Here is a 57,671-nt window from a genome sequence, read left to right on the forward strand (position 1 = left end):
TAGATCGGCACGATGCCGCGCTCCAATCGGACAATCTTCTGGGCGTCCTTGTCGACGCAGACGACCTCGTGTCCCCATGCCGCGAAGCACGTGCCACTGACCAATCCGACATATCCCGTACCGATGACAGCGATCTTCATAATCGTCGCGCCTTTCCCGCTAGTTCGTTCCACTGGCGGTATTCGTGCGCCAGCGTGGATTGAAAATTGTCCTGTGGACGTCACGTCCGCCTACACCGGCACCGGCAACCGAGAATCGGTCGTCAAATACCGTGAAGCTTTTCGTGCCCCAGCTCAGTGCCTCGATGCCGTCGCGTCCGCGCTCGACAGTGGTAAAGCCGGTCAGCGCGACCAGCGCCGTAAAACTGCATGCCATTGCCGGTCGATAGAGGCGGCTCGTCATCCGCACGTGATTTTCGCGTGTGTGCTGGATCACGATCATCGCCATCAGGAACAGGTAGAAACACGCATTGATGATGGCGAAGATGAAGAAGCCTCGCGTCTGATCGGCACCGCTGACCAAGAGGACAGGCAGAATGGACAGACCGGAGATCAGCGCATAGGGAGCGATCACCCGCAGTGGCACCGGATCGACCTCGGATGAGCCTTTCGGCGTGACACGAAAATCGACAAAGGAACCGGTCAGCCAGTCACGGAAGGCTGCAAAGGTTCCAGCCAGAACCCAGGGCCACCGCGCCAGCAGGAACAGCATCGCTTCCCAGCTGAAAATCCTGCCGTCGACAGGGCGGAACGTCTTGCTCGACCGCCACCAGAATGCCAGCGCCAAAATCACGAGCGATTGCGGCATGAAGTGCATCAGGAAAGCGGGATAGGTGACGCTGACGAAATTATCGCCATAAGCCAGAATGGCTATCGGCAGAACGAATGTCAGCGCCAGAAAGAAAGCATAGAGAGGATACCAAAGCTGCGAGAACAGAAACTGGATCTTCAGGCGCAGTGGCAACCGACCGATCAGCTTCGGCGTATATTGCAACAGGATCATCACGAGGCTGCGCGACCACTGGAATTCCTGCGTCACAAGATCGGCAAAGGTGCGTGGACCGTCGCCATGGGCGATGGCATCCAGCGCATGAACACCCCGCCAGCCATGCGCGTTCATGAACAGGGTCGTGGAATGATCCTCGGCCAGTTCCGGCCCAAGACCGCCGATCTCCTTCAGCGCTGCCGTGCGTACCGCATAATGAGAGCCGATGCAGACCGGGGCAAAGCCTCCGTTGTAACCGGCCTGCAGCGAGCCATGCATGCTGGCTTCCACATAGAGACGCCCGCGGGCCGACCAGCTTTCATGCGCATTGCGATCACAAATGCTTGGCGCGGAAACATACCCGACAGCGGGATCAGCGAAGGGCCGCAGCATATTGAAGAGATAACCCGGCTCAGGCACATGGTCGGCATCGAGCTGCGAGACGAAATCATAGCGCTCATAGCCATAGTGATCGTAGAAGAAGGCGAGATTGCCTTCCTTGCACCGGGTACGGCGCGGCCAGGTCTGCCGATGATAGTCGGCACGGCCCTTGCGTGTGGAAACGAACACGCCATGCTCACGGCACCAGGCAAGTGTCGAGGGTGAAGGATCCTCATCGGCAAGCCATGTATCGTGCGGCACATCCTGCGCCAGCATGGCGCGCAATGTTTCAGCCACCACCTCGAAAGGCTCAGACGGAGCCTTGGTGACGACCATGGCGACGCGGCTTCCGGCGGGGATGCGAAGCGGGCCTGTCGGGCGCGCTGCATGGAAGAAAATAGTGATGAAATAAAGCGGCAGGATCGTGATCCAGGCCAAGAGTGCCGTCACCAGAATGGAGCCGAGCAGATGATTGTGCTTCGCGCTGATGAACCACCATTGCCAGAAATAGGTGATAGCGAGCGCCCACAGGATGATGCCCACCACATATTCCACCCGCTTGCGGCCAGTGAAGATGGGCGCCAGCAATGGTTCCCTTTCGCCGTTGTCGCCGTCAATGGCCGGATGAAATTCGCACCGTGTCATGTCCGCATCTCCAGACCAAAGAAGGGCGCAGCCGTGCGGATGATCGTGTCGAGATCGGAATGGAGCGTGCGGAACCCAAGCTTCGCTGCCGCTTCAGCCGGGTCGGCATAAAGCACCGGCGGATCGCCAGCCCGGCGCGCGCGCATTTCGACAGGCACCTTGCGTCCGGTAAGCCGGTCTATCGCATCCACGATTTCCTTGATGGATGTTCCGCGCCCGGTTCCCAGATTAAGGACCAGATTGCCGCCGCCATTCAGCAGATGCTCGACCGCAAGCACATGCGCCCGCGCCAGATCAACCACGTGAATATAGTCGCGAATGCAGGTGCCATCCGGCGTTTCATAATCGTCGCCATAGACTTCCAGACAATCCGCCATGCCCGCCGCAGCCAGCATGGCGCGCGGTATCAAATGAGTTTCGGGATCGTGCTTTTCGCCCAGTTCGCCATCCAGATCAGCACCGCAGGCATTGAAGTAGCGCAGTGCCGCATAGGGCATGCCATAGGCTGCCGAATAGTCGGCCAGCATATGTTCCGCGATCAGCTTTGTGCGTCCGTAAGGGTTGATCGGATTCTGCATTTCGCCTTCGCGGATCGGCAGCACATCCGGAATGCCATAGGTGGCGCAGCTCGACGAGAAAATAACCGCGCGTCCACCTGTCAGGCGGCTGGCCTCCAGAACGGACTGGATGCCGCCGACATTGTTGCGATAATATTTTGCGGGGTCCGTGACGGATTCACCCACATAGGCCGAAGCCGCAAAGTGGATGATGGCAGCCGGATCGAAGGTTCTGATAGCAGCGATAAGCTGTTCCTGCGAAAGCGTGTCGCCCTCGACAAACTCGCCCCAGCGCACGGAAGACCGGTGGCCCGTCGACAGGTTGTCATAGACGACCGGCGAGAATCCGCTCTTGTGCAGAAGCTTGGCGGTATGGCTGCCAATGAAGCCGGCACCACCGGTGACGAGTATATTTTGCCGGGTCATCTCGCCACCTCGAAGAGCTCGCCCGATGGTCTGACCAGCTGGCGTTCAAAATAGGCGATCGTCTGCTTCAGCCCTTCGACAAGTGCAATCTGTGGTTCCCAGCCAAGTTCACGCTTGGCGAGCATGATGTCCGGGCGCCGCTGGCGCGGATCATCAGTTGGCAGCGGGCGATAGACGATGCGCGAGGACGAATTTGTCAGCGCAATGATCTGCTCGGCCAGCTCACGCACAGTAAACTCGCCCGGATTGCCGAGATTGACGGGCTTCTGAACCTGGCTGCTCATCAAGCGGCTGAAGCCTTCGATCAGGTCATCGACATAGCAGAAAGAACGGGTCTGCGAGCCGTCGCCATAGATGGTGATATCTTCACGCTTGAGGGCCTGAACGATGAAGTTCGATACGACACGACCATCGTCGGGCCGCATGCGCGGGCCATAGGTGTTGAAGATGCGCACGATACGGATATCGACGCCATACTGCTTGTGAAAATCGTAGAACAGCGTTTCGGCCGAGCGCTTGCCTTCGTCGTAGCAGGACCGGGGGCCGAAAGAGTTCACATTGCCCCAATAGGCTTCCGGCTGCGGATGCGTTTGCGGATCGCCATACACTTCCGAGGTTGAAGCCTGAAAAATCCGAGCCTGATAATGCGCGGCAAGTTCGAGCAGATTGAGCGAGCCAATGACGCTCGTCTTCATCGTGTGCACCGGATCGGCCTGATAGTGCGGCGGCGAAGCGGGGCATGCGAGATTGTAAATCTCATCCACCGGCAGATCGATCGGATTGACGATATCGTGGCGCACGAAGCTGAACGTGTCGTAACGCAGGAGATTGCGCAGGTTCTCAAGCCGCCCCGTCGAAAAATTATCGACGCAGATGACGAAGTTTCCTTCGTTCAAAAGACGTTCGCAAAGATGAGAACCGAGAAATCCGGCACCGCCTGCTACAAGAATGCGCCGTGTTGACATGCGCTCTGCAGATATACCCGATGATCTGAAGTTTATACTCACGAGAACCTCCAACGCTACTTCTTCACTTGCGTGATCCGGAAAAAAGCAAAGAATTTCCCTCAACGCACCCGAATAGAAGCGCGCCGGTCGGTGTTTTTCGATTGCTTTACTAGATGATTGAAGATAGCCGGGCTGAAGTCTTGAGTCGTTAGCGTAGAATCCGGAATCTTATCCTTGCGTCCATTTTTGAAATGGAGCGATTTCTGTTATCCGGTGCTTTCGTGCTGCTGTGAATGCGCTATTTCGCGCCATATTTCAGAGCATGTCACCCATAAGGGAAACCGCTTTGGGGAGGCATGTTCTAGAGCATAATCCGACCGGAGTGAAACGAGGATCGATAAGATTATGCTTGAAATATAATAGGTTAGAGCGCAGGCCTGATTGAATCAAATCTGCGCTCTAACGCAGAATATCGGACAGACGCTTCTGTTCTTTTTCGACGCGCTCGAGATTGAGGCCCGCCAGAAGATCAAGAATATGGGTCTTCATCAGGGCCGCAGCGTCGTCGCTCCTGTGCTCTTCGATGGCATCGACCAGCGCGTGATGCGCGTCGCTCTGGCAGGTCGTCTCGCGCCGTTCCCAATAGAGCGAAATGATGAGCGAGGAACGCGGCAGCAGATCGCCGACAAAACCCGCCAGGATCGAGTGTCCCGAAATTTCGGCCAGATGCGTATGGAAAAGCGCCGACAGCATGATCGCCTCGCTGTCGCGTCCGGCATGAAGGGCTTCATGCTCGTCATGGAGATGCTGGCGCAGCTGCTTGACCTGCTGGGGCTTGATGACCTTCGCCGCAAGCGAAGCCACCTCCGGCTCGATCAGCAAGCGCGCCTCGAACACTTCGCGCGCTTCCTCGCGCGAGGGTTCGGCAACGAAGGCACCGCGATTGGGTTCCAGACGCACCAGCCTGTCATGCGCCAGCGCCTGCAGGGCGGAGCGAACAAAGGCACGGCTGACGGAATAGATCGTCGCCAGCTCGTCCTCCGGCAACTTGGTGCCCGGAAGCAGACGATGGCTGACGACCGCCTCGCGCAAGCCGTTATAGACCGGAAGCCAACGCACATTCCCGCCGTTTTGGTCTGTCATGTTCGTCGCAGCCAGGTTCATCATCATCCAGTAGAAGCTGTTCAAATGGCAGATGCAATCGGTCGATACTGCATCCGCAAATCCTCTATCAATTTCCTTACATATCGAACACAGGTCCGGCGAGTGTCAACAATGTCGCGAGTTTTGATGCACAAACCCGACTGAAATCATCTGAACGTCAATTCTGGGGCGAAAAAGGTTCAAAAATACCTTGAAAATCCTTCATTCGCGGCAGCTGATAGCCACCCAGTTTCGATGTTTTCAAGCCGAGACCGACAAGGCTTTCACACAGTTTCACCGCACAGGTCACGCCGTCGATGACCGGCAGCCCATGCTCTCTGGACAGAGAAGCAGCAAGGTCGGCCATGCCCGCACAACCAAGCACAATCGCTTCGGCATGGTCTTCCCGAATGGCCTTCGCGATCTCGTTCGAGACCTTGTTGCGCGCGTCTGATCCCGGAATTTCGAGGTCAAGCACGGCCACGTCGCTGGCCCGAACACGGGCGCAACGTGACATGAGACCATAGCGGGACAGGTTATGCTCGATTGCAGGCACCGAACGCGACAATGTGGTGACAACGCTGAACTTTCCGGCAATCAGGCTTGCCATGTGAAAAGCCGCCTCGCCGATGCCGATCACCGGCATGGTTCCGGCACAGCGCGCTGCATCAAGGCCGGTATCGTCAAAACAGGCAATGACGCAGGCATCGGCGGTCGGGCGCTTCTGCATTTCCCCGATCATGCCGGGAATGGCAAAAACCTCATCGAAATATCCTTCGATGCTCGGCGGACCGTCGGCGGGATTGCTCGCGATGATTGTCGTGCCGGCACCTGCCACGCTGCGTGCAGCCTCGCCGATCTTGTGCGTCATCGATGCAGTTGTATTGGGGTTGATGACAAGTATTTCCATTTTCCTCGAACCATCGAAATATTTGTTTTCGTTCTGGATGGTCCAGAGCGTCTTTCGGACGCTCTGCCTAGTCTGCGATACCGGCGGTCAGATTTCCCCGCCCAGATAGAGTTTCGTGACGCGATCATCCGTCGCCAGTTCTTCCGAATTGCCGGACAGGACGATCTTTCCGGTCGTCAGAGCATAGGCGCGCTGCGAGATGCGGAGCGCCATGCGTGAATTCTGCTCGACCAGAAGAACGCTCACCTTTTCGTCGCGGTTGATGGCGACGATGGAGCGGGCGATATCCTGCACCAGTTTGGGTGCGACCCCGAGAGATGGCTCGTCCAGCAGCAAAAGCTTCGGTTTGGCCATGAGCGCGCGCCCAATGACCAGCATCTGCTGCTCGCCGCCGCTCATTGTGCCTGCGGCCTGCGAATAGCGTTCCTTCAGGCGCGGGAACCGCCCCAGAACCATCTCCAGCGTGTTGGCGATATCCGCCTTGCTGGAACGGGTGAACGCCCCCATCATCAGATTGTCGCGCACGCTCATATAGGGAAAGACGCGGCGGCCTTCCGGTACCATGGCAATCCCCATCTTGACGATCTCGTCCGACCGGGTGCCGTCGATCCGGCGGCCCTCATAATGGATTTCGCCCTTGCGGATCTTTTTCAGCCCCGTGATCGCCCGCAGGATCGAGGATTTGCCCGCACCATTGGCGCCGATCAGCGCGACTGTCTCTCCCTCCTGAACGCTCAGCGAAACGCCTTTCAGCGCATAGACGTGATCGTAATAGAGTTCGGCATCGGAAACTTTGAGAAGCTCTGCCATGGTCAATATCCAATCGTTTCGTCTTCTGCGCCGAGATAGGCTTCGATCACCTTCTCGTTTTCCTGGATCTGTTTCGGCGTTCCTTCCGCGATCTTCTGGCCGAAATTGATGACGACGATCCGGTCGGAAATATTCATCACCGCCGGCATGTCATGTTCCACCAGCAGCACCGTGACACCCCGGTCACGGACCGCCCGCACCATTTCCACCGCCTTGACGGTTTCGTCATGGTTCATCCCGGCAAAGGGTTCATCCAGAAGCAGGATTTTCGGCTCCGTGGCGAGACCGATGGCGATGCCAAGCGCCCGCAAGTGACCATGCGGCAGGTTCTGCGCAACCTCGTCCCGCTGCTTCCACAGGCCGAGAAACTGCAGGATTTCGTCGGCAGAGCGTCCGAACTCCTCCTGATCCCGGCGAGCAAGGCTTGACCCCACATAACAGCCGAGGAAACTCGCCTTGGCGCGCAGATGGTGGCCGACAATCACATTGTCACGCACTGTCATGCCCTTGAAGATCGTCGTTTCCTGGAAGGTGCGCACCACGCCCTTTCGCGCCACGATATGCGGTGCCAGACCGGAAATGCGCTCACCCTTGAAGCGGACTTCCCCGGAGGTGGGCGTGAGAAATGAGGCGATCAGCTTGAACAGCGTGGATTTACCCGCGCCATTCGGCCCGATGACCGACAGGATTTCCTTTTCACGCACCGAAAAGGAGACATCGTTGACCGCCACCAGACCGCCGAAACGTTTGGTAACGCTTTTGACTTCCAGAAGATCGCTCATGATCCTGCTCCCTTCTTTCCGGTCAGTCTGAGGCTGAGAAGCCCGTTAGGCAGGAACAGCATCAGGATGATGAGAACGCTGGAGAAGATCAGAAGCTGGAACTTGCCGGTCTGGAACAGGAAGTCCCAGCCGAAATAGAGGACGAAGGTTCCAATGATCGGACCGAAGACATAGCCAAGCCCGCCCAGGAAGCAGTTGAGCATGAAATTGACCGAGTCCGTGACGGTGAAGCTCGACGGATAGATCGACTGCGAGATCGCCACGAACATCGCACCGCCAAGCCCGCCGAGGAAGGACGAGATCGCATAGGCCAGCACACGCAGATTGGTGATGTTGACGCCAATCGACGAGGCAAGCTCCTCATTTTGCTGCAACGACTGGCAAAGACCACCGATGCGCGAATTGATGAGGCGATAAAGCCCCGCGAAGCACAGCACCATCAGCACAATGGATACGAAATAGAAGGCCGCGCGCGGGTTCTGCAATGTTGCGAAATCCGGCAGGATGGTCAGGCCGAAAAGCGATATGCCACCCGGCATCGGAATGCTGACCATGCCCTTGGCGCCATTGGTGATGGGCAGCGCCATCGCCAGAAGACGGGCAACTTCGGTCAGAACCAGCGTGACCATGGCGAAATAGACGCCGCGAAGCCGCAGGATCGGAATGCCGATCAGGATGCTGGCGAAAGCGCAGAACAGTCCGGCCAGAGGAAGCGTCAGCCAGAAGGAGACGCCATATTTCACCATCAGGATCGCCGACACATAGCCGCCCATAAGAGCATAGGCACCCTGGCCGATATTGATGCGACCTATATAGAAGGTGAGCCACACCCCGCCACTGACGATGGAGAGAAGCGCCACCGAAGTGAGCGTATAGTAAAGGTCGTGCCGTCCGGTTGCCTCGATCAGGACCGGAATACCGATGAAGATGAGGGCCAGAAAGGCGGCAACGCCGATAAGCTTTGTTGTCTTTGTCATGATTGCCCCCTCAACCCCACGGCTTGCCCATGAGCCCGTTCGGACGGATGCTCAGGAACACCATCAATGCGGCGAAGATGACGAGATAGGTGATGTCGCCATAGGAGCGCAGCACCGTCAGCCCGACGGATTCCATCATGCCGAGGATGAAGCCGCCAGCAATGGCACCGCTCACGACGCCTGCGCCGCCGATCATCACCATCATGAAAGCCTTGATGGAGATGGCACCGCCGATGCCGGAATTGACGCCGGTAATCGCGACCAGCAACCCGCCCACCAGACCTGCAAGCATTGCCCCCAGCGCGAAGCCGATCATTGAATAACGATCGACATTCACACCCATCAACTGCGCGGCCACGCGGTCCTGGGCAAGTGCGCGCATGGCGCGACCGGGTTTGGTGTATTGCATGAAAAGAACGAAAGCTGCGATGAAGACCACGGCAAGCACACCGATCAGAATGCGGTCATAAGGCATGATCAGGCTGTCGGAGACGAACACGCCATTGACGATCTTCGGCACGCCGCGCTGCTTTTCACCGAACAGAAGCAGGATCACCGCATCCAGAAAGAAAGCGACGGCCGCAGCAAGCAGCATCGTGCTTTCATCGCGCAGACTTCGCTTGATGACCGGCCGGAAGAGAAATTTTTCGATCAGCGCACCAACGATCATCAAAGTGACCGCGGAAGCCAGAAGAGCGACAACAAACGGCAGGCCAAGCTGTCCGTAAACCGTATAGGTGACAAAACCGCCCAGCACATACATCTGGCCGTGCGCAAAATTGAGGACGTTCATGAGCGCGAAGATCAGCGTCAGTCCCAACGCGATCAGTGCATATTGCGCACCCAGATATAGCCCATTGGCTATCACTTGTTCCATGAAGGCAGACTCCCTCGTGCGAAGTGTCGAGCAAACTGCAAGGCAGGCCCAAAACTCCGTGACAGTTCCTGGAGCATTTCCCGTTTGGGATGAGCCATTGGAAACGCTCTAACTGTTTGTTTTAACGCGCATCTTATTCCGAAAACCGCTTCGCACTTTTCGGGATGCGCTCTAGCGATTGGGAGGCCCGAAGCAGAAGTACCCCTCTTCCACTTCGGGCTTTTCACAGGCCTATCGGTTAATCGACCTGGCCGACGAAAAGCGTTTCAAACTTGCCGTCCTTGTATTCTGTCACAACCATCGGAATACCGAGCTGGCGCTTCTGCGTGAAGGACGAGGTGCCGACATAGGTCAGCTTGGAACCGTCGCCATCGCCCTTGACGAAAGGATTGGGCGCGGAGAACGTGTCCACCGTCTTCTTGAATTCCTCGACATTGTCGACCGCAGCCGGGTTGGCCTTCAGCGTCTCGACAATGTATTCGAGCGCATAGACCTTGGTGTTGGACTCGTCATTATATTCGCCATAGGCCTTGGTGTAACGGTCGACGAATTCCTTCATCACGTCGGATGCGATTTCAGGCGTGGAAGCGCCACCCACCGAGATGAAGCCATTGGCGAGTTCGCCTGCACCTTCTTCCAGAACCTTGGCGTCCTGCGCGGTTTCGGTGGAAATGAAGCCCTGATAACCAAGCTCGCGCGCAGCGCGGATCAGCAACGGCGCATTGCCCGGCGCAACGCCCGACAGAACCAGCAGGTCCGGCTTCTGCATGACAATCGGCGTCAGAACAGGCGTGAAGTCGCGCGTATCGTTCTGATAGGCGTCGTTGGTGGAGACGACTTCAAGACCGAGCGCCTTGGCTGCCTCGATACCGCTGTCGCGCTGGCTGAGCGGATCGGATTCATTGGCCGCCACAAAGGCCACCGTCTTGATGCCTTTGTTTTCCTTCAGATATTTATAGATCGCTGGGCCGGACTGATAGTTAGCAATCATGCCGAGAACAGCATTGGACGCTGGTGGCGTATAAAGTTCCTTCGGGAAGGAATAAGGGAAATAGATGATGCCCTTGGCTTCCGCCACCGGGCGGACGGCAGCGGCGCCGTCATCCACATTCGGACCCACGACGTAGTGAATGCCTTCCTGTGCCATCTTTTCCATGCCGGCGATGGCGCGCTTCGGGTCTTTCTGGTCATCGAAGGTAACGACTTTGATCTTGTAGGTATCGTCGCCAATCTTCACGCCGCCCTGCTCGTTGAGCCAGTCGGCACGAACCTGCATCGAGCGAACATTGGATGTGCCCCAGGCCGCCGCAGGGCCGCTGGTGACACCGACGAAACCGATCTTCAGCTCCTTGTCCGCTGCCTGGGAGGCCGACGCGGACATGAGCGCAAATATAGAAACGGCGCCTAGCGCCGCAGTCTTAACAACTGCGCGTCTATTGATCATTTTAGTTCCCCTTACTTAGCTTTACCTTTCCCTCATTTGGCGGAGAAAGGATATTCAAGCTAAACACGCGTTCGAAATATTGTCAACAATCCGAATATTTTTAATGAACGATCTTGGAGCAGCACGTCATCAATTCCAGAAAATTTCTGAACGGAAAAAGGCGCGTCGGTTTCCGACGCGCCAATTGAAATGACAAACTGGGAACAGACTAGCTCCGCGCCTGCAACTGCGCGAAATGGGCGAGCATTCGGTCCGGCTCGGCCTTGATGCCACTGAAGAGTTCAAACGCGCCGACCGCCTGAAACACAGCCATGCCGCCACCGTCGAGCACGCGGCATCCGCGCTCCCTGGCAAGCCGGACAAGCGCCGTCTGCAGAGGAAAATAAACAATGTCCGAAACCCAGAGGTGCGGCTGCACCAGCTCAGGCGCAAGCGGCAGACCCGGATGCGCGTCCATGCCCGTTGGCGTTGCATGGACCAGACCCGAAGCCTGTGCCAGTGTCTCCTCCAGATCGGCCCCGGCAATGAAACTGCATTGCGGCTGAACAGAAACAAGCTTGCCAATTACCGCATCGACCTTCGCGGCATCGAGGTCGAAGATATGGACCTCCCGTGCGCCCATTTCCGCCAGCGCATAGGCGACGGCCACACCTGCCCCGCCTGCACCGAGCAGCACGACACGTTCTAATGATACTCCCGGCAGGCCGCGGCGAAACCCTTCAGCGTAGCCCCACCAGTCGGTATTGTGACCGATGCGCCTGCCGTCGGAAAACACCACCGTGTTGATTGATTGCAGGGCCAAGGCATGGGGCGAAAGTTCATCGACCAGCGCCACCGCAGCCTGCTTGCAGGGATGGGTGATATTGAGCCCGGCAAATCCTGCAGCGTCAGCCTCCGCGACAAGGGCTGGCAGATCGCGTTCCGAACGCCCGTTCTCGGCGATGTCAATAATGTCGTAGCGATAGGCCAGCCCGGCGGCCTCGCCTTCCCGCATATGCATTGCCGGCGAAAGCGAACGTTGAATATTTGCGCCGATCAGACCCACATGCACACGACGTTTGGTCACTTCACTTATCAATTCTCATCTCCGCAGGATCGGACGATATGTCGATCCTCGTTATTCCGGGCTTTTCAAAAGAGCGATGATCGTATCGCTGATCAGGCGGCGATGCCGTGCCTTCACGTCGGAGGCCATCAGATCGGTGCCGAAAATCGCGCCGAACGTATGTCTGTTGGACACACGGAAGAAGCATTGCGCACTGATCAGCATGTGAAGGTCGAGCGCTGAAATGCGCCGTTGAAAGATGCCCTGCTCGCGCCCGCGCTCAAGGATTTTCTCGATCGTTTCCAGAATGGTTACATTCTGGCGCGACAGAACATCGGAGCGTTCCATATGTTCGGCGCGGTGAATATTTTCCACCGCAACGAGCCGCACGAAATCCGGATTGGCATCGTCATGGTCGAAAGTGCTTTCCACCAGACTGCGCATGGCGGATTCCGGGTCCTGATCGTCAAGCGACAGTGAGCTTTCAAGCGTGCGTATCTTGCCATAGGCCCGTTCCAGAACGGCGAGATAAAGCCCATCCTTGCTGCCGAAGTAATAGTAGATCATGCGCTTGGACGTGCGGGTCTGCGCCGCGATTTCATCCACGCGCGCGCCGGAGAAACCCGATGCCACGAACTCCCGCGCTGCGACATCGAGAATATTCTCGCGCGTTGCGTCAGGATCGTTCTTGCGCGGCTGCGCCTTGGCGAGTGCCTTTGCCATAGTCCTCCCCCTTCAGCGTTCAGAGTGCCACAGCACTTTTTGGCATGCCCGCCGGACGCATGTATCGCCGCAGCGCCGCAATGCGGAAGATCGCATTGGCTGCGCCATATCCCTTGTAGCCTCGCCTCTGCATGACTTCGAAAAAGAAGCCCTGATCGTCGGTCGGGCTGTAAAGCTGGAAATATTCCCCGCTCTCGTCGCGATCATAAAGCACGTTCGCGGCCTTGAGCCGGTCGGTGAATTCCGGATCGAGACCGAGACGTGCTTCCAGATCGTCGTAATAATTCGGCGAGATTTCCAGCGTATGGAAGCCGTTGTCGCGCAAAGCCGCAGCCGTCGCAAAGATATCGTCCGTCGCAAAGGCCAGATGCTGGATGCCCGACCCGAAGGTCTCGGCAATGAAGCGACCGGCCAGCGTGCGACGGTTTTCCGCGCCGTTGAGCGTGATGCGCAGCGTTCCCTCGTCGTTTTCCACCACCTGACTGCGCACGACGCCGCCCGGATCGACGATGTCGACCATGGGCGACTTCCGCGATTCCGTGAGCGAAGTATAGAAAAGCAGCCAGGTCAAAAGTTCATCGAACTTCATCGTCTGGGCAACGTGATCGATATGGGTGAGACCGACACTGGTCCCTGTATCATTGCCTGCGACCGGCTCGAACTCGATATCAAAGATACGGCTGAGATCGGTCTTCTCATCGAGGAAATAGACCAGCCCGCCGCCAACGCCACGAATGGCGGGCATACCGATTTCGCCCGGATCGAGCGGTTGCTCAAAACTTTCCGCGCCCATGGCCACTGCGCGGGCATGGGCCTCAGCCGCATCGTCCACGACAAGCCCCATGGCATAAGCAGCAGTGCCGTGTACTGCATAGGCCGAGCTGGCGAAGCCGCGCGTATCCGTATTGATGACGAGGTTGATGTCGCCCTGCCGGTAGAGCGCAACGTCCTTCGTGCGATGCCTGCCAGCGAGTTTGAAGCCCAACGCACCAACTGCGGAAACCAGCCGTTCGGCATCATCGGCATGGGTGGCAAACTCGACAAAGCCGACACGGTGCACCTTTGCGCGGGGCGGCATGGCAGCAACCGTCAGCTTGTTGTCCGGCTCGACCCGGCGAACCTGATCGCCAAGATAGATCAGCGAGCGGCGTCCATCGGCGGCGATGGTGGCTGGCGATCCGCCACGGAACTGGTCGTTGAAGATTTCGAGAGAGAAATAACCGTCATAGCCGGTCGCAGCCACCGCACGCATGAAATCCAGCACCGGCAGGTCACCCTCGCCCGGCATGTTGCGATAATGGCGGCTCCAGTAAAGCAGATCCATATCGATCAGTGGCGCGTCGGCCATCTGGATGATGAAAAGCTTGTCCTTCGGAATGGAGCGGATCGAGTTCACGTCGATCTTGCGCGCCAGAGTATGAAAACTGTCGAGGATAAGGCCGACATTGGGATGATCGGCGCGGCGCACGATCTCCCATGCATCGCGATGGTCGCTGATATGGCGACCCCAGGCGAGGGCCTCATAACCGACGCGCAGATTGCGCCGTGCCGCTCTTTCGCCAAGCTCGCGAAAATCTTCCGCCGCGCGGTCGATGCCACCAATGGCAGCTGGCGACACGTTGGAGCAGACCAGAACGAGATCGGTGCCCAGCTCCTGCATGAGGTCGAACTTGCGTTCCGCCCGATCGAAAGTGCGGCTGCGCAAAGGCTCCGGCATACCTTCAAAATCACGGAATGGCTGGAAAAGTGTGATCTCCAGGCCAAGGTCGCGCGCCATCTGGCCCACCTGACGCGGGCTTTCGTCAAAGGTGAGAAAATCGTTCTCGAAAATCTCAACCCCGTCGAAACCGGCTTTGGCGATGGCCCCCAGTTTCTGCTGGAGATCGCCGCTGATGGAGACGGTTGCTATCGAAGTCCTCATGTCACACTCCTGTCTCCGGCCAGACCGGAGTCCACTGGCGGTTCCGGACAAATCGGCCCGGAACCATCTAGTTCAGTATCGGCAAGATATTCAGCCGTACTGTTTTAGTTTTCGCCGCGTACCTTCTTCAATTCGGCAAAGAGTTCATCGACCGTTTCTGCACCGATTTCGGCGGTAAACTTGTCGATGATCGGCTTTACCGCATCGCGCAAGCGCGTGGTTTCTTCCGGTGTAAGCTCGGTAACCTGCATGCCGGTCTTCTTGATCTCGTCCAGCGCCGTCGCATCCTGCTCGCGCGAAACCTTGCGCTGATAATCGCGCGCCTCGACAGCGGCCTGCTCGATCACCGCTTTTTCCTCATCGTTGAGGCGATCCCAGAACTTCTTGCTGATCATGACGATCTGCGGATTATACTGGTGGCGGGTCAGCGTCAGATATTTCTGCACTTCATAGAATTTGGCATTGATGATGTTGGCATTGGGATTTTCCTGCCCATCCACCGTACCGGTTTCAAGCGCCGTATAAAGCTCGGTATAGGGCAGCGGCACCGCATTGGCGCCAAGTGCATTGAACAGGGCAACCGGAACCGGCGATTGCAGGGTGCGGATCTTCAGCCCGGCAATATCCTCCAGCTTTGCGACCGGATGACGGTTGTTGGTCAGATTGCGGAAACCGAGTTCCCAATAGGCAAGCCCGATCAGACCCGTATCGGGCAGGCGCTTCATCAGATTGGTACCGAAGGGGCCATCCATGACCTTGTCGGCTTCCTCGCCGCTGTTGAACAGGAATGGCAAATCAACCGCTTCGAATGCCTTGACGGTGCTGGACAGGATGCCCGCATTCATCACCGTCATTTCCACGACGCCGCCCTGCAAGCCGGAAAGTGTCTGCGGATCGCTGCCCAGAACACCGCCGGGGAACAGTTTCACATTGATCTGCCCGCCGCTCTTTTCCTTCACCAGCTCGGCAAATTTCTCCATGCCCGTGACCTGCGGATGGCCCTTGCTGTTGGCGGCAGCAAACTTGATTGTCTGCGAACGGATTTCAGCCATGGCGGTGGTCGTCATCAGTGCCAGCGGCAGCACCACGCCCAGTGCCATTGTCTTCAGTATTTTCTTCATGTCTTCCTCCCACTCAAAAATTCTGTCTCTGTTTTTACGCATGTCTCCCGAAACCGGTTTCCACTTTCGGGAGACATGCTCTGATTTAATGGAACCAGTTCATCGGGACCGTCACCAGTTGCGGGAACAGTACCATCAGGAAAAGCACCACCAGCTGCGCAATCAGAAACGGCAGCACGCCCGTCATCACCTTCTCAAACGGCAGGCGCGCGACGCCGCACACCACATTCAGCACCGTGCCGACAGGCGGGGTGATGAGGCCGATGGAATTGTTGATGATGAACAGCACACCGAAATAGACCGGATCGATGCCCGCCTCCTTGATGATCGGCATCAGCACCGGCGTCAGGATCAGGATTGTCGGGGTCATGTCCATGGCCATGCCGACGAGAACAACCAAGAGCATGATGGCAAGCAGCAGCAGCGTCTGGTTATCCATCAAAGGCCGCACAAGTTCGGCCAGTTCACCCGGCACATCGGCAACCGTAATCATCCAGGCCGAAACGCTGGCGCTGGCAACGAGGAACATCACCACGGCGGTCGTTTTCGCTGCATCGACCATTGCCGGATAGAGCCTTGAAAGCGGCAATTCCCGATAGATCACGGTTGCGACGAACAGCGAATAGACAGCGGCAACCACGCCCGCTTCCGTCGGCGTGAACACACCGAAGCGAAGGCCGACAATGATGATGACCGGCAGCATCAAGGCCCAGATACTGTCGAGGAAAGCCCGCATCCGTGCACCGGGTTCAGCTTTCTTCGGCAGTTCGAACTGTTCGCGACGCGCGAGGATGAACCAGGTCACGCACAGCGCAACGGCAATCATCAGGCCGGGGAAAATCCCCGCCAGGAACAGTTTGGTGATCGAAACGCCGCCGACCACGCCAAACAGGATGAAACCGATAGAGGGCGGGATGACCGGGGCGATGATCGATGCCGAGGCGATCAGCCCGGCGGCGCGACCCGGCTCGTGTCCGGCATTGCGCATCATCGGAAACAGCAATGCGCCGAGCGCTGCCGCATCGGCAACCGCCGAACCCGAAAGGCTTGCGATCACACAGGCTGCAAAGATCGCGACGAAACCGAGACCGCCGCGCACATGCCCCACCATGACCAGCGCCAGATTGACGATGCGACGCGAAAGGCCGCCCGCATTCATGATTTCCCCGGCAAGCAGGAAGAACGGAACGGCCATCAGCGGAAAACTGTCGGCGCCGTTCAGCACGTTCTGCGCCACGATCTGGGCGTCGAACAAATCCATATACATCATCAGCGCCGCACCGCTGATGATGAGCGCGAAGGCAACAGGGACGCCAAGCGCCATCGGAACCAGAAGGGCGGCAAGAAAGATGAGCAAGGTCATGGTCGGCGCGCCCTACTTGCGATTTTCATCGGTCGAGACGGGCGTGACATGCTCCTCGCTATCCGTCACGAAATGCGTCCCGGCGACATCGATCCGCCCGGTTGCGATGCCGAAACCGTTCCACGCAATGATCAGGAGTGCGGGGACTGCAAAGGCCAGCCCTGCGCCATAAAACCAGCCCATCGACATGCCTGTCGCCGGGGCCAGCGTCGGAATATTGATGAGTGTCTGCGTCCAGCTTCCCGAAAGAACCAGCCATGTCGCGCCGAACATCATGATATGGCCGGCGACCAGCGCAATGCGCGCGCCCGTAGGCGACAGGCGGCGCACCAGCGAATCCACGCCCAGATGCGCATGGTCGCGCATGGCGACCACTGCGCCAAGAAAGGTGAGCCAGATGAAGAAGATGCGCGACAGTTCTTCTGAAACCGTTATGCCCTGATTGAAGGCATAGCGCAGCACCACATTGCCGAACACGAGCACGACCATGCAACCAAGAAGGCAGGCAATGGCGAACCGCGCCGCGGTAAAATAGAAATCGACTAAAGCTTTCATGTTCCTCCTCCCGGCGCATTACTTAAAGACTGCCGCCCCTTTTCGGGTTTCGGGTGAAAGCGACGCGGCATCACCGGCAGGATGTCCCATACATCCCGAGGCGAAACATCGCTTTCCCCACAGTCCTTGACCGATTCCGGGCCGACCATCGCAACGAAAGCCCTGCCAGAAAACCAATCCGGTCTCCGGCATGTGCCTCATCGTGACCAGCAATCCATCCTCCTCAGCCATCCCGCTTCAGAACGGAATCGCATCGGTCAGCTGCGCCATCTCTCTAAAATGTACTAACTGGTTAGGAAGTCAATCGGTTCTGTTTGAACAAACGCATGAAAGCCTTTATTACAAGGATATCAGAAATGTTCCATCTGGTTCAAAAGAGTGGATTTCTGTGCGAAGCACAGGCTATTGACGAAAAATCAGCCACCGTTCACCAGCGCCAGAATAAGCTGATGGACATTGCCCCCATTGCCCATCTCGACCTTGTCGAAGGCGCGGCCCTGAGCGCGCTGGACGTCCACCATATCGGTGATTTCCTTGATCAGCACCTTGCGGATTTTCTGGCATTTCGGATCGTTTGGAACCGACAGGCCAACGGTCCGGCGCACGATCTCGCGCGTCATGTCCTTGGCATGGTCGCCATGCACAAGCTCATGCTTGCGGATGCCTTCGGAGAAAGTTTCCCAGTGTTCTTTCACCGGGGAATTGAGCTTCTGCGAGGGCCTCGGCAGCGTATAGGTGATCTTCAGCTTCGGCGTGGCGGACAGGATCGTGCAGGCATTGTTGGAGCGGTCGAACTCCCGGTCCCAGGTCAGCACATAGCTGGTATGGGCGATGACACGGGTTTTGCCGCCGCCGATCTTCGGGCCACGCTCGCCGATGGATTCATAAAGTTCGGGACCGGTTTTCCCGGCAATGGCGTAGGTCTTGATTTCCTCGACGGCTTTCCAATTGTCTTCTGCCAGTGCAGGTGCCGCCACCAGAATTCCAAGGAATGCGAATGCTGCCGCTTTTTTCACGCTTGCCCCGATCCATCGATTTGCCCGGATGATTTGCGGGCAAGCTACAATATCAGCGGGCGATGCGTAAGCGGCTTTCCAGCAAAAAGCCCGCCCCGGTTTCCCGAGGCGAGCTTCTCAGATCATATATTGATCTTACTTTTCGATGGTGCGGTTCCAGCGGCTGTTGAGCTGCTGGCGACCTTCATTGACGGCATCCCAGTCGAGCGTATTGGCTGTCTTCATGTAACCGTTGAAAGCGTCGAGCTTGGCCTGCGCATCGGGCGTACCGGCCTTCGCCTTCTGGTTCGACGGAATGAGGTTGCCATGGTCGAGCGCCTTGCTCTGCGCATCGGCGGAAAGCAGATAGTGAGCAAGCTTCTGGCTCAGTTCCGGTTCGTTGTTGCCTGCGAGCACGCATTCGGTCACGGCGAGGACGACAGAGCCTTCCTTCGGCTGTGCATATTCAACCGGAATGCCCTTGGCCTTCAGGTTGTTGACGCCCGTTGGCGTCAGCGGGAAGATCGCTGCCTCGCCGGTCTGCACCATTTCCGAAATCTTGGCCGATGACGGAATGTATTCCAGAACGTTCTTGCCGATTGTGTCCGGGAATTTTTCGAAGCCCGGCTCGAGGTTCTTTTCATCACCGCCCTGAATGCGGTTGAACATCAGGAAGGCATGGAGGCCGAAAGTCGAAGCGGAAGCCGACTGGAACACGACGGCGTTCGCATATTTTTCGTCGGCAAAGTCCATCCACGAGGTCGGTGCTGCCCAGCCCTTTTCGTCGAAAAGCTTCTTGTTATAGGCAATGCCGGTCATGCCCATATCGATGCCGATGGCCATGTCGTCCTTGAGGCGTGCGGCAGGCTGAATGTCAGCCAGAACCGGATCATCCGAAATCTTCTGGCACAGGCCGGAACTGATCGCGCGCACCATGACGCCGTCGTCGAGCAGCATGACATGCATCTGCGGATTGTCTTTCTGCGCGGTTGCCTTGGCGAGAATATCCGCCGAAGTGCCCGGCACGACAACGACCTTCACGTCATTGGCTTTCTCGAATTCCGGCAGAACGTGTTCGGTATAGGCCTTCTCCATATTGCCGCCATTCATGCCGATATAGAGCGTCTTGGTTTCAGCCGATGCGGCGGAAGCAAAGGCGACCGACAGGCCGAGCGCCAACAGGGCGGACTTGGTGATGGCCTTGTTAGTGAATTGAGTTTTCATGCTACTCCCCTTTGTGGTTTGAGTTTTTATCGAACCGGTCGATGCGGAATGCATCGATCGGTGTTTCCGTCTCGCCTTTAACGGCGAGATCGCAAAGAACGGCGCCCACAGCCGGGCCGGTCTGGAAACCGGCGCCGCAAAATCCGAAGGCGTGAAAGAGATTTTTGACCCGGCTGCTTGGCCCGATCACCGGATTGTCGTCCGGCATTTCCGATTCAGTGCCGGACCAGAAGCGGATGACCTGGGCGTTTTTCAGATGCGGGAAAAGTTCGATGGCGCGCAGCATCACCGATGAAGCCGCATTGACCGAAGGCCGCGAAAAATCCGGGTTCTCAAGCGGCGCACCGCGTCCGCCACCCATGACATAATTGCCGCGCGTGACCTGACGGCCGTAGAAGCCGCCGCCCTCTTCGCCAAGGCTCATCGGCAGGCGAAACGGCATTGGCTCGGTTACAACCATCGACGGATAGATACGCTGGAGCGGCACCGGCTCGCCAAACGAGGCCGCAAACTGATCCGACCATGCACCGGCGCAATTGAACAGGAGACGCGAGCGGATTTCGATGCCGTTTCCCGCCAGAATGGCAAAACCATCGCCGGTTTCACGCGCTTCGATGACCGGGGTGTTTTCCAGCACCGTGGCCCCAGCTACCAGTGCGGCGCGGGCAAAGGCAGGTGAAACCAGACGCGGATTGGCGTGGCCATCTTCCGCGCAGAGCGAAGCGCCCGCGACGTTGCCCGGAAGCCATGGGAAACGTTCCCGCACGGCATTGCCACCGATCAGCTCGACATCGAGCCCAAGCGGCTGCACTGTAGCGGCATAGGCTTCAAGCTTCGCAAAATGCGCTTCCGTGCGGGCAAGCTTCAAATGGCCGCTGCGGATATATTCGCCATCGATGCCGATAAGTTCCGGCAGACGCGCCCACAATGCGTGCGAACGCTGTGCGAGCGGCAGCTGTTCCGGGGCCCGACCCTGCCTGCGAACGCCGCCATAATTCACGCCGCTTGCCTGCGCCCCGCAAAAGCTCTTGTCGAGCAGAATGACCGACAACCCGGCCTGACGCATGAAAAGCGCCGCCGAACCGCCAACAATCCCGCCGCCAATAATGACCACATCGGCCTGAAGATGCTTTGTCATGACGAAGCGCCTTCTCTGGCCGGAGCGCCAAAGCCAAGCGGGATCGGCTTGACCGGTGCCTGGGCGCGGATGCGGCCTGCTTCTTCGGGCGCCTTGTCCTGCATCGACGCCAGAAGTTCTGTGGCGGCAGCGGTACACATGCGCCCCTGACAGCGCCCCATCCCCACACGGGTAAGCGCCTTGAGCCGGTTGATCTCGCGCGCATCACCCTTGCCGATAACCGCCTTGGCATCACGCACCGCGATTTCTTCGCAACGGCAAAGCGTGACATCGCCTGCGATTGTATCGAACCAGTCGCGCGGGAACGGGAAAGCTTTTTCGACGATCAGGCGCTCGCGATAGATATGATCGAGCTTTGCGAGAAGGCCGCGTTCGGTGCCTTCGTCAAACGGCAGGCCCCTGTCGCGCAGCAAGGCAATCGCGGCCAATGACCCACGAATTTCAGCAGCATCCGCACCCGCAATGCCCGCGCCATCACCCGCCACGTAAACACATTCGCGGCTTGAACGGCCCAACATGTCGGCTGCGGGAAGCCATGCACGGTCACGTTCTTCAAAGCGGAATTCGCAACCGGCGAGATCGGCAAGCTGGGTTTCGGGACGCAGCGCAAAACCATAGGCCAGCGCATCGCATTCAACCTCGCGAACACGCTTGCCCGTGCGATAGCGAATGGCTTCGACATGGCCCTCGCCCAGAACTTCACCTGGTCGCACATTATAATGGATCGGCACGCCACCAAGCTTCAGCCGCAGGCCGTAATAAGCGCCGAGAGCGACAATGCGCGGTGCATAGAGCGCCAGATGTGCCAGATGAAATTTTGAAGCGAAGGGCGCTGTGTCCAGCACGGCTGCAACCTTCGCACCGGCATGATGATATTGCCAGGCGACCAGATAAAGCAGCGGCCCCGAACCCATGAACACCACGCGTTCGCCAACCGTGCAGCCTTGCGCCTTGAGTGCGGTCTGCGACGCGCCAAGCGTATAGACGCCGGGCTTGGTCCAGCCTTTGAACGGCAGAACCCGATCAGTCGCACCCGTCGCCAGAATGAGATGGCTGTAAGGCAGCTGGCTATGCACACCCTTGGTCAGGAGATCGAGACGATCACCGTCACCGCGCGTGATATTCCAGACCAGTGTTTCCGGACGATAGTCGATTACGCTACGCAACGCGTCGAATGTCTTGTGCAGCGCTTCGGCCTTATGCGCTTCCGACCCGTAACGGTTGCGATAGCTGCGCCCGTCATCGAGCGGCGGGCGACGATAGATCTGACCACCGGAACGAAAACCTTCGTCGAGTACGATAGGCTTGAGACCCGCCTTGACCAGCGTTTCGGCGGCGCGAATGCCCGCAGGACCAGCGCCCACAATAACCGGATTGGGAACCGCACTCATATGGCAGGCTCCGTCACAAAGGCCATGCCGTCTTCCAGAAGCGTGGTGCAGGCGCGGAGCTTGTGACCCTCAGCCGTCATGACGTGGCAATCCTGACATGCGCCGATCAGGCAGAAGCCCGCCCGCGGTTCGCCGGTAAATTCGGTATGACGCAGCTTTCCCTGCACGGAGAGAATGGCGGTCAACACGGTATCGCCACGGCGTCCCTCGAAGGAAACGCCGTCAAGCGAGAAGCTGATCGGCTGCTCAGTCAGCCGATACCGTCTGCGGAACTGAGCCGCTGAAGGGAAAACCGGGATCGTCATGATCTGCCTGCTCAGCCCTTGCCCACCAGCAGCCGGTCGAGGCCGAACATGCGATCGATGATAATCATGGTCACGGTGGCGACGAGGATCATCAGGGCCGACACCGCTGCCATCATCGGGTCGATGGATTCGCTGGCATACATATACATGCGGACCGGCAGCGTGACCGTGGACGGCGAGGTCACGAAGATCGACATGGTGAGTTCGTCGAACGAATTGATGAAGGCAAGCAGCCAGCCACCCGACAGACCCGGCACAAGCAATGGCAAGGTGACGCGACGGAACACGGTCCATTCACCGGCGCCCAGCGTGCGCGCCGCGTTTTCCGCATTGCGATCCATGCTGCCAAGCGAAGCAAGGATAAGGCGCAGCGCATAGGGCGTGACGACAATCGAATGTGCCGCAACCAGCCAGACGAAGGAGCCGGTAAAGCCCATCAGCGAGAACAGACGCAGGAACGCCACACCCAACACCAGATGCGGGATGATGAGCGGCGACAGGAAAAGCGCGTTCAACGCATCGCGACCACGGAAATTATACTGCGCAATCGCGAGCCCCGATGGCACGGCCAGAAGCGTCGAAATGGATGCCGAGAAGAAGGCGAGCTGCACACTGTTATAGAACGAAGTCATGAAATCATTGTGCGCAAACACGGCAGCGAACCAGCGCAGTGAAAGGCCGTTCCACGGCATTGTCAGCGTGTTTTCCGGCGTGAAGGCCACCAGACACACCACAACCATCGGCGCCAGCATGAAGATGACGATCAGCGTGTGGAAGAAAAGAGCGAAAGGACCGTTCTTTGTCATGGCTCTATCCCAGCTTCTTCTTGGCCTGCCCTTCGAGCAGACGATTATAGGCAATCATGATCACGAGGTTGGCGACCAGAACGATGATGGCGATGGCAGCACCCAGCGGCCAGTTCAGCTCGATCAGGAACTCGTCATAGACAACCGTTGCCGCCATCTTGAGACGACGCCCGCCGAGCAGGCCCGGAATGGCAAAGGAGCTGGCCGAAAGCGCAAACACGATGAGGCTGCCCGACAGGATGCCAAGCACTGCCTGCGGAAACACCACACGGCGAAGTGCTGTCAGGCGCGATGCGCCGAGCGTCAGCGCTGCGGCTTCCACCGACGGATCGAGCTTTTGCAGCACGGTCCAGACCGGGATCACCATGAATGGCAGCATGATATGCACCAGACCGATGACGATCGCCGTTTCGCTGTAGAGGATTTGCGTCGTCGGCAGGCCGACCATATCGAGCGCGCTGTTCACGAGGCCATTGCGCCCCAGCAACATGCTCCAGCCAAATGTGCGGACCACGACCGAAACCAGAAGCGGGCCGATGATGACCAAAAGGAAGATCGAGCGCCATGGCTTGCGCATATTGGAAAGAATATAGGCCTCGGGCACACCGATCAGCACCGTGATGACGGTTGTGATCAGCGCCAGCTTGAGCGTGCGCCAGAAGATCGAAAGGTAATAGGGGTCTTTGAGAACCTGCGTATAATTGGCAAGCGTGTAGACGTTCTCGATGCCCTTGTCATAGCTGTAGCTGTTGAATGAAAGCAGCACGGTGAGACCGAGCGGCAGCAGCACCAGCGCGAAGAACAGAAGCGTCGACGGCCCGACCAGAAAGAGCGGCGTCAGATCGCGCTGCCCTTTGGGCGCGGCGGATGTATCCTGTGAGGTGACGGCCGACATGTTCAGTTCACCCCTGCTGTGAGGATACGGCAATCCTCATGGTTCCAGCTGAGGCCGACCGATGTGCCTTCCGATGGCGGCGGGTTGCCAAGATTGGGCAGGGCCACCGAAAGCTGGCCCGCAGGCGTTGTCACGCCGAGCAGCCACTGCGCACCCATGAAGTAACGCGTCGTCACTTCACCGGCGACATGCCCCTCACCCGCAGCAACGAGCTGCACCTTTTCAGGACGGATGAAGACGGAAAGCTCGCCGGAAACCTGTCTGCCATTTGCAGGAAAGCGGATTGTCGTTTCGGCCAGCGCGATCATATCGCCTTCAGCGCGCGCCTTCAGGAAGTTCGACTTACCGACGAAGTTGGAAATGAAGTGGTTATGCGGATGCTCATAGAGCTTGTAGGGCGCATCGACCTGCGTGATGACGCCCTTTTCCATAACCACGATGCGATCGCTGATCGAAAGCGCTTCGGCCTGATCGTGCGTGACCATGATGGTGGTAATGCCGACAGTGCGCTGGATGCGGCGCAGCTCGAACTGCATTTCTTCACGCAGCTGCGCATCGAGATTGGAAAGCGGCTCGTCGAGCAGCAAGACCGGCGGATTGATGACCAGCGCACGGGCAATGGCCACACGCTGGCGCTGACCGCCTGACATTTCACGCGGATAACGATCGGCAAGTGCGCTAAGATGCACCAGTTCCAGCACGTCGCGAACGCGCTTTTCGCGCTCTGCCTTTGGCACCTTGCGCATTTCGAGGCCGAAGCTCACATTCTGCGCCACCGTCATATGCGGGAAGAGTGCATAGCTCTGGAAAACGACGCCCAGTTCACGCTTGGCCGGAGCGAGACGCGTGATTTCACGTCCGTCAAGCGTGATGGAACCTGCCGTCGGCGTCACCAGCCCGGCGATCATCTGCAAGGTCGTGGTCTTGCCGCAGCCGGAAGGACCGAGAAGCGAAATGAACTCGCCCTTTTCAATCGCCAAGTTGAAATTGTCGACAGCCGCGAACTTGCCGTAGTGGCGGGAAATTCCGGAAAGGGTCAAAAAGCTCATTGCATCTCCCTCTCGGCCCAATCTCCTCCTGAATGACAGGGAGCAGAAACGCCGTGATATTGTCTCACGTCGCCTCTTCATCGGGGCTGGCTGGCGGGAGCGGCTTGATCGCGCATTTTCTGCGCTGACCGGACCTTGGGTCTTTTGAACGCGTGATTATCCAGCCGCTAACGCAGCCGCAGCGTTCCCCATTGCGTCAAGTTAAAACCGCCGACCCGCTTACAGCATTGGTTGCAATACCTTGCCGGACCTTCCCATTGGCGACGGTTCCAGTTGGCGGAAAATCCCGCAGGAATGCAAATTATAATTTCCATATCCGGAAGAAATTATATATTTCTTTCAAAATACAGAATTTGGAAGCAATCTTATGGATGATATATCTGAGAATCCGAAATCCGGCGCCGCACTTAACTCAAGTTTGGTGAAGGCAATCCATATTTTGAAAGGTCTGGCATCCAGCACCGAGGATGGCGTGCGGCTGATCGATCTGGCGCGGGACCTCGAACTCAGCCAGCCATCGACCCATCGCCTGCTGAAGACGCTGATTGCGGAAAATCTTGTCGAACAGCTTCCCGACAAGAAGGCCTATCGCCTGTCGCTGGAGTTTTTCGCAATGGCGGCGCAGGCGCGCCAGCGTGACGGCATATTGAGCATTGCGCGCCCGTCACTGCTGCGGCTTTCGACAACGTTCAACGATACGGTCTTCCTGCTGGTACGCAGCAACTTCGATGCGGTCTGCCTCGACCGCGTGGAAGGCCCGTTTCCGATCCGCTCCTTTACCGGCGACATTGGCGGCAAAGTGCCGCTCGGCATCGGTCAGGGCAGCCTCGCCATCCTCTCCTTCCTGCCTGAAGAAGAGCGCGAGGCGATCATACGCTTCAACATGCCCCGCATTCTGGACAAATCGTCAGTGGACGAGGTCGACCTGCGCATCATGATCGAGGAAGTGCGCAAGAGCGGTGCGGCAACCTTCAACTTCAACATGATCGACGGTATGGCAGGTCTCGGCGTGCCAATTTTGAACGGCGACGGTGAAGCCGTGGCAGCGCTCAGCATCGGCACGCTTGCCGCGCGCCTCACCGAAAAGCGCCAGCAGACGGTGACGGAACTGCTGCGCAAGGAAGCGGCAATCATCTCGCAAAAGCTCAATCCATTCGACCCGACACTGCGGCATCCAAATCAGGCTTTATTGAAATAATCGAAAGCTTTAGCCTCGTTGCGCGCAACAGACTTGCTTTGTCCACAGCGGGCAAAAAGTTTGGCGATTGACTCACACACGCCGTCAGCGTTTGATCGCTGTCAGGTGTGGGGGTTCTGTGGGCGGAGGCAAATTATCCAAAGCAGAAAATCCATCTCTATAACGCTACAGTATTGGAGTTCTGTTGTGATCAAATCCACCAGACGGGGAATAATCCACCTTGCCTTTGCTCTCGCCGCATCGACGGCGATGGGCACGTTTGCCACCACGGCAGCACAGGCTCAGGACAAGATCCTGCTCATCATCAATGGCGCGCTCGGCGACAAGTCGTTCTTCGACAGCGCTGCCAAGGGCATGAAGATGATCAAGGACAAGTATGGCGACGACGTCGAGACAAAGATTCTCGAAATCGGCGACGATCCGACCAAATGGGAGCCGGTGTTCCTCGATGCGTCCGAGCAGGACTGGGACCTGATCATCGGCGGCACCTACCAGATGTCGGAAACCGTCGGTTCGGTCGCCCAGCAATATCCCGACAAGAAATACATCCTCTACGATGCAAGCGTGCCTTATGACGAAGGCGGCTACGACAATGTCTATTCCATCCAGTACAAGCAGAACGAAGGTTCCTATCTCGGCGGCATGCTGGCAGCTTCGCTCCTGAAAGACGGCAAGCTCGGCGATACAGGCAAAAATCTCGGCTTCCTCGGCGGCATGGACATTCCGGTCATCAACGACTTCCTCGTCGGCTACATTGCCGGTGCGCAGTCGGTCATGCCTGATGCCAAGATCGCGATTTCCTATGCCGGATCCTTCATGGATGCCGCAAAGGGCAAGGAACTCGGTCTCGCGCAGTATCGTTCCGACGTGTCGCTCGGCTTCGTCGTCGCCTCGCAGACCGGCCTCGGCCAGCTTTCGGCTGCCAAGGAAACCGGCAAATATGTTCTGGGCGTCGATTCCGATCAGGAAGCGATCTTCAAGGATAGCGATCCGGCCATTGCCAAGCAGGTCGTCAGCTCCGTTCTGAAGAATGTCGATGTCAGCCTTCTGCAAGCTTATGAACGTTTCAAGGCAGGCGACCTGCCGTTCGGCAAGGCGGAAGCACTTGGCCTCAAGGAAGGCGCTGTCGGCATCGTGCAGGATGGCAACATGGCTTCCATGGCCACGCAGGAAATGAAGGATGCCATCAAGAAGGCTTCCGACGAGATTTCCGAAGGCAAGATCACGGTTCCGACCGCATTCGGCATGAGCACCGAGGATCTTAACGCGATCCGCAACAAGGTTCGTCCCTGATCGTGGAAAATCCAGCTGAAAATATTGAAGGCGGCGATGCTATCGTCGCCTTCCGCCCAATCGTCGCCTTCCGCGATGTGAGCAAGGTCTATCCGAACGGCACGCAAGCGCTTCGCGACGTATCTTTTTCGATCCGCGCAGGCTCCATCCACGCCATTTGCGGCGAGAACGGTGCGGGCAAATCCACGCTCATGAAAATCCTGTTCGGCATCGAAAATGCCACGGCAGGCGAAATCATCGTCGATGGACAGCACATTGCGTCCTGGTCGCCGGAAGATGCCGCGGCACAAGGCATCGGCATGGTGCACCAGCATTTCTCGCTCGTGCCGACCCTGACGGTTACCGAAAACATCATTCTCGGCCATGAGCCGGTGAAGGCAGGGCTGATCGACCGTGTGAGCGCGCGCAAAATGGTCGAAGCGCTGATGCAGCAATATGATCTGCACGCTGACCCCGAAGCGATCACGGGCGCGCTTTCCGTCGCCGCCCAGCAGAAGGTTGAAATCCTGAAAGCGCTGGCGCGCCGCACGAGGCTCCTGATCCTCGACGAGCCGACCGCTGTTCTCTCTCCGCCGGAGATCGAGGAGCTGATGCGCAAGCTGAAGGCGCTGCGCGACGAAGGCATTACCATCCTCTTCATTTCCCACAAGCTGAACGAAGTGCGCGAGCTGGCCGAAAGCGTAACCGTGCTGCGTGCGGGCGCGGTTGCGGGCACGGAAAAGCTTGCCGACGTGCCGGACGATGCCATCATGCAGATGGTGATGGGCCATGCGGTCGACATTCCGGAGCGCGCCCACAAGCACGGCGCAATGAAAACCGTTCTCGACATGAAGGGCGTTACGACAAAAGCAGCCGACCCGGCAGACCGCATCAAGGATGTGAACCTGACCGTCGGTGCAGGCGAGATCGTCGGCGTCGCCGGTGTCGATGGCAGCGGTCAGCGCGGCCTCGTATCGGTGCTTTCCGGCCTTGCCGATGCGGCCAGCGGCACAATCAGCCTCAACGGTGAGGATATGCTGCGCGCCGACACGGCAAGCTGGCGCAGACAAGGTCTTGGCTATCTGCCAGCCGACCGCTTTTCGCAAGGTGGCGCACCCGGCCTGTCTCTCGCCGAAAACGCGATCGCCGGAACTAGATCAAGCGCGGGATCGATTACCGCCGACAAGCAGATCTTCTGGGGGCCATTCCTGCGCTGGAATGCGATCAAGGCCCGTGTCAGCGGGATGATCAAGCAATATTCGGTGCGCGCCGGAGCAATCACCGAACGCCTCGATTCCCTTTCCGGCGGCAACGCGCAAAAGCTCATCGCCGCGCGCGAACTTGCCACCAATCCGAAATTCCTGATCGCCGACCAGCCAACACGCGGCATCGATGTTTCGGCGGCAGCCTTCCTGCACCGCCGCATCGACGAAGTGGCGCAGGGCGGCTGCGCCGTGCTGCTGGTCAGCGCCGATCTCGATGAATTGCTGCGCCTCAGCGACCGCATCATCGTTCTCTTCAACGGACGCATCGTTGCCGTTCTGGAAAACGGACCAGACATAACACCGGCTGTGCTTGGACCTTATATGCTCGGCACAAGGGATGCAGCGTAATGCGCAGACTGATTTCCTATCTCATTCCATTCTTCCTGACCGTGCTTGTCATCGCCGTCATCATGGCCGTGCTACTGGTGCCGCTGGCGCTGATGCAGGACAATCCCACCGGGGTTCTCAAGACGTTTTTCCTCGGACCATTCGGCAGCATTCGCCATATGGGCAATGTGGTGGAAGCGGCAACGCCGATCATGCTGACCGGCCTTGCGATCACCATCATGTTCCGCTCCGGCCTGTTCAATCTCGGCGCGGAAAGCGGCTTCTTCCTCGGCGCGCTCGGCGCTGTGGCGGGCGCTGTTCTGCTCCCTTCGCTCGGCTGGTTCTCGCTGCCGGTCGCCATTTTGTGCGGTGCGGTTGCGGGCAGTTTCGCCTGCACCATCCCGGCAGCGCTGCGGCTGCGTTTCGGCGCATCGGAAATGGTGACGTCGCTCGTTTTGAACTACGCCTTCCTGTTTCTCGGCCTGTTCGTCCTCAACTATGTCATCCGCGACCCGGCTGCGGGCGGGATGATGTCGCTCAGGATTCCGCCGGATGCCAAGCTTGACCGCCTGCTCGCCGGTACGCGTCTCAACAGCGGTTCGATCATTGCCATTCTGGCCTGTATCGCTGGCGGCATCTGGCTTTACTGGACGCGCTCGGGCCTCAATATCCGTATCGCAGGCTCCAGTCCGGGCTTTGCCAATCATCTTGGCCTGCCGCTCAAGGGCATCATCATGCGTGCCCAGATTGTCGGCGGACTGGTGGCGGGCATGGCCGGTGCGCTGGAAGTGCTCGGCCTTCATGCCCGCTTTGCCTGGCTCGATCTGCCCGGCTATGGCTGGACCGGCCTTGTCGTCGCCATTCTGGCGCGAGAAAATCCGTTCCTGCTTATTCCGTCCGCACTTTTCCTTGGCTTCGTGCAGATCGGCGGCGATCTTCTGGCCCGCAACATGAACATCCCGACCGAAGTGGTGGGGCTTGTGACCGCCGCCATCATGGTGGGCGCGACGGCAAGCGTCATTCACAATCATCCGACCGTATTGCGGCTCGTCCGCAACCTTCGCAATCGCGAAGGAGAACAAGCGGTAGTGCAGGCCGGAGTACAACCATGAGCATGGTTCTCGCACAAATTCTCGACCCATCCTTCATCGGCACCATCCTGCGCGTGGCGACACCTTTGCTGCTGGCAGCACTCGGCGTGATGATTTCCGACCGCGCGGGCGTCCTCAATATCGGCATGGAAGGCATGATGCTGTCGGCGGCGCTCATTGCCGTTCTGGCCAGTGCGGCCACCGGAAGCCCGGCTGTCGGCCTGCTGGCAGCGCTCATCACAGGTGCAGCTCTCGGCTGGCTGATGTCGCTTTCGGTCAACCGGCTTGGCACTGATCTCATCATGACCGGCATTGCGCTCAACATCGCGGCTGCAGCGGCAACGACGCTCGGGCTTTTCCTTGCAACGGGCGACAAGGGCATGTCGGGCGCGTTGAAAAGCGGTGCGTTGCCAAACCTCCCCGTGCCTTTCATCGGCAATATCCACATATTGACCTTTGCCGCCCTTCTCGCTGTCCCGGCGGTCAGCCTCCTGATGATGCGCACACGCTTCGGCCTGCATCTGCGCGCCACCGGCGTTGATCCCAAATCGGCGCGTGCCGCCGGTATCCATACAGGCCGGGTGCAGATGATGGCGCTTGTCCTGTCCGGTCTCTTCGGCGGTGCAGCCGGTGCCTATCTGTCGCTCGGCTATGTCACATGGTTTGCCCAGAACATGACTGCAGGTCGCGGTTTCATCGCGATTGCAGCCGAAGTCATGGGGCAAGGAACCGCATGGGGCACGCTTGTGGCAAGCCTGGTTCTCGCGGCGGCTGAATCTTTCGCCATCACGCTTCAGAGCCTCGGCCTGCCGTTCGAACTGATGCAGATGATCCCTTATCTCGTCCCGGTCGTTGTGCTGACGATCCACGCGGCGCGCCGTCAGCGGCGCGCAAAGCAACTGAAAAACTCCTGAAATGCATAAAAATGAGAATGAAATGAAAGCTTGGGAATTGACCCGCGATCTGCTGCGCGACACGAAACCGGTAGTGCGCACAGCGGAAGAACAGACCTGGGATGCAAGCGCCGTCATGAAGGCGCAGGACGATCTCATGGCCATGTTCTGGAAAAGCAATGTGCCGGGATCGGCAGCACCTGAATGTCTGATGGCCGGTGCGCTGCAATCGCTGGAAAACAAGGGCTTCGTTCTTGCTCCCTATGAGGAGCTTCTTCGTGACGGGCTGGCAGCACTAGGAAAAGGTGACTTTGAAACGCTGTATCGCATCGACATGCGCCTGCGTGTCCTCATGCGCGCTGCACGGCCCGATCCGGACCATCCGTCACAAAAGACGGTGCGCTATGGGTCGTGGGACGAATTCGACGCTGCCGTTCAATGGCCTGACGATGTGCTCTATGCTGTCCAGTCCGATGATTTCCGCGACCGCACCGCAGCCGCCTGGATGGCGCAGCTCGTGGGCGCTGCGGCTGGTACGGCGCTCGAAGGTTATACGGCAGAAAACATCGCCGAGGTCTTCGGACCGATCCGCGATTATGTGCGCGAGCCAAACACCTATAATGACGACATCACCTTCGAGATCGCATTTCTCGAAGCCTTCGGCGACAAGGGTTCTGCTGTGACCAGCGCGGACATTGCCGAGCGCTGGACCTCGCTGATCCCGCTTGGCTGGTCGGCGGAGGCGATCGCGCTTTCCAATATGCGGCGCGGCCTCACCGCGCCCGAAACCGGCACTTCCGACAATCCGTTCGATGAATGGATCGGCGCACAGATGCGCGGCACAATCTGCGGCATGGTCGTGCCGGGGCGTGCCCGCGAAGCTGCCCGCCTCGCCTGGATGGACGCCGAAATCTCCCATGCCGGAAACGGTATTTTGGGCGAAGTCTTCAATGCTGTCATGGCGGCGCGCGCCTTTGCAATTGGTGACACGCGCGAATTGCTCGTCTCGACAGCAGCGCTTTTCTCAACTGAAACCGAATATGGCGCGGTTCTGGTCTTCGCACTCGACGCCTGCCGTTCTGCCGATAACTGGCAGGACGCATGGGCGAAATGCGATGCGGAATATGTCGAATATAACTGGATTCACGTCTATCCAAATGCAGCCGCACAGGTAATTGCGCTCTGGTTCGGCGAAGGCGATTTCGACCGCACGCTCGAAATCGTCTGCGGCATTGGCCACGACGTCGACTGCAATGCCGCGCAGATTCTGAGCATGATCGCCATCCAGCGCGGGTGCGCCATCATCGCCGAACGATGGTCGAAGCCGCTGCTGGCCGACGACATCGTCACCTATATGCGCCGCCCGGCGAAAATCTCCTTCGACGCGCTTGTCGACCAGACGGTCAGTGCCGCGCGCAACGCTCTCTAAATCCCCTCATCAGGAAACCATCATGGCCCGTAAAATCATTATCGATACCGATCCCGGTCAGGACGATGCAGTCGCCATTCTTCTGGCCTTGGCAAGCCCGGAACTCGACATTCTCGGCATCACCGCAGTGGCAGGCAACGGCCCACTGGCGCGCACCGAAATCAACGCCCGTACGATTTGCGAAGTGGCGAAAAAGCCGGAAACCAAGGTTTTTGCAGGCTCCATCCGTCCTCTGGTGCGCCCGCTCGTGACGGCCGAAAACGTCCACGGCAAGACCGGTCTCGACGGCTACGACCTGCCCAAGCCGACCATGCCGCTGCAGGCGCAGCACGGCGTTGACTTCATCATCGAAACGCTGATGAAAGAGGAGCCGGGCACCGTCACGCTTTGCCCGCTGGGACCGCTGACCAACATCGCATCCGCACTGATCCGCGAGCCGAAGATTGCTGAGCGCGTCAAGGAAATCGTGCTGATGGGTGGCGGCTATTTCGAGGGCGGCAACATCACGCCGTCGGCGGAATTCAACATCTATGTCGATCCGCACGCCGCTGCGGTTGTGTTCAAATCCGGCATCAAGATCACCATGATGCCGCTCGACGTGACACACAAGGTGCTCACCACCGAAAAGCGCATCGCCGCCATTCGCGGCATTGGCACGCATGTCGGCGAAGTGGTTGCAGCATGGCTCGAATTCTTCGAGCGCTATGACGAAGCCAAGTACGGCACCGACGGCGGCCCGCTGCACGACCCGAACGTCATCGCCTATCTCATCAGGCCGGAGCTCTATTCAGGTCGCGAGTGCAATGTAGAAATCGAGATCAATTCGGAACTGACGATCGGCGAAACTGTCGTCGACTGGTGGGAAGTGACCGACCGTCCGAAGAACGCGCTCTTCATCAAGGATGTGGATGCTGACGGCTTTTTCAGCCTGCTGACCGAGCGCCTCGCAACGCTCTGATTTTTTCTGAGCATGATCTTATCCGAAAACCGGTATCCACTTTTCGGGATCATGCTCTGAGACATAATTCAGCCACAAAAAAGCCGCGAGTACCTTATTCTCGCGGCTTCTTCGCCATGTTTGACAAGAGGTTTTTGCGCAGTTTCCTGCTCAAAATGAGCGAAACTGGCGCAAACCGCCCCTAATTTTCATTCTGCCTTAATTTGCAGAAGTGCCGCCACTTCCTCGGCGGTCGGTGCAGCTGCCCCCGCGCCCGCTCTTGTGACTGCAATCGCACCTGCAGCCGAACCATACCGCACGCAATCATGCAAGGGTTGGCCCTCCGAGAAAGCGACTGCAAAACCGCCGTTGAAACTGTCGCCGGCGGCAACCGTATCCACCACCTTGACCTTGAACGGCGCGAAGTGTTTGACCTCGTCCGCCGTCACCAGCAATGCACCACGGCTTCCAAGCTTGACGATGACCGTCTTCGGACCGCGCTCCAGAAGATTGCGCGCAGCGGCTTCCGCCGAAGCAAGATCGGTCGGCTCGATACCGGTAATTTCAGCAGCTTCTGTTTCGTTGGGAGAGATGATGTCGCTGAGTGAAATCAGGTCCGCCATACGGCTTGCATCGCCCACCGGTGCCGGATCAAGCAAAACACTGCCGCCTGCCGCACGCGCGGCCTTTGCCACGGCCAGATTGGCCTCATGCGGAACTTCGCGCTGCAACAGCGTAATCTTCGCCCTGGCAATATCGGCAGCATAGGCATTGATGTCGGCAGCCGACCAGTGCGCATTGGCTCCGGCACAAACAGCAATCGTGTTCTGCCCGGCTTCTTCAACCTGAATGATCGCCATGCCCGTATCGACGCCGTCAATCACGCGCACGCTTTCGGTGTTAAGGCCAAATTCCTGCATCTGCTTCAAGGCCAGTTCGCCGAAGGCATCGTTGCCGACAGCACCGACGAAGCGGATATCACCGCCCATCTTGGCGACTGCAACCGCCTGATTGGCACCCTTGCCACCGAGGCCGATACCATAGCCCGATGCATTCACGGTCTGCCCCGGACGCGGCAGTGCGGCCATCCGCGCGCTGACATCCACATTCACACTGCCGAAAATGAAAATCTTCAACACCGTCTCCATAAATATCGGCGTATTTCCTGCAGCTCTTGCATAGGGAATACGCGAAACAAATTTGAGCCAACATAATCGCGACCGGCTGAAATTTCCATGCCAGGCAGGTCGTGATGCACAGGTTGGGTCAAACGTCACCTCGTCGAATCTTATTATAAGCACGACTTAATTAGGCCTTGATTCTGGAAGTATATATTTTCTGCCTAATATTCTGTTCTTATTTAATTAGAGATATACCATGCGAATTTACGGCTACGCTATTTTTACTTCACTTATTCTTGCTAGTGGATCCTTTGCAGCGAATGCAGCCCCAAACAGGTCACAGATCCCGGCTTTACAATCAATGCAGACAAACTTGAAAAAGTAACAGACAACCATATGAAAGCGTCCGGCAACGTTTCCATCAAAATAGACAATACAGAGATAAAGTCGAACAAGATGGATATTCAAGTCCACCCTGATAAGTTTGAACTATCCGATGGAAAGTTTAAAGCAACCATAGAAAAATAATTGAATTATATTATTCTAGACTATTTTGCTTCGAAGACTGCGGAGAATATCATTCTCCGCAGTCTCTGGAGCAGATATTTTATTCGGCTTTCAGGAACTCACCCACTTCCAGCAAGACGAATTCATTGTCATCGACCTTGTCGAGAAAGCGACCAGCCGAGAACGGCAGATTGTTGTCGTTGCCGACCACGATATGCGTGTCGTCCACACGATCCACATTCTCGATGGTCAGGAACGGCATATCGTAGATGCCTTCACGCCCACCCTGACGGCGCTTGTTTTCCGGGTCGGCGATGGCGAGCAGATCAATATAGCCGATCTTGCGCACTTCCTTGCCGACATTGCTGTCGTCGAAAGCGATCTTGTAGATGCGCTTGACCTTCGACGGCACATCGAAGCAATCGGCCTGCGGCTTCTTTGGATCGGCGCAGGCCTTGTCCGCCGTGCCGACGCCGTTGTCACGCTCGATGACCAGCGCTGTGGTTTCATCCAGCATGTTGAAATCGCCGATGGCTTCGCCACCCTCGGCCAGCGGATAGAGCCAGGAGCGGCCCGTCCACTTCTTGTCGGCAACGTCGAATTCGATGACCCGCAGCCCGGTCTTGCCGCTTTCGGTCTTTTCCGGCGCGCCATCGACAAAAAGCGGACCTTCCAGAAGACCGTAGAGCTTCGAGCCGTCCTTCGACATCGCCAGCCCCTCGAAGCCCCCCGAGCGCTTCAGATTGTAAGTCGTGAGCTTGAGGCTCGGATTGGCGGGCAGAGCGAGCTTTGGATTGTCCGGTGATACGACTTGTGTCTCACCGACAACCGTCGGAATAACGTCGGTCAGCTTGCCGTCCATGTCGAATTTCAACAGGAAAGGACCGAATTCCTCGCCGACCCAGAAGCCATCCGCAACCGGCTGGATAGATTCCACGTCGAAATCGGAGCCGGTCAGATAGCGCTTTTCAGCGCCTTCCATGACGATGGGAAACGGAGCCTTCTTGTCCGGATCGCTGAGGAACACGGTCTTCACACGCTCCACCGTACCCTTGTCCCAGTCGAACTTGACATTGTGGAGCATCAGCATGGCGTCCGGCGAGTTAAGCTTGGAGCCGAAGCCATTGTCGGACAGTGACCAGAAGCTGCCGTCTTCCATGGTCTTGATGCCGGAAAAGCCCTGCACCGGCTGGCCGTCGAACGGCACAGACAGGCCGGTCTTGCGCACGCCGTCCTTGCCTTCAACAGTGCCGATGCCCTCGGCACGCTTGCGGTCGGCGGTGGTGAACTTGCCCGACGTCTTCAGGTGATCCGCCGCATCATCCGGTGCAGCGATGATCGTGTTCGCAGGCAGGATGGCATGGGCCTTGAGCGTTGCAGGAAAAGCCTTTTCTTCAGCGGAGGCCGGAAAAGCCAATGCGACGGCACCGGCAAGCATGGTCGAAGCGACGAGACGCGATATCATGATAAGTCCCCGTTGGAATTCAAATACAGGGACGCAATTAGGCTGGCTTTGTATCGCTGGCTTGACGCTTCCATGAAGCTTTGACGAAGGCCCCCAACTTTCACCGGGGGCCAACTGTCTCATCAAGTCATTACACCGCGATCTTGCCGCCACCCTGCTTGGTGATTGCCACCACGGCAGGCCGAACCGGCATATCGTCCTTGAAATCCGGCCAGCGGGTGGACAGGTCCTCGTAATAGGACGGACGGCCATGACCGTCCCAATCCTCGCCGCCGTCGCCCGGATGCTGCACGGCGACGAAAGCCGTCTCATCATCGGGTGCAAACAGCGGACCGCACATTTCGGCACCCACCGGCACGCGGTAGAACAGTTTCGAGGTCGCGCGCGCATCGCCTTCCGTATCGACCGCCCAAAGTCCGTCCGTGCGACCGGTACCCTTGTTGCTGTTGCCATCGGTTGCGACCCAAAGCCGACCGGCACTGTCGACGGCGGCGTTGTCCGGCATACCGAACCAGCCATTGCGCGTCGTATCGGTGGAGAAGCTGGCACCGACTTCTGCCACGGAAGGATCGCCGCATTTCAGCAGCACTTCCCACTTGCCTGTCGTGGCGGCAAAATCCTGACCATCTTCCTCGATCTCGATGATATGGCCAAAGGCATTCTTGGCGCGCGGATTGGCGGCGTCCACCTGATCGTCCTTGCGCTTCGTGTTGTTGGTGAGCATGACATAAACACGGCCATTGACCGGGTTCGGCTGCACGTCCTCGGGGCGGTCCATCTTGGTCGCGCCGAGGAGATCACCGGCACGCCGGGTTTCGATCAGAACATCGGCCTGACTTTTGAAGCCGTTCTGCTCGGTCAGCGGACCCTGACCGAATACCAGCGGCATCCACTCGACCTTGCCATCTTCATGGAATTTGGCCACGTGAAGCGTGCCTTCATCCAGCAGGTCCATATTGGCAGCGCGATCATCCGGGTTGAACTTGCCCGCCGTCACAAACTTGTAGACATAGTCGAAGCGTTCGTCGTCGCCCAGATAGAAGACCACGCGCCCGTCCTTGTTGACGATGGATTCGGCACCCTCATGCTTGAAACGGCCAAGCGCGGTCCGCTTCTTCGGCACGGCGTTCGGATCGGACACATCGACCTCGACGATCCAGCCAAAGCGGTTCGGTTCGTTCGGCTCCTTGGAAACATCGAAACGGTCGTAGAAACGTCCCCATTCGTATGAGCCGTCGGGAATGCCCATGCGCTTGTAATTGGCCGTTTCCGCGTGACCTTCCGGCAGTTCGCCAATGAAATAGCCATGGATGTTTTCCTCGGCCATGATGTAGGTGCCCCAGGGCGTGACGCCGCCTGCACAATTGTTGACCGTGCCGAAAACCTTGGTGCCGGAAGGATCGGCATTGGTCTTGACGCGATCATGACCGGCGGCGGGACCGCTCAGCGCCATCTCGGTATTGGAGGTGATGCGGCGATTGTTTGCACCGTCGAGCACCGGTTGCCACTTGCCGTCCTGCTTGCGGATTTCGACAATCGTGCCGCCATGGGCGGCCATTTCGATATCCACCTGTTCCTTCGAAAGCGGAGCCTGCTCCACCTTGCCGTCAACGATCTTGACGAGGCCGGGGAACATCAGATGCGGATTGGTATATTCGTGATTGACCACGAGGAAGCCATGTTCCGGCGATTCCTCGATGGCGATATAGCCGACATAATCATTGTTGTAGCCGAACTGGCGCGCCTGCGCTTCGGCTGACTGTTTGGTTGGATCGAATTCCGGCGCATCGGCGAAAAGCTTGTCGCCCCAGCGCAAAAGCACATCGGCGTCATAGCCTTCCGCGACATGGTGATGGGCATCCACACCGGCTTCGACTTCCTTGAAGGAAAAGGCCGAACCGGATGCAGCGCGCGCATCACCGGCGCTCAACAGGGCGAGCGGGCTGACCGTTGCCGCAATGGCCGAGACAGCGAGCGATCCACGCAGAAAGCCACGGCGGGAAAAGCGCCGGCTGATGATTTCGCCCATGGTTGGATTATCGGACGGATTGCGCGGATCGGCATCTGCTTCTTCCAACTGGCTGGTCTTGAACAGACTTTGCTGGGAAAGATTCTCTGACATTGCTGGCTCCCTATCGAATTGTGGAGTTGCAAATTAGAAGCACTAGATGACAGCCGGACGACATCGGGCTGTCCAAATTGGATTCCCACATACATCGCGGGCCTGCATGGTTGCGTCTCTGTTGTCCGCTCAGGTTTTGTATGAGTGAAGACGCGCATCGCTGATGCGATAATTATTCAAACTGATAGACCAGCAGCCCAACTCTGCCTACTCTGTCAGTATAATTTCATTCCAGATTTGAGATATATTCGCTCTTCAGCAAGTATATAGGTGAAGAATGGCTATTGAAATCTCATTGAAGCCCGGATTCTTGGTCATGAATGGCGATGATCACGAGTATGTTTTGGTGACACTAACCAATAACGGACAAGGTTTTTCCGGAGAGGTAAATATATATTCCGATAATTCGACAGAGCTTTTAACTGCGCAGTTCGGTATTGACGAAAGCACTATAGTTACAAAGCCGGATGGCACATATGAAGCTGGCTTCTCATCAGATTATGTTGGGCGATCAAAACCGCCACATAGCGGCCCTCTGCCCACGATGAATGGTACAATTTACTTTCAATACGCTGACGATCATGGCGTCAATACCGCCTGCAATGTCTCTATCGGAGCACTGGACGAATAATATTATGGGCTAATTGCCAAATATCCTCCCAAACCCGGATGTGTCGTCACATCCATCTCATGTTTGAAACGCTATAGCTGACCCGGCCAGAAAATGTTCTAACCAGCTGTAGAATAATTTTGCCGGTAAATACGCTTTCAGATAAAACCATCCCGGTTTATCGATTGAGGGGTTGGTTATGACCGACGCGACGGCTGCACGACGCAATATTGTTATCCTGACGATTGCACAGGCACTGGGCGCTTCCAGCCCGCCTATCGTGATTTCGCTTGGCGGTCTGGTGGGCCAGAAACTGTCTTCCGATCCAGCACTCGTCACGCTGCCCGTCAGCCTGTTCAATCTCGGCCTTGCGCTTGGCACACTGCCTGCCGCTTTCTTCATGCGCCAGTTCGGACGCCGCAATGCCTATATGCTGGGCGCGCTTGTCGGCGCTGCGGCAGGTGTGATCGCAGCTGCAGGTATTTTTGCCGCCTCATTCCTCGTCTTCTGTCTCGGAACGTTGACTGCCGGTTTCTACGCCTCTTATGTCCAGAGCTATCGCTTTGCCGCGACCGATGCGGCAACGGGCGACATGAAGGCGCGCGCCATATCATGGGTCATGGTGGGTGGGCTCGTTGCGGCAATCGTTGGGCCACAGCTCGTCATCTGGACACGCGATACCATTCCGGATGCGATGTTTGCTGGCAGTTTCCTCAGCCAGGCTGTTCTTGGGCTTCTCGCCCTCCCCGTCCTTTTCATGCTGCGCGCACCGAAGGTCCGGAAAGATCCGAACGCTATCCATGATACAGGCCGCCCGCTGGGCGAAATTCTCCGTTCACCGCGCTTCATCCTTTCCGTGGCTGCTGGCGTCTGTTCCTATGCGCTGATGACTTTCGTGATGACGGCAGCGCCCATCGCCATGGTCGGCCATGGCCATTCCGTCGATCATGCGGCCCTTGGCATCCAGTGGCATGTGCTTGCCATGTTCGCGCCAAGCTTCTTCACCGGAAAGCTCATCACCCGTTTCGGCAAGGAAAAGATCACCGCGCTCGGTCTGGTTTTGATCGCGTTCTCCGCCATTATTGCATTGGGAGGCTTTGATGTCGGTCATTTCTGGGGTGCGCTGATCTTCCTCGGTATCGGCTGGAATTTCGGCTTTATTGGCGCGACTGCCATGGTGACCGACTGCCACACGCCAGCTGAACGCGGCAAGGCGCAGGGCGCCAATGATTTCATCATGTTTGGTACAGTGGCCTGCGCTTCGTTCTTTGCAGGGTCGCTGCTGCATTCGTCAGGCTGGGAAACCATCAACTGGCTCGTCTTCCCGATCGTTGCCCTTGTTCTGGTTCCGCTTATCCTGCGCCTGAAGCCGAAAGAGGCAGCAGCCGAAGCCTGACCGATTAAAAACCCTGCTCTTTCATCCAGAGCCTGCCGCCTTCGGACACCGCGTCATAAACAGCGCCACCGAGGGCGGCGCCGATATCCGTATGCAAACCCGCATATGATGCTGCCTCTCCCGCCTGCCCGTGTGGAGCGGAAACGGCGATGCAATCCGTTCCAGTCCCTGTTGCGGCTTTACCGCCGACAATTAGGCCAAGTTCGATAATGGCAGTGGTGCGGGCCTCGGCAGCAATCGACATCGCCTCTATATAGGCTGCGACCGACAATGGCTTGTCGATGTGAACCAGAAGATTGATCGTTCCAACGGGCATCTTCATCTGTGTGAGTTCCCCCACCCTCCCCGCATTCGACAGGCCGACAGTGGCAAGACAGGCGGCGTGCGTTTCGCCGGAGCGTCGCGTCGCAACATGGTGCTTCTGTACGCTGCGCGATGTCATCATCTGCACCGCTCCGCCGTAACCGGCTTCGGCCAGTTTCTCCTGCAGCATAAGCATCGGGTCCACTTCCAACGTCAGATCGTCATTGCGTACTTCCAGCCAGGCGACGGAGCACGCCGAAACGAACCCCGGACGTGTCAGAGACCAGCTCAGGATGTTTTGCCTGTCTGGGAATTCAGCCGCGAGGATCGGGCCGGAACAATGGATTGAAAAAGGCAGCATGACCAACCTATCGCAGATCAGTGCGAGTTTCGCGACCAGCGCCTGCCAGCCATCCACAGGAGTGCGGTGTCGCGATACCAACGGCGCGGCGATAAAGCACGGCTTCGTGACTTGGCCCTGGTTTCGCAAGACGGTATTTATCTCGGAATATTGTTTCGCGCGTCACGGAAACGGACAAGCGGTTTGCTCTGGATTGCGTCATGATCAACGATCTCACCGATGAGATATTCTGGATATTCACCATCGGGTGCTGCATCCTCTTCATCATGCGCCTTCTTTCGCCTCCCCCGCGTCATAAGGTCGATCAAACACAAGACCTGAACACATTGCGCCCTCGCCGCCGTTCACGTCGCCGCCGCTTTCAGGCACTGGACTAAGACCAGACCTAGCAACTGCATAAAGCTTCAAAGCGCCAGTCTTTCGCGAGTTATATAGTCTTAACCGCAATTGCCGTTGCGAGGCGCCAATATCAGTGGCTATGTAACCCGTGAGATCAGTGAAAAGCGCAGCCGAACAATCCGCGCCGGCCGAGCTTTATCTTCCTTGTCTGTTTTCCGGCCTATACTGGATAGCTTGATCTCCTTGAACTTCATGAACGATACGAAACCTAAATAGCCGTTTGGTTTTGTCACGCTGACTGGGCTTTATGGTTAACGACTTTGTCCATTCAGGGCAGCCATAAGCATTGGTCTGATCGAGAACGAGCCGTTGGCAGCCTTTTCCGTCAGAATTCGCAAATAGCCGCCAGCGGACTGGATTTGCTCATAGCGCTGCAGGATATAAGCGATCACGATCGATGCATTGTGAGTTCCCAGCGTTTTCTTTGCGAGATCGTAGAGCTTTCCATCGATCCCGAGGAAAGAGCGTACTTTCTCTGCTGTATTGGCCAAATCCTGCCAATGTCGGATGGATGAAATCGTATAGGCCGTGATCTCGGGACAGGAACGGAGCACCATGTCGAGCGAAACCGTGGGTTCAAACGGAGCGCTGGTGATTTCATTGATGCGCTGGTCGATAAATTCAGGCGTTGCCTTTTCAAAATGGGAATCTGGATTCGATTCAATTTGCTGCCGCTCATTTTGAGATTCATTGGCGCGCGAATTTTGAACATTTTCATGAATTTTCAACGCGTTATCGATTTCCGCACGAATGTACTGCATGGATCCGACCAGAGCTGCCAGTTCTTCATAGTCTGCACGACGCGGAATGCTGTCGACAATCAGGCGGAAACGATGATGGATGTCTTCCCAGTCTCCGGCCAGTTCTTCCAGTGTGGCGAATTCAACAAGCTTGGTAATGTCGCGGCGCAGCAATGTCAGGCGTTCGCGCATTTCACGCAACGCTGTCTTTTCTGCCCTCACCTGCTCAGCAGCCGCTTCCAGTTCACAAGCACGTGCCAGCAGCGGTGTCAGTGAAAAGCCGAATGCAATCTGCACGTCTCCACTTTTGGCACGGCGTGCATAGCGCTTACCATTCGGGCTGTCCTGACGATGGATGAAACCGCTATCAACCAGCGCTGCCAGATGACGGCGCAAGGTTGCATCGGCCATGCCATGGGCGCGCAATGCCAGTTGCTTGTTGGACGGGAACACGATCAGGCTGTTCTGCGCATTCAGTTCCGTTTCCGGATAGAATGACAACAGGGCTGAAAGAACCGCCAGAGAACGATCATTCAGGCCGAACTGCGTCTTTGCTTCGCACAGCCAGCGATGCAGTTGCCACTTATCGGCAACCGTTCCCGGTGCGATTTGCTGTGTGTTCTGTTGACTTGCCAACAAGGCAAACGTCATCCTTCGACTGCCAAACGGCGTCGAGGCCAATTGAATCTCCATTTTCTTTCACCTTCCACAAGGCAAAAGAAATCCACCCGCCGAAATGACGCTAATTACACTTGACAGTGATTCGTGGATTTGCGATTCTCTAGCTGCTAAACCAATGAGAAGGGCTTCCACACGGCGACGTTTGGGGGCCTTTTTCTTTTGCTGTCTCGTTCCTCTTCCTGAACAGTTTCGACGCAAACACACTTACTATTGAACGCTAGAGCATTTCCTGTTTGTTGAACGCACTGGAAATGCTCTATTTCTTTGTTCTACGCATGTCTTCACCCCGAAACCGGTTCCCACTTTCGGGAGACATGCTCTACACAGTCGAACCGTGGCAACCGCCGCCGTTCGTTACACTTACTTACTTCTCCTCGTTCTGGAACGACGCATAAAGTTCATCCAGATTACGAGAAAGCCAATCGGCAAAACGAGGCCCGTTGGCTGCACTGAGCGCCAATGTAGCCGATTTGCCATTCTGTTTGATAACTGCACTGACCGTCTTGTCAGAAGCTGTCCAGCTGGTGCCAGGACGCAGAGCCGCCTTGGTAACAGGCTTCTTCTGCTTGCCGCCTTTCAGATAGCCGTAAAGCTGCTCAAAACGATCGACGGACGACGCGTTTTCAAACGCTGATGTCACCAGAAGCTCTTCTGCAGCATCTTTTCTGCCCGGGATCTCGATCAGTTTACGCAGTTCCAACCAGCGGTCACGACCAATGCCCTTGGCCGGACCGATAGCCAGAAGAATATGTTCCGGAATAGCCTTCGGAATGGTCAGCATCTTCGACAAGGTCTGGTAATCGACTGTCAATGCTGCCTGTATGGCTTCACGCTCAAAGCCAAGTGATTCCAGACGCGCCGCGAAGAAAACACGCTCAATGAAGCTCAGATTGGCGCGTGCGGAGTTTTCCTGGCCCTGGCTCAGAATATGTTCCAGATCGGCGAGAGGCTTGATAACCGCCTTGACCTTGATGCCAAGCTCTCTGGCAACCCGCGCGCGCCGATGACCGAAAACGATCATATAGCGGTCGCTGGTCTCGGGATGCGGACGAACGAGAATAGGACTGTCCTGACCACGCTCGCGAATGGCATCCAGAAGTTCCTGATATTCTTCGTCATCCGTTTCAGGCAGACGGTCCGCCACGAAGGAGACATCAAGATTGGCGGGATCAAGCTCGATAATGGCTTCGCCATCAAGCTTCTGGGCTGCCTGCTTTGCCAGCTCGTCAATTGAAGCGGACAGAGACTTGGCGGCACCGAACCGGCGCGATACGTTTTCGACCGACTGTGAGGCTTGTTCGGCCGCCGGTTCGTCCCGCATAACGCTTTCGAAGATGTTCTTTCTTGCCATTCTCATGTCCTCAAACCGGTCAGAGACCTGATTTTATTCAATATTTGCCGTTTTAGACGGCAGTCTAACGCCCCCATGCCTCGTGAATGAGGCCGCGAATTTCAGCGTTAACCGCTTCCATGGCTTCCATGGCGCGATCATAGGTGCCGCGATTCATCGATGAACGCTCGACCTCGTAAAGCGTCTGCTTGGTCAGACCAGCATCGGAAATCGCGGTTGATTTCAACATCTGGTGCTTCAGCATGTGCGAGGCGAGCATGCTCTGCATAAAACCGACCATCTGCGCTTGCGGAACGTCGGTCGGCTCGTAACGGGTGATCAGATAGCGGAACCAATCGAGTTGCACCGCACCACCTGCCTGACGAACGGTCTTCAGAATGTCGCCGAGCATCAGGAGGAATTGCGACATGGACATCAGGTCGAGCATCTGCGGGTGAACGGTAATCAGGACGGATGTTGCGGCAGATAGCGCCGTCAGCGTCAGATAGCCGAGCTGGGGAGGGCAGTCGATGACTACCACATCATAGTCACCATCCACATCGGCGAGAGCCTGCGCGATGCGGTTCCAGAAAGTCTTGCCCTCGCCGCCATTCTGCATGGCAAGCGGGGTATCATACTCATATTCCTGCAGCTCCAGCATGGCTGGAATAATATCGAGGCCGGGGAAATTCGTCCGGCGAATGACCTCACGGATGGACTTCCTTTCGGAATCGTAACGAATAGCTTCATAGAGCGACGGAAACTCATCGAGCTCCGGCTGAATGCCATGCAGAGCCGATAGCGAAGCCTGCGGGTCGAGATCGATTGCAAGTACGCGATGACCGGTCAGGGCCATGTGTTGCGCCAGATGTGCAGCCGTTGTCGTCTTGCCCGAGCCGCCCTTGAAATTGACGACGCCGATGACCTGAAGCTTCTCATTGCCGCGACGATGCGGAACGTAGCGCTTCACCTCAGCGCGACCATTCTGGTCAAGCCACTGGCGCAGCTCCTGAATCTGTTCGACACTATAGGCGCGACGGCCACCTGTCAGAATGGTCGGCTCGACACCTTTACCTTCCAGATGTAGTTTCTTGAGATTGCTGGGGGAGACACCAAGGAAGTACGCAGCCTCGGCCATCGAAAACTGGCGCAGCATATTTTTGCGCGCATCTGGCGGAAAGTTTTCGTGACGCAGCAGATTGAGCTTGCGAGAAATCTCGCGCCCTTGCGATAGTATCATGTCGTCAAACGACAAAGCTGCTGCTGGATTTGCGATATTCATTTACTTGGGATCCCTAGTGACGGCACTGGAACTAATACCGCCTAAATACCGTCATTATGTCCGATTCTTATTCTATCGCAAGAGGCGACCGAATTAACAAAGAGTTAGCGCCAAGAGTAAAACTAAACAAAATTTTATCGATTCGGCTGAAGATAACCTATCTATTTGTTTTTGTATGATAATATTGATTTTAGACGGCAGTCTATGATTCAAAGGTCTCCTCCATCTGGAAATTTCAATTGAGAAGAGTCTGTTTCCACAAGGGAATGAGGCGGCTTTTCTGTTGCTGGAGGCGCCGGGCTGATTCTCTGAAGGTGTAGTTTATCAAACATCATTCCGACGCCGAAATGATAAATTGGCACTGCTTGAACCCGTCGGACGGAGTGGTTCTGCTCGGATCCTAGCTCGAGAAAAGACAGATTATACAGAACGGAAATATGGGGCGTTACCAACGCGTATGTTGTTCGGAGCGAAGCATGTCTTCTGCGCTTTTCCCGTGCTGAGGGTTGTCCTGAATGGTTTTGACCAGGCCGATAACCGCCGTTGGAAAGTACAAGGAAGGTGACATACTCATTTTATGACGGGATGATTTCGCTAACGGCTTTATTCCGGCCCGCTTCACATGACCTCCTGCAGATGAGACGGAGCGAATACGAAACGCGCAATTGCGGAACGATAGAAGGTGCGCCGGTGGCTCCGGCGATCTAACGACGGAAGCTCGAAGAGGGGAGGGGCGGTGGTTTTTTTCTGAAAGTTAGAGGCCGGATTCGTTACGGCTCGGTTCCAATTTTGATGTCGAGCTCGTTTTTCGGCTTCCGATCATTGGTTTCAATGACCACGGCCTTTCTCCCACGATGGTGCAAACCAGCGCCTCCCATCTTTCAGTCTGTGGGGCTTTTCATCTCTGGGGGATAGATTTCTTAACCAAATCGGGTTAGCATCGGAATCGTCAAGGAGATTGCTCCTGCGCTGTCAGCTCAACGCATCGCGACGCGCCACATACCCTTCCCAGAACAGCGAAAACCATTGTCAGCCAGACGAAATCTAAGGCGGATTTAGCTTTAGTATTTTCTATAACCGCTAATTTTTTCAATATATTACCTGAGCGACTCGACATCATAGAAAGTGGCCGACAGGATTGATTGGTTATGCGTGTTCGGTAGGACGATGCTCGCAGGAGTGCTATGCAAGAGAAGAAGCTGGCGGAACGGCTTCATTGCGTATGGCCATTGCTATCTCTGGCTGCGAAGAGATCCGTTATGCCAAGCTCATGCTTTCAAGCTGCATAGGCTGTCCGTTCGTCAGCCCTGCTCTCTTTGCTTGGGCCGACAAGTGTTGAGCGTAGGAAAAATTGTAGGGAGCGCTTGTCAGCAATGGTGCGCCGAACTTCGCCACGTCCTTCGGTACCAATCCAAATCGCGCCTTGAATGCCTTCGTAAATTGTGTGCCGTCATTAAAACCGCATTGATAGGCTATTCTTTTCAGCGAGGCCGACGGTCCTGTCTGCCTCACCAGCGTTTGGTATGCGCTGTCGAGCCGCTTATCGCGAATGACCTTGGCGACGCCTCCATCGGGTTCAAAGGCGCGATAGAGGTGTGAGCGAGAAACGCGAAAGTTTCGCATGATGGATTGGGGGCTGAGCGAGGGGTTGTTCAGGTTTTCATTGATGTGAGCGAGGATGCATTTACGCATCGTAAGGTTCACGGCTGCACTTTCGATGGCATCGCCCTTGATGCTGGCATTCAACAGAGAAAGCATCGCTTCTTGCGCCGAATAGACCTCTGACGCACTCAATTTGCTGGCTACGTCGTGCAGTCCTTGTAAATAAGCAAACAGGAGACGCGTCATTGGTTCATGGGCACGCAGAACGACGCCGTGCAGATTTCGCCACCCAACCACCTTTTCCAGCTCGTCGCGCGCAAGCATCACGGTGATGCGGCTTCCTTCATATGCCGTGCTTTGAACTGTTTGTGTGAAATCTATGATGACGATATCGCCAGGCTTGGCCCAGACGTCGACGCCGTTGAAATCGCCGCGTAAATCCCCAGCGGTTATGAGCTGGAGAATATATTGGTCGAGACCTCCATGTGCGACGATCTTAGGCGTGCGTCAATAGTTTTGGGTGTTGAAACGGGTCGAGCCAATTTGAAGGGAAGAGCTGATCGCACTGCCCCTTGCAAAGCCAAAAAGCTGATAATCTCGTATTTCTCTATCCAATGTGATTTCATACATTGGCTTCAGAACTTCACGCCAAAAATCGTTACGTAATTGATCTTCGATCATATCTGTCGAAAAAGAGATCTGATTCATTATGGCTTGCCGACATGCCCAATCCGAGAAACAGTGGCTATCATAGCCCTGTTTATAGGGAGTTTGGAAGATCGATTATTGGTTCAGCTGCAAACGGATTGCTCGGGATCGCGTCGTCATCATTTTGGCGTTTCAGGAGCTGCAATTTTTGATGTTCTGAGGCTGCCAATTTGATCAGTTCTTCGTTCTTTCCTGAAGACATAGCCAGCACCGGAGCGGACATGCCGGTGCCAAACGTGTTCTTAGGCAGGTGGTCAGCTGCTTTCGCATAAGCCGAGACACGTTCGGTGAAGCAAAAAAATGGGGCCGCTGAGATGCAAACTGATATTGGTACAGCTAATTTTCAGTATATAATAATCTAGAAAATTATTACTCTATTCAAGATAGATGTACTTGTTCAATATAAGTCAAATAAAAAGAGGAGGAATTAATAAAGATAGAACGAGTATATAATCTTTTATATATATAATTTTATTTATCAATCATTTTAAGCTAATTGATGATCATCAATCGATGATTGTATAATTGCAGAATTATTTAATGCCATTGTAATGATGGAATTTTTAAAAAGGGAGATTGCAATGAATAAATTTGCATTGATGTCATTGGTTATTGCTTCCATCCTTTGGGGAGCTGGCGGAGCTTTCGCGGTAGAAATGAGCAATATGAGCGTTCAAGTTGTGAACACATCAACCCAGAATAGCTCTTTTGCGCAGATTGCCGATGGTAGCAATCAACAAGAGTGCCGGCAAACGGCGCGAACCATTTGCTATCCGTTGAGAGAGGTGCCCCACGAATATAATAACTGCATCAAGCGTGAAGTGGCAAAATGCATGGGCACGCCCTTCAAGTTCTGATCGGATACTTGCTTCAGGATGAATGAATGCCTGGCACCGGAACTCCGGTGTCAGGTTTTGCCGAGTCGTACCCAATTTATGAGGCGGCAGGTGACGCAGTTTAGCTCCCGCCGCCTCGATTGCTTCTATGATGCCTGCAATCCTGTGAGCAGGCAGACTATCCAAACAAGCAGAAATCTTTTCGACCCGCGTTTCGCATCGGTCGGATCATGCTTTAATTCTTCGAAGCGGTGGTTAGCGGAACGACGATCTCTTTCCAGAATTTGTCTTCATCGATGTAGTTCTGAATGGCGGCTTTCTGAGTGCCGACCGGTCCCGGTTTGGCCTCCGCATTGCCTCCTATATCATTGTTGGTGAAAGCAAGGCTTCGGCCATAGTCGAGACCCATCTCGGTGTTCACGTCGACATAGACGCCGGTGGCAGGTACAGCTGCGCCATCCTTGGGGCGAGGGGCGTTGTTCCAGGCAAGGACAATCGACGGGTCGATGACATAGGCGGCCGCAAACAGGTCCCAGACGTTATCGGGTCCGAATGTGGTTCCGCCTTGTGCCTTGATCTGTTCTTCGCGTGCAAGCCAGAGTTTCTGAATGCCGGTAGGGCTGTTGTCGACCATTTTCCGATAGAGGTCCTCCGGCATTCCTCCCGTATGTTCATTGGCTTCCAGACCGGAGATCACCTGATTGCCATATGCCTTGAAGGATTCGGAATTCGGATCGCCCCATTTCGACCTGACACTGATCTTGGCGGCTTCAGGGTCTGCCCACCAGTTGAACTCTGCCGATGCCGACGAATTCCCCGGAACGTAGAAGGCGCCGCCCATATAGACGATTTCAGCGACCTTCGATGGAAAGCTCGGATCCTTCAGGATGGCGCGTGCAATATTGGTGAGTGGACCAATTGCCACCAGCTTGACCTGGCCGGGATACTTGTTGACGGTGTCGACGAGAAAATCCACAGCGTCTCTGTTGCCATCCGAGTCCGGATTATCCAGGCCATACACCTGTTTATAGGATGGGGCCTCGCCATATTTATGCTTGTAGACGTCGGACCATTTTGCCGTCGGATCGGCATCGATCTCATTGCCCGCATCCGGCCGCAGATAACCGCCCCAACCGGTGATCGGGCTGATTTGCAGTTCGGCCGCCAGCACCTCCGGGGTGGCTTTGTTTCCTCGCCAGTTGCGAATGCCGTAACGGCTGCCTTCGTAGATTGGCACCTCAGAGCCGAGCGCCTCCAGTTGTCGCGCGCCCGCGGCGACACCGGCTGGCATGGGCGTGTTTCCTGAAACGACGGTTACGCCCAGCAGGTCGATGTTAGGAGCGCGCTCCAGCAGAAGCATGGCGGTGCCATCATCGAATAGCTCGACCATATCCGCGTCTAAAATGACTTTCGTGCGCGTTTCTTGAGAAAATGCAACGCCAGATACTGCCAGCGAACAAGTCAAAGTCCAGGCAAAGATAGACGGCCTGATATCCATTCTGTCCTCCCTTTGTGTTGATCGGTTCTCACAGATCGAAACAGGATGAATAAAATATTACACAGTTTTTTTGTCAACATGAGGCGGTGATGTATAGTGAAACATTATAGAACAAATCAGCAGTCTAAATTATGGAGTTACAGTTGGAGTTTGGTCTGCGTCTATTAGAATCCCGAAGCGCCTACATATTCTGTTGCAGTTATTTTTCCAGTGAAGGTTGCTACGGAGTTTCGGTTTTTGAAGTCGAGCGTCTCGGGCGTTCGTTGCATACTGACGTCAGCTCCGGCGAGGCGAAAAATACTCTAACGAAATAGTCCAATGATTTCTGTCGTTTATGAAGTGGCTGGATATTGATAGATGCTATCCCGAGAGACCAAGAGGCTGTTTGGGACAATTTTCACGTCAATAAATTCAATGGCTTACGTTTGGAAAATCCGAACGGGTTCAATTGAGACAGCTATACGTATCATTTCACCCTCTGCTGGAACCGACCCCAATTAGCGAACGGAAGTCGTCCTTGGCTGCCGGGCGCTCGATCGTATGCTGAGCTGTGTACGTCCCAATTCCGTTCGCACCCATGCACCACGTCTCATTTCTCCTTTTCGCAGGCATATTTTCCATTGCCTGAGCAATATATGCACAGCGAGGTTCCGCAGGCTGCTATGCAATCTTGCCAAGTCTTGTATCGACAGACTAGTGGCTTAGCGGCTTTCAGCTGCGCTGACGTTGCCACATGGACGATTGTCTCTGCTGGATCAGTCGATGGTAATGTGGACGTGCTTTGTAATGCTGTGTTTGAACCCGCATAAGCAATTGTCGCATTCATTAACGCCAATCCAGCAACAACGAATAGTGAGTACGGTTTCATGATGGTCACCTTACTGTTTCTGAAGAGCCTCCCGTTCTCATATTATGCGCCCGCTGTCTTGCGAACACACACCCAAGTCTGCGGTAGTGTGTCGTATGATGAAAAGATATATCTGGCCAACGTGGGGCAAAGCCGAGTATCTCTTTGCGTTGGCCAAACTGCGCAGGGCTAAGGCCGACGGTTCTTGATCCGCTTGCATTTTCTAAACGTAAGCCATTGAATTTGCGGGCGTGAAAATTATCTCAAACAGCCTCTTGTTCTCTCGGGATGGCATCTATCAATATCCAATCAATCATAGATGTCGAAAATCATTGGACTATTTCGTTAAAGTTTTTTCCGCCCCAGCCGAAACCGACCCAATAATCCGATCTGATTCAATCAAATTGAATGACACCCCGATTGTTTGCCAGGCACAAGACATTCTCCGATATAAAAACGTTTTTATTTTTCTTGAAAACGTTTTTATATGTTGTTACCGTTTTGGTATGACGATTGTGGGAGCTTGAAATGTCGAGGTCGATTGACCGAATAAAAACGCGTGTGCGACCGACGATCAAAACGCTCGCGGAACACACGGGCTATTCGATTGCGACGATTTCGAAGGCATTGCACGGTTCGCCGGTCGTGACGGAAGAGACGCGCAAGATTATTCTCTCCGCTGCAGACGAGCTTGGCTATCAGGCCAATGCCCGTGGCATGGCGTTGCGTACCGGCAAGACCTATCAAGCCGCCGTATTGATGCCGATGAATTCGGTGGCAGGGTATGAATGGGACGGTGTCGAATATACGCAGATTCTCAGCGGTCTCAGCCAGATTCTCGACGATAGCGATTATCAGCTTTCCGTTTATGGCTATCGCAGTTTTGACGATGCCTGTGCCATCACGCGCCGCATCGTCGATCAAAGCCTCGCCGATGGTCTGATCTTTTCAGGCGTTCTGGCCGACGATGCGCGCATCGACATGCTGGTCGAGGCTGACTTTCCTTTCGTGTCCCTGGGGAGATGCCGCAAATCGCTCGTTTATGCCCATGTCGACGTGGACAATGAATGGGCCGCACATGCCGCAACTGCACGACTGATCGCTGGCGGGCACCGGCGCATTGGTCTGGTGAATGCGGATGCGCGTTTTTCCTATGCTCTCGACAGGATCGATGGTTTTACGCGTGCCTTCACGGAGGCAGGTGCTGCGCCATGTACCGATCTGGTTATCGGCGGCGACTTGTCCACACGCTTCGGACGCGATTCTGCGCTGGCTCTCCGGGAAGAACGTGATCCACCGACGGCGCTGGTCTGTGTCAATGAATCGACAACGCTCGGTGTGTTGTCCGCATTGCGGTCGCTGGGGCTGGAAGTCGGGCAGGACATCGACGTCATCGCCTATGACGACATCAATGTCAGCGCCTATTTCACTCCGCCGGTCACGACCCTCTATCAGCCGATCGAAGTGTTGGGGCAACGGCTGGGGGAATTTCTGTTGCGGCGTATGGGAGGGGAAGACCCTGCGCAATTGAGGGAGGTTTTTCGTCCGGAGCTCGTCGCGCGCCAGCCCGACGATCTGGGCGGGAAGCTTAATTCCTAGAGCGGTTTGGCCTTCTCACGGGGTGGCGGGAACCGCTCCGGCGAACAGCTTTCAATGCTGTTTCAGAGGCGCAACCGCTTCGTGCATTCGTCGAAAGTGTTCTAATGGGAGGAGTACACATGAAAAAGACAATCCTGACTTTGGCGCTCGCGCTGATGTCCTCTGTCGCCGCACATGCGGCCGATCTTGAGGGAAAAATGCTCAAGGTCGGTTCCGACACGACCTCGCCGCCGATGGAAAGCGTCGATCCGGCTACGGGACAGATCGTCGGTTTCGATGTCGACGTGGTGAATGCAATCTGCGCCAAGATTAACTGCAAGGCGGAATTCGTGACCACGGGCTGGGATGGCATTTTCGCGGCTCTGGAGCAGGGCAATTTCGATCTCGTTGCATCCGGAGTTTCGATTACCGATGAACGCAAGAAGGCGATGGATTTCTCCGAGCCTTACATCATCAACAGCCAGGCCGTTTTGATGCGTGCCGAAGATGATGGGCTGACACTTGATGACTTCAAGTCGAAAGGCAAAAAGCTGTCGGCGCAGGCGAATACGACTGACGCTCAGGTAGCCGAGGGTATTGTCGGCAAGGATAATGTCGTTGCCTATGACAGCTTCAGCGCCTCCGTCATCGCGCTCAAGAACAAGGACGTCGACGGCGTGGTGATCAACGGCGCCAATGCACCCGCCTATGAAAAGGAATTCGCAGGCGAGCTCGTCGTTCCAATTCGCGACCTGCAATCCGATCCGCTGGGGCTGGTCTTCCGCAAGGGCGATGAAACCGCTGCCGCCTTCAATGAAGGGATCAAGGCCATCAAGGAAGACGGCACGCTCGATGCTCTCATCAGCAAATATTGGGGCGCAAAATAGTCCGGAACATTTCTGGCGGTGAACCTGCGAAAGTAAAGCACGTGCTGCCGAGATGATGCGCAAAACCAAGAAGGTGAGCCTATCCCGAAGAACGCATGGCGGTTTTCGGGATAGCCAAAACAGATAGAGCAGTTCCAACGACTCCAACTCCGTTGGCCTTGGCCCACACGCAACGCCTCTGGAACATCGCATCCAGAGGGTCGGGAGACGGTTCAAATGTATTTTTTGATGCGCTTGCGTCCGAGCAACATGATCGTGCTCGCCGCACTGCCATTTGTCGTCTATCTCTTCGCCAGTTCAAACGACTACCAGCGTTCGCTTCTGGCTATCCTGGGCGTCGAGCCGGGATCATCAGCTTTCGTGCCGGGTTTTGTGCTGCTTTGCGCAGCCTTTGCCTCCGGTTTTGCCACGATGTTGTTCATGCGCAGGAACAATACGCGCTGGGGGATTCCTTGCGCGGCGCTCAATCTCCTGTCGGCTGCCGCGCTCGTGGCAACACCTGTTGTGTATCCCTATCTGCACTCGGTTGTGGCCAATGGGGTCGATCCGTTCACGTCCGATCTCGTGGTGAAAGGCGTCACACCGCGGCGACTTACCGAGGCCGCGGCACTAGCGATGGATCGGTACGGGTTCATCATCCTGTTGAGCTATCTCGGTGCGACCGTTCTGGGTCTGCTCCTGAGCCTGACGGGGCGATCCGGGAACGGATTGTCGGGATCGCGCAAGGCGGGTTTCATCCTGCTGGCAACGATCAACGGGCTTGGATTATTTCTTGTCCTCTTTGCAGCGCATGTGGCATTCGCCGCCGGGGTTGCAACGACCATTCGGGCTGCCATTTCGGCTTATATCATTGCGGCGCTTCTGGCCCTGCTTTGGGTTGGCCTGCAAAAGCTTCAATATAGCAGCCGGGGAGACTTTATCTTCATCGGCCTGACGTTGCTGATGGCCTGCATGGCTGCCTGGTTTCTGTTTCAGCCGCGCCAGGCCTATACGCTCGCCGGCACCCTCGATGGCAAGATCGGCGTGGTAACCGGCACGCCATCGAGCATGATCGGTACGGTGCGATACGGCCAGTTTCCCGATGGTCCCGAAAACGAAGTGCCATTGCGCACATTTCGCGGTCCGCCTGAAGCGCTCGCCGCCCTTGGCAAGAAGGCGGATGTCAGCGCGGTTCTGCTTCCGGCGGCTTCAGTCCCGGCGAACGTGCCTGTCCTGTGGCAGACGGAAGCGTTGAACGACCGCGACAAGTCGGCGGGCATTGCCTTCGTCGTTCTGGCCATTGCGCTCGGATTGCTGACGGCTTGCGGTCATATCCATCGCCGTCATCCTCTCTCCATCGGCTCAGAATTCATCGTGGATACGATCCGGGGCATTCCCATGCTCGTCATCGTACTCTATGTCGGCCTGCCCTTGAGTGGCGCACTGAAGGACGCCACGCAGGGCGTGATCGATCCGCCGAATATGGCTCGCGGTGTGGCGGCGATGGCGTTGGCCTACTCGGCCTATCTGGCGGAAATTTTCCGCTCCGGCATCAACGCCATTCCGCGGGGACAAATCGAGGCGGCGCGCAGCCTTGGTCTCAACGGCTGGCAGACTGCCCGTCTGGTGATCCTGCCGCAGGCTTTCCGTATCATCATTCCGCCGCTCGGCAACGAGCTGATCGCTATTCTCAAGGACACGTCGCTTCTGTCGATCCTGTCCATTCGGGATATCACGCAGCGCATGCGCGAGTTCCAGTCAGCAAGCTTCCTGCCGTTCGCGCCGTATAATTCGGCTGCGATCTTCTACATCCTCCTCACGCTGGCTGCGGCCAGTCTCGTCAGCACAATCGAGAGAAAATATGATGCCAACAAACATCGTTAAAGCCCGCCAAGACCTGCAGCAGCGCGCCTCCGGACTGGTCTTTCCAAATGACTTTGCCTTTGGTGCCGCAACCTCGGCCTATCAGATCGAAGGCGCTCCTTATGAAGACAGCAAGAGCGAGAGCATCTGGGACCGGTTCTGCAAAAAGCCGGGCGCCATCATCGACCAGTCCAGCGGTGACGTTGCTTGCGATCACTACCATCGCTGGCGCGAGGACATTGCGGTGCTGAAAGCGATGGACCTCAAAGCCTATCGCTTTTCCCTCGCCTGGACCCGGATTTTGCCGGGGGGGTACGGTGCGGTCAATTCCAAGGGAATAGGCTTTTACGACCGCCTCATAGACGATCTGCTGGAGGCGGGCATCGAACCCTATGCGACGCTCTATCATTGGGATCTGCCGCAGGTCTTGCAGGACAAGGGCGGCTGGTATGTTCGGGAGACTGCGGATGCGCTGGCCGAATATGCCTCGGTTGCCGTTCGCAGTTTCGGTGATCGCGTCAAGAAGTGGACGACGCTCAATGAACCATGGACCTTCTGCTGGTCAGGCCATGCCAGCGCCGAAGATGCGCCGGGCTTGGCTGATGGCGTAAAGGGCGGGGTCACGTCAAGCCATCATGCACTGCTTGGCCACGGCAAGGCTGTTCAGGCCATTCGTGCAGAACGCACGGATGTCTCCGTGGGCATTGTGTTCGATCTCAACGTGGCGGAACCGGCCAGCGACGATCCGCGCGACGTTGCGGCAGCGAAACGTTTCGATGGTGCACAGAACCGCTGGTTCCTAGATGCCGTTTTCAAGGGCGCCTATCCGCAGGACATGTTGGAGCTTTACGGCGATCTCCTGCCGCCCATCCATCCGGAAGACAACAAGACGATTGCGGAGCCGCTCGATTATCTGGGCGTTAACATCTATCGCCGGTCTGTGATCGCGGCAGGTGACGAACTGCCGCCGCTCAACTATCGTCGCGTACAGCCGGAAGGCACCTATTCCGCAGTTGGTTATGAAGTCTGGCCGCGCTGCATCTATGACATTCTTCATTATGTAAATGACGGCTATGCGCCAAAGGAAATCTATATTTCCGAAAGCGGCGTGGCAACGCGGCCGGAAGATGTGGGGCCGGACGGGCGTGTCTGGGACGATCTGCGAGCGAAATATTATGTCGATCATCTGGAGCAGGTGGCCAAAGCCATTGATGACGGCGTGCCGGTGAGGGGTTATTTCGCCTGGACACTGACAGACAATTTTGAATGGGCCTTTGGTTACACGACACCGTTCGGCATCACTCATATCGATTTCAAAACCCAGGAGCGTCGCGTCAAATATTCCGGCGAGGTCTATGCCCTCATTGCACGGCAGGACGGAAATATTGAAACGAGGAGCGCGGCGATTGGCTGACAACGGGCACAGGACCGTCCTCATTACCGGAGCCACGCGCGGCCTTGGCCGCGAACTGGCACGGCAATATGCCAAGGATGGCTGGCGTGTGATCGCCTGCGGTCGCCGCCCGCCTGAAACGTCATGCGCCTCAGGTATCGAGTTTCAGACGCTCGATACGGCTGACCCGGTTTCGGTGGCAGCGCTTGGTGATCGTCTGGCCATGCGTTCTCTGGACCTTGTCATCAACAATGCGGCTGTTCGCAGTCGCATTGCTGGCCTTGCGCCGCTCGATCCGAATGATTTCATGGCAGTCGTCAGGACAAATATGCTCGGC

At 56.6% G+C, this 57,671-nt stretch carries 49 protein-coding genes and 1 pseudogene (2 of these 50 cut by a window edge); 16 read left to right on the forward strand and 34 right to left on the reverse strand.

Translation table 11 applies throughout. The features are described from left to right. From AC1RHM_RS06545 to AC1RHM_RS06665, 25 genes are all read right to left on the reverse strand, one after another. Positions 1-140, reverse strand: the start of a protein-coding gene (locus AC1RHM_RS06545) for a UDP-glucose dehydrogenase family protein (protein WP_029928702.1). 1,297 nt of this gene lie to the left of the window's left edge; 140 of the gene's 1,437 nt are visible here — the first part of the coding sequence; it begins with the start codon at positions 138-140; the stop codon falls past the left edge of the window. Positions 141-159: 19 nt separating this feature from the next. Then, complete coding sequence (locus tag AC1RHM_RS06550; RefSeq protein WP_029928699.1) at positions 160-2,010, reverse strand: glycosyltransferase family 2 protein; 1,851 nt, start codon at positions 2,008-2,010, stop codon at positions 160-162. Next, positions 2,007-2,993: a UDP-glucose 4-epimerase GalE gene (gene galE / locus AC1RHM_RS06555; RefSeq protein ID WP_166942386.1), complete on the reverse strand. Its 987-nt coding sequence runs from the start codon at positions 2,991-2,993 to the stop codon at positions 2,007-2,009. Before galE ends, AC1RHM_RS06550 begins: the two co-directional genes overlap by 4 nt. Beyond that, on the reverse strand, positions 2,990-3,958 hold the full coding sequence (locus AC1RHM_RS06560) for a UDP-glucuronic acid decarboxylase family protein (RefSeq protein ID WP_010660575.1): 969 nt from the start codon (positions 3,956-3,958) through the stop codon (positions 2,990-2,992). Before AC1RHM_RS06560 ends, galE begins: the two co-directional genes overlap by 4 nt. Positions 3,959-4,399: 441 nt before the next feature. Then, complete coding sequence (locus AC1RHM_RS06565) at positions 4,400-5,104, reverse strand: GntR family transcriptional regulator (RefSeq protein WP_029928696.1); 705 nt, start codon at positions 5,102-5,104, stop codon at positions 4,400-4,402. A gap of 157 nt (positions 5,105-5,261) precedes the next feature. Further along, the gene (locus AC1RHM_RS06570; RefSeq protein ID WP_012093691.1) at positions 5,262-5,993 is read right to left on the reverse strand and encodes an aspartate/glutamate racemase family protein; all 732 of its coding nucleotides are present in this window, start codon (positions 5,991-5,993) and stop codon (positions 5,262-5,264) included. Positions 5,994-6,080: 87 nt separating this feature from the next. Beyond that, positions 6,081-6,803 carry an ABC transporter ATP-binding protein gene (locus AC1RHM_RS06575; protein ID WP_029928694.1) on the reverse strand — a complete coding sequence of 241 codons (723 nt, stop codon included), beginning with the start codon at positions 6,801-6,803 and terminating at the stop codon, positions 6,081-6,083. A gap of 2 nt (positions 6,804-6,805) precedes the next feature. Continuing rightward, a complete protein-coding gene (locus tag AC1RHM_RS06580) occupies positions 6,806-7,585 on the reverse strand; it encodes an ABC transporter ATP-binding protein (RefSeq protein WP_012093692.1) in 780 nt (259 codons plus the stop codon). Continuing rightward, entirely contained in the window at positions 7,582-8,562 is a 981-nt protein-coding gene (locus AC1RHM_RS06585) for a branched-chain amino acid ABC transporter permease (RefSeq protein WP_010660570.1), read from the reverse strand. Before AC1RHM_RS06585 ends, AC1RHM_RS06580 begins: the two co-directional genes overlap by 4 nt. Positions 8,563-8,572: 10 nt before the next feature. Further along, positions 8,573-9,439 (reverse strand): branched-chain amino acid ABC transporter permease, encoded by an 867-nt coding sequence (locus tag AC1RHM_RS06590; RefSeq protein ID WP_010660569.1) that lies wholly within the window; start codon positions 9,437-9,439, stop codon positions 8,573-8,575. A gap of 238 nt (positions 9,440-9,677) precedes the next feature. Beyond that, on the reverse strand, positions 9,678-10,883 hold the full coding sequence (locus tag AC1RHM_RS06595) for an ABC transporter substrate-binding protein (RefSeq protein ID WP_010660568.1): 1,206 nt from the start codon (positions 10,881-10,883) through the stop codon (positions 9,678-9,680). A gap of 208 nt (positions 10,884-11,091) precedes the next feature. Then, positions 11,092-11,958, reverse strand: coding sequence for a shikimate dehydrogenase (locus AC1RHM_RS06600; protein WP_439647228.1), 867 nt, complete (start codon positions 11,956-11,958; stop codon positions 11,092-11,094). A 42-nt stretch (positions 11,959-12,000) separates the two neighbouring features. Then, complete coding sequence (locus AC1RHM_RS06605) at positions 12,001-12,651, reverse strand: TetR/AcrR family transcriptional regulator (protein WP_010660566.1); 651 nt, start codon at positions 12,649-12,651, stop codon at positions 12,001-12,003. 19 nt (positions 12,652-12,670) lie between these two features. Beyond that, positions 12,671-14,572 (reverse strand): bifunctional sugar phosphate isomerase/epimerase/4-hydroxyphenylpyruvate dioxygenase family protein, encoded by a 1,902-nt coding sequence (locus AC1RHM_RS06610; protein WP_492332496.1) that lies wholly within the window; start codon positions 14,570-14,572, stop codon positions 12,671-12,673. A gap of 104 nt (positions 14,573-14,676) precedes the next feature. Beyond that, a complete protein-coding gene (locus tag AC1RHM_RS06615; RefSeq protein WP_010660564.1) occupies positions 14,677-15,693 on the reverse strand; it encodes a TRAP transporter substrate-binding protein in 1,017 nt (338 codons plus the stop codon). A gap of 85 nt (positions 15,694-15,778) precedes the next feature. Beyond that, the gene (locus tag AC1RHM_RS06620; RefSeq protein WP_010660563.1) at positions 15,779-17,056 is read right to left on the reverse strand and encodes a TRAP transporter large permease subunit; all 1,278 of its coding nucleotides are present in this window, start codon (positions 17,054-17,056) and stop codon (positions 15,779-15,781) included. 12 nt (positions 17,057-17,068) lie between these two features. Beyond that, a complete protein-coding gene (locus tag AC1RHM_RS06625; RefSeq protein WP_010660562.1) occupies positions 17,069-17,611 on the reverse strand; it encodes a TRAP transporter small permease in 543 nt (180 codons plus the stop codon). A gap of 416 nt (positions 17,612-18,027) precedes the next feature. After that, positions 18,028-18,627 carry a DUF922 domain-containing Zn-dependent protease gene (locus AC1RHM_RS06630; RefSeq protein ID WP_151665167.1) on the reverse strand — a complete coding sequence of 200 codons (600 nt, stop codon included), beginning with the start codon at positions 18,625-18,627 and terminating at the stop codon, positions 18,028-18,030. A 135-nt stretch (positions 18,628-18,762) separates the two neighbouring features. Beyond that, positions 18,763-19,830: an ABC transporter substrate-binding protein gene (locus AC1RHM_RS06635; protein WP_012093698.1), complete on the reverse strand. Its 1,068-nt coding sequence runs from the start codon at positions 19,828-19,830 to the stop codon at positions 18,763-18,765. A gap of 1 nt (position 19,831) precedes the next feature. Further along, positions 19,832-20,968, reverse strand: a complete 1,137-nt coding sequence (locus AC1RHM_RS06640; protein ID WP_151665169.1) for an NAD(P)/FAD-dependent oxidoreductase — start codon at positions 20,966-20,968, stop codon at positions 19,832-19,834. Beyond that, positions 20,965-22,359, reverse strand: coding sequence for an FAD/NAD(P)-dependent oxidoreductase (locus tag AC1RHM_RS06645; protein WP_151665170.1), 1,395 nt, complete (start codon positions 22,357-22,359; stop codon positions 20,965-20,967). The genes AC1RHM_RS06640 and AC1RHM_RS06645 overlap by 4 nt, the downstream gene beginning before the upstream one ends. Continuing rightward, the gene (locus AC1RHM_RS06650) at positions 22,356-22,664 is read right to left on the reverse strand and encodes a 2Fe-2S iron-sulfur cluster-binding protein (protein ID WP_166942391.1); all 309 of its coding nucleotides are present in this window, start codon (positions 22,662-22,664) and stop codon (positions 22,356-22,358) included. The genes AC1RHM_RS06645 and AC1RHM_RS06650 overlap by 4 nt, the downstream gene beginning before the upstream one ends. A gap of 11 nt (positions 22,665-22,675) precedes the next feature. Then, positions 22,676-23,470 carry an ABC transporter permease gene (locus tag AC1RHM_RS06655; protein WP_010660556.1) on the reverse strand — a complete coding sequence of 265 codons (795 nt, stop codon included), beginning with the start codon at positions 23,468-23,470 and terminating at the stop codon, positions 22,676-22,678. A 4-nt stretch (positions 23,471-23,474) separates the two neighbouring features. Beyond that, on the reverse strand, positions 23,475-24,365 hold the full coding sequence (locus tag AC1RHM_RS06660; RefSeq protein WP_010660555.1) for an ABC transporter permease: 891 nt from the start codon (positions 24,363-24,365) through the stop codon (positions 23,475-23,477). Between the two features lie 2 nt (positions 24,366-24,367). After that, a complete protein-coding gene (locus AC1RHM_RS06665; RefSeq protein WP_029928672.1) occupies positions 24,368-25,414 on the reverse strand; it encodes an ABC transporter ATP-binding protein in 1,047 nt (348 codons plus the stop codon). Between the two features lie 367 nt (positions 25,415-25,781). On the opposite strand from AC1RHM_RS06665, the gene AC1RHM_RS06670 reads away from it, so the two are divergent. From AC1RHM_RS06670 to AC1RHM_RS06700, 7 genes are all read left to right on the forward strand, one after another. Next, positions 25,782-26,612, forward strand: a complete 831-nt coding sequence (locus AC1RHM_RS06670) for an IclR family transcriptional regulator (protein ID WP_010660553.1) — start codon at positions 25,782-25,784, stop codon at positions 26,610-26,612. A 186-nt stretch (positions 26,613-26,798) separates the two neighbouring features. Then, positions 26,799-27,905 (forward strand): BMP family ABC transporter substrate-binding protein, encoded by a 1,107-nt coding sequence (locus tag AC1RHM_RS06675; protein WP_166942394.1) that lies wholly within the window; start codon positions 26,799-26,801, stop codon positions 27,903-27,905. Between the two features lie 2 nt (positions 27,906-27,907). Then, positions 27,908-29,497 carry an ABC transporter ATP-binding protein gene (locus AC1RHM_RS06680; RefSeq protein ID WP_166942397.1) on the forward strand — a complete coding sequence of 530 codons (1,590 nt, stop codon included), beginning with the start codon at positions 27,908-27,910 and terminating at the stop codon, positions 29,495-29,497. Then, positions 29,497-30,588 carry an ABC transporter permease gene (locus tag AC1RHM_RS06685; RefSeq protein WP_029928668.1) on the forward strand — a complete coding sequence of 364 codons (1,092 nt, stop codon included), beginning with the start codon at positions 29,497-29,499 and terminating at the stop codon, positions 30,586-30,588. The genes AC1RHM_RS06680 and AC1RHM_RS06685 overlap by 1 nt, the downstream gene beginning before the upstream one ends. Continuing rightward, positions 30,585-31,481 (forward strand): ABC transporter permease, encoded by an 897-nt coding sequence (locus AC1RHM_RS06690; protein WP_151612834.1) that lies wholly within the window; start codon positions 30,585-30,587, stop codon positions 31,479-31,481. Before AC1RHM_RS06685 ends, AC1RHM_RS06690 begins: the two co-directional genes overlap by 4 nt. 22 nt (positions 31,482-31,503) lie before the next feature. Next, on the forward strand, positions 31,504-32,889 hold the full coding sequence (locus AC1RHM_RS06695) for an ADP-ribosylglycohydrolase family protein (protein ID WP_235907502.1): 1,386 nt from the start codon (positions 31,504-31,506) through the stop codon (positions 32,887-32,889). A gap of 22 nt (positions 32,890-32,911) precedes the next feature. Then, positions 32,912-33,847 carry a nucleoside hydrolase gene (locus AC1RHM_RS06700; RefSeq protein WP_029928659.1) on the forward strand — a complete coding sequence of 312 codons (936 nt, stop codon included), beginning with the start codon at positions 32,912-32,914 and terminating at the stop codon, positions 33,845-33,847. Between the two features lie 188 nt (positions 33,848-34,035). On the opposite strand, the gene rbsK is transcribed toward AC1RHM_RS06700, so the two are convergent. From rbsK to AC1RHM_RS06715, 3 genes are all read right to left on the reverse strand, one after another. Next, positions 34,036-34,974, reverse strand: a complete 939-nt coding sequence (gene rbsK / locus AC1RHM_RS06705) for a ribokinase (protein WP_151612840.1) — start codon at positions 34,972-34,974, stop codon at positions 34,036-34,038. A gap of 580 nt (positions 34,975-35,554) precedes the next feature. After that, positions 35,555-36,919 carry an esterase-like activity of phytase family protein gene (locus tag AC1RHM_RS06710; RefSeq protein WP_029928654.1) on the reverse strand — a complete coding sequence of 455 codons (1,365 nt, stop codon included), beginning with the start codon at positions 36,917-36,919 and terminating at the stop codon, positions 35,555-35,557. Between the two features lie 130 nt (positions 36,920-37,049). Then, positions 37,050-39,041, reverse strand: coding sequence for a PhoX family protein (locus tag AC1RHM_RS06715; protein ID WP_492332497.1), 1,992 nt, complete (start codon positions 39,039-39,041; stop codon positions 37,050-37,052). A gap of 277 nt (positions 39,042-39,318) precedes the next feature. Here AC1RHM_RS06715 and AC1RHM_RS06720 point away from each other — a divergent pair, with 277 nt between their 5' ends. Continuing rightward, positions 39,319-39,672 (forward strand): hypothetical protein, encoded by a 354-nt coding sequence (locus AC1RHM_RS06720; protein WP_029928650.1) that lies wholly within the window; start codon positions 39,319-39,321, stop codon positions 39,670-39,672. A 178-nt stretch (positions 39,673-39,850) separates the two neighbouring features. Further along, positions 39,851-41,047 (forward strand): MFS transporter, encoded by a 1,197-nt coding sequence (locus tag AC1RHM_RS06725; RefSeq protein ID WP_029928647.1) that lies wholly within the window; start codon positions 39,851-39,853, stop codon positions 41,045-41,047. A 4-nt stretch (positions 41,048-41,051) separates the two neighbouring features. On the opposite strand, the gene AC1RHM_RS06730 is transcribed toward AC1RHM_RS06725, so the two are convergent. Further along, positions 41,052-41,711, reverse strand: a complete 660-nt coding sequence (locus tag AC1RHM_RS06730; protein WP_029928645.1) for an adenosylcobinamide amidohydrolase — start codon at positions 41,709-41,711, stop codon at positions 41,052-41,054. 200 nt (positions 41,712-41,911) lie between these two features. Here AC1RHM_RS06730 and AC1RHM_RS06735 point away from each other — a divergent pair, with 200 nt between their 5' ends. Continuing rightward, positions 41,912-42,088, forward strand: a complete 177-nt coding sequence (locus AC1RHM_RS06735; protein ID WP_166942402.1) for a hypothetical protein — start codon at positions 41,912-41,914, stop codon at positions 42,086-42,088. A 273-nt stretch (positions 42,089-42,361) separates the two neighbouring features. On the opposite strand, the gene repC is transcribed toward AC1RHM_RS06735, so the two are convergent. The 4 genes and pseudogenes from repC to AC1RHM_RS06755 all read right to left on the reverse strand — a co-directional run bounded on the left by repC (position 42,362) and on the right by AC1RHM_RS06755 (position 48,456). Continuing rightward, a complete protein-coding gene (gene repC, locus AC1RHM_RS06740; RefSeq protein WP_151612844.1) occupies positions 42,362-43,543 on the reverse strand; it encodes a plasmid replication protein RepC in 1,182 nt (393 codons plus the stop codon). Positions 43,544-43,895: 352 nt separating this feature from the next. After that, positions 43,896-44,882, reverse strand: a complete 987-nt coding sequence (gene repB / locus AC1RHM_RS06745; RefSeq protein ID WP_151612846.1) for a plasmid partitioning protein RepB — start codon at positions 44,880-44,882, stop codon at positions 43,896-43,898. A 64-nt stretch (positions 44,883-44,946) separates the two neighbouring features. Continuing rightward, positions 44,947-46,143: a plasmid partitioning protein RepA gene (repA, locus tag AC1RHM_RS06750; protein ID WP_012093718.1), complete on the reverse strand. Its 1,197-nt coding sequence runs from the start codon at positions 46,141-46,143 to the stop codon at positions 44,947-44,949. A gap of 1,257 nt (positions 46,144-47,400) precedes the next feature. Further along, positions 47,401-48,456: pseudogene (locus AC1RHM_RS06755) on the reverse strand (helix-turn-helix domain-containing protein). A 578-nt stretch (positions 48,457-49,034) separates the two neighbouring features. On the opposite strand from AC1RHM_RS06755, the gene AC1RHM_RS06760 reads away from it, so the two are divergent. Then, positions 49,035-49,310, forward strand: coding sequence for a hypothetical protein (locus AC1RHM_RS06760; RefSeq protein ID WP_029928633.1), 276 nt, complete (start codon positions 49,035-49,037; stop codon positions 49,308-49,310). 214 nt (positions 49,311-49,524) lie between these two features. Here AC1RHM_RS06760 and AC1RHM_RS06765 read toward each other — a convergent pair whose 3' ends face one another. Next, on the reverse strand, positions 49,525-50,787 hold the full coding sequence (locus AC1RHM_RS06765; protein ID WP_029928631.1) for a nucleoside hydrolase: 1,263 nt from the start codon (positions 50,785-50,787) through the stop codon (positions 49,525-49,527). Positions 50,788-52,162: 1,375 nt separating this feature from the next. On the opposite strand from AC1RHM_RS06765, the gene AC1RHM_RS06770 reads away from it, so the two are divergent. The 5 genes from AC1RHM_RS06770 to AC1RHM_RS06790 form a co-directional block, all read left to right on the forward strand. Beyond that, entirely contained in the window at positions 52,163-53,233 is a 1,071-nt protein-coding gene (locus tag AC1RHM_RS06770; RefSeq protein WP_125334662.1) for a LacI family DNA-binding transcriptional regulator, read from the forward strand. Between the two features lie 119 nt (positions 53,234-53,352). Further along, complete coding sequence (locus AC1RHM_RS06775) at positions 53,353-54,099, forward strand: transporter substrate-binding domain-containing protein (protein ID WP_010660528.1); 747 nt, start codon at positions 53,353-53,355, stop codon at positions 54,097-54,099. 216 nt (positions 54,100-54,315) lie between these two features. Beyond that, positions 54,316-55,962 (forward strand): amino acid ABC transporter permease, encoded by a 1,647-nt coding sequence (locus AC1RHM_RS06780; RefSeq protein WP_151612848.1) that lies wholly within the window; start codon positions 54,316-54,318, stop codon positions 55,960-55,962. Beyond that, positions 55,940-57,355 carry a GH1 family beta-glucosidase gene (locus tag AC1RHM_RS06785; protein ID WP_226622696.1) on the forward strand — a complete coding sequence of 472 codons (1,416 nt, stop codon included), beginning with the start codon at positions 55,940-55,942 and terminating at the stop codon, positions 57,353-57,355. Before AC1RHM_RS06780 ends, AC1RHM_RS06785 begins: the two co-directional genes overlap by 23 nt. Further along, positions 57,348-57,671 carry the 5' end (the start) of an SDR family oxidoreductase gene (locus AC1RHM_RS06790; RefSeq protein WP_029928623.1) on the forward strand. 363 nt of this gene lie beyond the right edge of the window, so only the first 324 of its 687 coding nucleotides appear in the window; its start codon is at positions 57,348-57,350; the stop codon falls past the right edge of the window. Before AC1RHM_RS06785 ends, AC1RHM_RS06790 begins: the two co-directional genes overlap by 8 nt.

Source organism: Brucella sp. GW823-FHT04E01, assembly GCF_058796175.1.

Bases quoted from the DNA above. Each gene is read 5' to 3' on its own strand.
- AC1RHM_RS06550 (WP_029928699.1), bottom strand. From the start codon at position 2,010: ATGACACGGTGCGAATTTCATCCGGCCATTGACGGCGACAACGGCGAA.
- galE (WP_166942386.1), bottom strand. From the start codon at position 2,993: ATGACCCGGCAAAATATACTCGTCACCGGTGGTGCCGGCTTCATTGGC.
- AC1RHM_RS06560 (WP_010660575.1), bottom strand. From the start codon at position 3,958: ATGTCAACACGGCGCATTCTTGTAGCAGGCGGTGCCGGATTTCTCGGT.
- AC1RHM_RS06565 (WP_029928696.1), bottom strand. From the start codon at position 5,104: ATGAACCTGGCTGCGACGAACATGACAGACCAAAACGGCGGGAATGTG.
- AC1RHM_RS06570 (WP_012093691.1), bottom strand. From the start codon at position 5,993: ATGGAAATACTTGTCATCAACCCCAATACAACTGCATCGATGACGCAC.
- AC1RHM_RS06575 (WP_029928694.1), bottom strand. From the start codon at position 6,803: ATGGCAGAGCTTCTCAAAGTTTCCGATGCCGAACTCTATTACGATCAC.
- AC1RHM_RS06580 (WP_012093692.1), bottom strand. From the start codon at position 7,585: ATGAGCGATCTTCTGGAAGTCAAAAGCGTTACCAAACGTTTCGGCGGT.
- AC1RHM_RS06585 (WP_010660570.1), bottom strand. From the start codon at position 8,562: ATGACAAAGACAACAAAGCTTATCGGCGTTGCCGCCTTTCTGGCCCTC.
- AC1RHM_RS06590 (WP_010660569.1), bottom strand. From the start codon at position 9,439: ATGGAACAAGTGATAGCCAATGGGCTATATCTGGGTGCGCAATATGCA.
- AC1RHM_RS06595 (WP_010660568.1), bottom strand. From the start codon at position 10,883: ATGATCAATAGACGCGCAGTTGTTAAGACTGCGGCGCTAGGCGCCGTT.
- AC1RHM_RS06605 (WP_010660566.1), bottom strand. From the start codon at position 12,651: ATGGCAAAGGCACTCGCCAAGGCGCAGCCGCGCAAGAACGATCCTGAC.
- AC1RHM_RS06610 (WP_492332496.1), bottom strand. From the start codon at position 14,572: ATGAGGACTTCGATAGCAACCGTCTCCATCAGCGGCGATCTCCAGCAG.
- AC1RHM_RS06615 (WP_010660564.1), bottom strand. From the start codon at position 15,693: ATGAAGAAAATACTGAAGACAATGGCACTGGGCGTGGTGCTGCCGCTG.
- AC1RHM_RS06620 (WP_010660563.1), bottom strand. From the start codon at position 17,056: ATGACCTTGCTCATCTTTCTTGCCGCCCTTCTGGTTCCGATGGCGCTT.
- AC1RHM_RS06625 (WP_010660562.1), bottom strand. From the start codon at position 17,611: ATGAAAGCTTTAGTCGATTTCTATTTTACCGCGGCGCGGTTCGCCATT.
- AC1RHM_RS06635 (WP_012093698.1), bottom strand. From the start codon at position 19,830: ATGAAAACTCAATTCACTAACAAGGCCATCACCAAGTCCGCCCTGTTG.
- AC1RHM_RS06640 (WP_151665169.1), bottom strand. From the start codon at position 20,968: ATGACAAAGCATCTTCAGGCCGATGTGGTCATTATTGGCGGCGGGATT.
- AC1RHM_RS06645 (WP_151665170.1), bottom strand. From the start codon at position 22,359: ATGAGTGCGGTTCCCAATCCGGTTATTGTGGGCGCTGGTCCTGCGGGC.
- AC1RHM_RS06650 (WP_166942391.1), bottom strand. From the start codon at position 22,664: ATGACGATCCCGGTTTTCCCTTCAGCGGCTCAGTTCCGCAGACGGTAT.
- AC1RHM_RS06655 (WP_010660556.1), bottom strand. From the start codon at position 23,470: ATGACAAAGAACGGTCCTTTCGCTCTTTTCTTCCACACGCTGATCGTC.
- AC1RHM_RS06660 (WP_010660555.1), bottom strand. From the start codon at position 24,365: ATGTCGGCCGTCACCTCACAGGATACATCCGCCGCGCCCAAAGGGCAG.
- AC1RHM_RS06665 (WP_029928672.1), bottom strand. From the start codon at position 25,414: ATGAGCTTTTTGACCCTTTCCGGAATTTCCCGCCACTACGGCAAGTTC.
- AC1RHM_RS06670 (WP_010660553.1), top strand. From the start codon at position 25,782: ATGGATGATATATCTGAGAATCCGAAATCCGGCGCCGCACTTAACTCA.
- AC1RHM_RS06685 (WP_029928668.1), top strand. From the start codon at position 29,497: ATGCGCAGACTGATTTCCTATCTCATTCCATTCTTCCTGACCGTGCTT.
- AC1RHM_RS06690 (WP_151612834.1), top strand. From the start codon at position 30,585: ATGAGCATGGTTCTCGCACAAATTCTCGACCCATCCTTCATCGGCACC.
- AC1RHM_RS06695 (WP_235907502.1), top strand. From the start codon at position 31,504: ATGAAAGCTTGGGAATTGACCCGCGATCTGCTGCGCGACACGAAACCG.
- AC1RHM_RS06700 (WP_029928659.1), top strand. From the start codon at position 32,912: ATGGCCCGTAAAATCATTATCGATACCGATCCCGGTCAGGACGATGCA.
- rbsK (WP_151612840.1), bottom strand. From the start codon at position 34,974: ATGGAGACGGTGTTGAAGATTTTCATTTTCGGCAGTGTGAATGTGGAT.
- AC1RHM_RS06710 (WP_029928654.1), bottom strand. From the start codon at position 36,919: ATGATATCGCGTCTCGTCGCTTCGACCATGCTTGCCGGTGCCGTCGCA.
- AC1RHM_RS06715 (WP_492332497.1), bottom strand. From the start codon at position 39,041: ATGTCAGAGAATCTTTCCCAGCAAAGTCTGTTCAAGACCAGCCAGTTG.
- AC1RHM_RS06720 (WP_029928650.1), top strand. From the start codon at position 39,319: ATGGCTATTGAAATCTCATTGAAGCCCGGATTCTTGGTCATGAATGGC.
- AC1RHM_RS06725 (WP_029928647.1), top strand. From the start codon at position 39,851: ATGACCGACGCGACGGCTGCACGACGCAATATTGTTATCCTGACGATT.
- AC1RHM_RS06730 (WP_029928645.1), bottom strand. From the start codon at position 41,711: ATGCTGCCTTTTTCAATCCATTGTTCCGGCCCGATCCTCGCGGCTGAA.
- AC1RHM_RS06735 (WP_166942402.1), top strand. From the start codon at position 41,912: ATGATCAACGATCTCACCGATGAGATATTCTGGATATTCACCATCGGG.
- repC (WP_151612844.1), bottom strand. From the start codon at position 43,543: ATGGAGATTCAATTGGCCTCGACGCCGTTTGGCAGTCGAAGGATGACG.
- repB (WP_151612846.1), bottom strand. From the start codon at position 44,882: ATGGCAAGAAAGAACATCTTCGAAAGCGTTATGCGGGACGAACCGGCG.
- repA (WP_012093718.1), bottom strand. From the start codon at position 46,143: ATGAATATCGCAAATCCAGCAGCAGCTTTGTCGTTTGACGACATGATA.
- AC1RHM_RS06760 (WP_029928633.1), top strand. From the start codon at position 49,035: ATGAATAAATTTGCATTGATGTCATTGGTTATTGCTTCCATCCTTTGG.
- AC1RHM_RS06765 (WP_029928631.1), bottom strand. From the start codon at position 50,787: ATGGATATCAGGCCGTCTATCTTTGCCTGGACTTTGACTTGTTCGCTG.
- AC1RHM_RS06770 (WP_125334662.1), top strand. From the start codon at position 52,163: ATGTCGAGGTCGATTGACCGAATAAAAACGCGTGTGCGACCGACGATC.
- AC1RHM_RS06775 (WP_010660528.1), top strand. From the start codon at position 53,353: ATGAAAAAGACAATCCTGACTTTGGCGCTCGCGCTGATGTCCTCTGTC.
- AC1RHM_RS06780 (WP_151612848.1), top strand. From the start codon at position 54,316: ATGTATTTTTTGATGCGCTTGCGTCCGAGCAACATGATCGTGCTCGCC.
- AC1RHM_RS06785 (WP_226622696.1), top strand. From the start codon at position 55,940: ATGATGCCAACAAACATCGTTAAAGCCCGCCAAGACCTGCAGCAGCGC.